At 43.6% G+C, this 57,671-nt stretch carries 50 protein-coding genes (1 of these 50 running past the window's edge); 29 read left to right on the forward strand and 21 right to left on the reverse strand.

Translation table 11 applies throughout. From position 1 onward, the window contains the following. The first annotated feature begins 289 nt into the window (after positions 1-289). Entirely contained in the window at positions 290-1,216 is a 927-nt protein-coding gene (locus AB5Z01_RS08660) for a LysR family transcriptional regulator (RefSeq protein ID WP_022286543.1), read from the forward strand. Between the two features lie 78 nt (positions 1,217-1,294). Here AB5Z01_RS08660 and AB5Z01_RS08665 read toward each other — a convergent pair whose 3' ends face one another. Further along, complete coding sequence (locus AB5Z01_RS08665) at positions 1,295-1,777, reverse strand: metallophosphoesterase (protein WP_022286542.1); 483 nt, start codon at positions 1,775-1,777, stop codon at positions 1,295-1,297. A gap of 82 nt (positions 1,778-1,859) precedes the next feature. On the opposite strand from AB5Z01_RS08665, the gene AB5Z01_RS08670 reads away from it, so the two are divergent. Genes AB5Z01_RS08670 through AB5Z01_RS08680 form a run of 3 tightly spaced genes read left to right on the forward strand, consistent with a single transcriptional unit; the run spans position 1,860 to position 2,934 of the window. Then, positions 1,860-2,120, forward strand: a complete 261-nt coding sequence (locus AB5Z01_RS08670) for a hypothetical protein (RefSeq protein WP_022286541.1) — start codon at positions 1,860-1,862, stop codon at positions 2,118-2,120. 39 nt (positions 2,121-2,159) lie between these two features. Then, complete coding sequence (locus tag AB5Z01_RS08675; RefSeq protein ID WP_287215261.1) at positions 2,160-2,612, forward strand: hypothetical protein; 453 nt, start codon at positions 2,160-2,162, stop codon at positions 2,610-2,612. Next, entirely contained in the window at positions 2,590-2,934 is a 345-nt protein-coding gene (locus AB5Z01_RS08680) for a hypothetical protein (RefSeq protein WP_332008375.1), read from the forward strand. The genes AB5Z01_RS08675 and AB5Z01_RS08680 overlap by 23 nt, the downstream gene beginning before the upstream one ends. Here AB5Z01_RS08680 and fliB read toward each other — a convergent pair. Next, a complete protein-coding gene (gene fliB, locus AB5Z01_RS08685) occupies positions 2,931-4,034 on the reverse strand; it encodes a flagellin lysine-N-methylase (RefSeq protein ID WP_287215257.1) in 1,104 nt (367 codons plus the stop codon). The two genes, AB5Z01_RS08680 and fliB, sit on opposite strands and share 4 nt — an antisense overlap. Before the next feature lie 100 nt (positions 4,035-4,134). Further along, entirely contained in the window at positions 4,135-5,067 is a 933-nt protein-coding gene (locus tag AB5Z01_RS08690) for a hypothetical protein (RefSeq protein WP_117863149.1), read from the reverse strand. A 338-nt stretch (positions 5,068-5,405) separates the two neighbouring features. Here AB5Z01_RS08690 and AB5Z01_RS08695 point away from each other — a divergent pair, with 338 nt between their 5' ends. The 3 genes from AB5Z01_RS08695 to nrdD all read left to right on the forward strand — a co-directional run bounded on the left by AB5Z01_RS08695 (position 5,406) and on the right by nrdD (position 7,099). Next, positions 5,406-5,933 (forward strand): SH3 domain-containing protein, encoded by a 528-nt coding sequence (locus tag AB5Z01_RS08695; RefSeq protein WP_038672938.1) that lies wholly within the window; start codon positions 5,406-5,408, stop codon positions 5,931-5,933. 56 nt (positions 5,934-5,989) lie between these two features. Beyond that, positions 5,990-6,676, forward strand: coding sequence for a M48 family metallopeptidase (locus tag AB5Z01_RS08700; protein WP_195220463.1), 687 nt, complete (start codon positions 5,990-5,992; stop codon positions 6,674-6,676). A gap of 132 nt (positions 6,677-6,808) precedes the next feature. Next, on the forward strand, positions 6,809-7,099 hold the full coding sequence (gene nrdD, locus AB5Z01_RS08705) for an anaerobic ribonucleoside-triphosphate reductase (protein WP_186491415.1): 291 nt from the start codon (positions 6,809-6,811) through the stop codon (positions 7,097-7,099). Positions 7,100-7,174: 75 nt separating this feature from the next. Here the strand turns inward: nrdD and AB5Z01_RS08710 are convergent, their stop codons facing one another. The 5 genes from AB5Z01_RS08710 to AB5Z01_RS08730 all read right to left on the reverse strand — a co-directional run bounded on the left by AB5Z01_RS08710 (position 7,175) and on the right by AB5Z01_RS08730 (position 13,592). Then, positions 7,175-7,996: a zinc ribbon domain-containing protein gene (locus tag AB5Z01_RS08710; protein WP_195220460.1), complete on the reverse strand. Its 822-nt coding sequence runs from the start codon at positions 7,994-7,996 to the stop codon at positions 7,175-7,177. A gap of 132 nt (positions 7,997-8,128) precedes the next feature. After that, positions 8,129-11,077: a YfhO family protein gene (locus AB5Z01_RS08715; protein WP_368365468.1), complete on the reverse strand. Its 2,949-nt coding sequence runs from the start codon at positions 11,075-11,077 to the stop codon at positions 8,129-8,131. Continuing rightward, complete coding sequence (locus tag AB5Z01_RS08720; RefSeq protein ID WP_022286531.1) at positions 11,064-12,011, reverse strand: glycosyltransferase family 2 protein; 948 nt, start codon at positions 12,009-12,011, stop codon at positions 11,064-11,066. Before AB5Z01_RS08720 ends, AB5Z01_RS08715 begins: the two co-directional genes overlap by 14 nt. A 78-nt stretch (positions 12,012-12,089) precedes the next feature. Further along, positions 12,090-12,674 (reverse strand): hypothetical protein, encoded by a 585-nt coding sequence (locus AB5Z01_RS08725; protein ID WP_256321766.1) that lies wholly within the window; start codon positions 12,672-12,674, stop codon positions 12,090-12,092. Between the two features lie 48 nt (positions 12,675-12,722). Next, positions 12,723-13,592 (reverse strand): AraC family transcriptional regulator, encoded by an 870-nt coding sequence (locus AB5Z01_RS08730; protein WP_256321765.1) that lies wholly within the window; start codon positions 13,590-13,592, stop codon positions 12,723-12,725. A gap of 170 nt (positions 13,593-13,762) precedes the next feature. Here AB5Z01_RS08730 and galE point away from each other — a divergent pair, with 170 nt between their 5' ends. The 4 genes from galE to AB5Z01_RS08750 all read left to right on the forward strand — a co-directional run bounded on the left by galE (position 13,763) and on the right by AB5Z01_RS08750 (position 16,437). Further along, the gene (galE, locus tag AB5Z01_RS08735) at positions 13,763-14,773 is read left to right on the forward strand and encodes a UDP-glucose 4-epimerase GalE (RefSeq protein ID WP_038670643.1); all 1,011 of its coding nucleotides are present in this window, start codon (positions 13,763-13,765) and stop codon (positions 14,771-14,773) included. Between the two features lie 159 nt (positions 14,774-14,932). After that, the gene (locus AB5Z01_RS08740) at positions 14,933-15,349 is read left to right on the forward strand and encodes an anti-sigma factor antagonist (protein WP_195551838.1); all 417 of its coding nucleotides are present in this window, start codon (positions 14,933-14,935) and stop codon (positions 15,347-15,349) included. 4 nt (positions 15,350-15,353) lie between these two features. Then, positions 15,354-15,770, forward strand: coding sequence for an anti-sigma F factor (gene spoIIAB / locus AB5Z01_RS08745; RefSeq protein WP_117863155.1), 417 nt, complete (start codon positions 15,354-15,356; stop codon positions 15,768-15,770). 1 nt (position 15,771) lies between these two features. Beyond that, positions 15,772-16,437, forward strand: coding sequence for a sigma-70 family RNA polymerase sigma factor (locus tag AB5Z01_RS08750; protein ID WP_287215249.1), 666 nt, complete (start codon positions 15,772-15,774; stop codon positions 16,435-16,437). A 36-nt stretch (positions 16,438-16,473) separates the two neighbouring features. Here the strand turns inward: AB5Z01_RS08750 and AB5Z01_RS08755 are convergent, their stop codons facing one another. Then, positions 16,474-17,883: a helix-turn-helix domain-containing protein gene (locus AB5Z01_RS08755; RefSeq protein WP_287215247.1), complete on the reverse strand. Its 1,410-nt coding sequence runs from the start codon at positions 17,881-17,883 to the stop codon at positions 16,474-16,476. A 209-nt stretch (positions 17,884-18,092) separates the two neighbouring features. Here AB5Z01_RS08755 and AB5Z01_RS08760 point away from each other — a divergent pair, with 209 nt between their 5' ends. Further along, on the forward strand, positions 18,093-19,082 hold the full coding sequence (locus AB5Z01_RS08760; protein WP_368365469.1) for a 2-hydroxyacid dehydrogenase: 990 nt from the start codon (positions 18,093-18,095) through the stop codon (positions 19,080-19,082). A gap of 97 nt (positions 19,083-19,179) precedes the next feature. On the opposite strand, the gene gdhA is transcribed toward AB5Z01_RS08760, so the two are convergent. Beyond that, the gene (gdhA, locus tag AB5Z01_RS08765) at positions 19,180-20,532 is read right to left on the reverse strand and encodes an NADP-specific glutamate dehydrogenase (protein WP_117924356.1); all 1,353 of its coding nucleotides are present in this window, start codon (positions 20,530-20,532) and stop codon (positions 19,180-19,182) included. A 408-nt stretch (positions 20,533-20,940) separates the two neighbouring features. On the opposite strand from gdhA, the gene nth reads away from it, so the two are divergent. The 5 genes from nth to AB5Z01_RS08790 all read left to right on the forward strand — a co-directional run bounded on the left by nth (position 20,941) and on the right by AB5Z01_RS08790 (position 23,450). After that, entirely contained in the window at positions 20,941-21,567 is a 627-nt protein-coding gene (gene nth, locus AB5Z01_RS08770; protein ID WP_195220451.1) for an endonuclease III, read from the forward strand. Positions 21,568-21,633: 66 nt separating this feature from the next. Beyond that, complete coding sequence (locus tag AB5Z01_RS08775; RefSeq protein WP_038670656.1) at positions 21,634-22,170, forward strand: DUF5662 family protein; 537 nt, start codon at positions 21,634-21,636, stop codon at positions 22,168-22,170. An 11-nt stretch (positions 22,171-22,181) separates the two neighbouring features. Beyond that, positions 22,182-22,385 carry a hypothetical protein gene (locus AB5Z01_RS08780; RefSeq protein ID WP_038670658.1) on the forward strand — a complete coding sequence of 68 codons (204 nt, stop codon included), beginning with the start codon at positions 22,182-22,184 and terminating at the stop codon, positions 22,383-22,385. Positions 22,386-22,735: 350 nt separating this feature from the next. Beyond that, positions 22,736-23,011 carry an HU family DNA-binding protein gene (locus AB5Z01_RS08785; protein ID WP_368365470.1) on the forward strand — a complete coding sequence of 92 codons (276 nt, stop codon included), beginning with the start codon at positions 22,736-22,738 and terminating at the stop codon, positions 23,009-23,011. A 31-nt stretch (positions 23,012-23,042) separates the two neighbouring features. Further along, entirely contained in the window at positions 23,043-23,450 is a 408-nt protein-coding gene (locus AB5Z01_RS08790; protein ID WP_046440964.1) for a DUF6465 family protein, read from the forward strand. Between the two features lie 177 nt (positions 23,451-23,627). Here the strand turns inward: AB5Z01_RS08790 and AB5Z01_RS08795 are convergent, their stop codons facing one another. Then, entirely contained in the window at positions 23,628-24,182 is a 555-nt protein-coding gene (locus tag AB5Z01_RS08795) for an SH3 domain-containing protein (protein WP_195220450.1), read from the reverse strand. Between the two features lie 344 nt (positions 24,183-24,526). Here AB5Z01_RS08795 and AB5Z01_RS08800 point away from each other — a divergent pair, with 344 nt between their 5' ends. Next, complete coding sequence (locus AB5Z01_RS08800) at positions 24,527-25,726, forward strand: 6-phosphofructokinase (RefSeq protein ID WP_117863161.1); 1,200 nt, start codon at positions 24,527-24,529, stop codon at positions 25,724-25,726. Positions 25,727-26,088: 362 nt separating this feature from the next. Further along, entirely contained in the window at positions 26,089-28,716 is a 2,628-nt protein-coding gene (locus AB5Z01_RS08805) for a valine--tRNA ligase (protein ID WP_195220449.1), read from the forward strand. 144 nt (positions 28,717-28,860) lie between these two features. On the opposite strand, the gene ileS is transcribed toward AB5Z01_RS08805, so the two are convergent. The 4 genes from ileS to AB5Z01_RS08825 form a co-directional block, all read right to left on the reverse strand. Further along, positions 28,861-32,010, reverse strand: a complete 3,150-nt coding sequence (ileS, locus tag AB5Z01_RS08810; RefSeq protein WP_195220447.1) for an isoleucine--tRNA ligase — start codon at positions 32,008-32,010, stop codon at positions 28,861-28,863. A gap of 363 nt (positions 32,011-32,373) precedes the next feature. Next, positions 32,374-33,147, reverse strand: coding sequence for a hypothetical protein (locus tag AB5Z01_RS08815; protein ID WP_287215241.1), 774 nt, complete (start codon positions 33,145-33,147; stop codon positions 32,374-32,376). Between the two features lie 264 nt (positions 33,148-33,411). Continuing rightward, positions 33,412-34,602 (reverse strand): hypothetical protein, encoded by a 1,191-nt coding sequence (locus AB5Z01_RS08820; protein WP_195220445.1) that lies wholly within the window; start codon positions 34,600-34,602, stop codon positions 33,412-33,414. Between the two features lie 223 nt (positions 34,603-34,825). Continuing rightward, a complete protein-coding gene (locus tag AB5Z01_RS08825) occupies positions 34,826-35,485 on the reverse strand; it encodes a Crp/Fnr family transcriptional regulator (RefSeq protein ID WP_195220443.1) in 660 nt (219 codons plus the stop codon). A gap of 147 nt (positions 35,486-35,632) precedes the next feature. On the opposite strand from AB5Z01_RS08825, the gene AB5Z01_RS08830 reads away from it, so the two are divergent. Then, positions 35,633-36,325, forward strand: a complete 693-nt coding sequence (locus AB5Z01_RS08830; RefSeq protein WP_195220441.1) for an ATP-binding protein — start codon at positions 35,633-35,635, stop codon at positions 36,323-36,325. Positions 36,326-36,427: 102 nt separating this feature from the next. Here the strand turns inward: AB5Z01_RS08830 and AB5Z01_RS08835 are convergent, their stop codons facing one another. Both AB5Z01_RS08835 and AB5Z01_RS08840 read right to left on the reverse strand, forming a co-directional pair. Next, positions 36,428-37,600: an FprA family A-type flavoprotein gene (locus tag AB5Z01_RS08835; RefSeq protein WP_117957750.1), complete on the reverse strand. Its 1,173-nt coding sequence runs from the start codon at positions 37,598-37,600 to the stop codon at positions 36,428-36,430. Between the two features lie 96 nt (positions 37,601-37,696). Continuing rightward, positions 37,697-38,692 carry an asparaginase domain-containing protein gene (locus AB5Z01_RS08840; protein WP_287215237.1) on the reverse strand — a complete coding sequence of 332 codons (996 nt, stop codon included), beginning with the start codon at positions 38,690-38,692 and terminating at the stop codon, positions 37,697-37,699. 549 nt (positions 38,693-39,241) lie between these two features. On the opposite strand from AB5Z01_RS08840, the gene AB5Z01_RS08845 reads away from it, so the two are divergent. Continuing rightward, positions 39,242-40,552, forward strand: a complete 1,311-nt coding sequence (locus tag AB5Z01_RS08845) for an alpha-amylase family glycosyl hydrolase (protein WP_022286667.1) — start codon at positions 39,242-39,244, stop codon at positions 40,550-40,552. Between the two features lie 323 nt (positions 40,553-40,875). On the opposite strand, the gene AB5Z01_RS08850 is transcribed toward AB5Z01_RS08845, so the two are convergent. Continuing rightward, positions 40,876-43,032 (reverse strand): Ig-like domain-containing protein, encoded by a 2,157-nt coding sequence (locus AB5Z01_RS08850; protein ID WP_287215235.1) that lies wholly within the window; start codon positions 43,030-43,032, stop codon positions 40,876-40,878. 494 nt (positions 43,033-43,526) lie between these two features. Here AB5Z01_RS08850 and AB5Z01_RS08855 point away from each other — a divergent pair, with 494 nt between their 5' ends. Further along, complete coding sequence (locus AB5Z01_RS08855; RefSeq protein ID WP_368365471.1) at positions 43,527-45,044, forward strand: family 43 glycosylhydrolase; 1,518 nt, start codon at positions 43,527-43,529, stop codon at positions 45,042-45,044. 50 nt (positions 45,045-45,094) lie between these two features. On the opposite strand, the gene putP is transcribed toward AB5Z01_RS08855, so the two are convergent. From putP to AB5Z01_RS08870, 3 genes are all read right to left on the reverse strand, one after another. After that, on the reverse strand, positions 45,095-46,645 hold the full coding sequence (gene putP, locus AB5Z01_RS08860) for a sodium/proline symporter PutP (protein WP_368365472.1): 1,551 nt from the start codon (positions 46,643-46,645) through the stop codon (positions 45,095-45,097). A 122-nt stretch (positions 46,646-46,767) separates the two neighbouring features. Next, positions 46,768-48,714 carry a threonine--tRNA ligase gene (gene thrS, locus AB5Z01_RS08865; RefSeq protein WP_287215232.1) on the reverse strand — a complete coding sequence of 649 codons (1,947 nt, stop codon included), beginning with the start codon at positions 48,712-48,714 and terminating at the stop codon, positions 46,768-46,770. A 132-nt stretch (positions 48,715-48,846) separates the two neighbouring features. After that, a complete protein-coding gene (locus AB5Z01_RS08870) occupies positions 48,847-49,203 on the reverse strand; it encodes a hypothetical protein (RefSeq protein WP_287215230.1) in 357 nt (118 codons plus the stop codon). Positions 49,204-49,815: 612 nt separating this feature from the next. On the opposite strand from AB5Z01_RS08870, the gene rny reads away from it, so the two are divergent. From rny to AB5Z01_RS08905, 7 genes are all read left to right on the forward strand, one after another. Next, a complete protein-coding gene (rny, locus tag AB5Z01_RS08875) occupies positions 49,816-51,381 on the forward strand; it encodes a ribonuclease Y (protein WP_038670686.1) in 1,566 nt (521 codons plus the stop codon). 174 nt (positions 51,382-51,555) lie between these two features. Then, positions 51,556-53,055, forward strand: coding sequence for an O-antigen ligase (locus tag AB5Z01_RS08880; protein ID WP_195220424.1), 1,500 nt, complete (start codon positions 51,556-51,558; stop codon positions 53,053-53,055). A 408-nt stretch (positions 53,056-53,463) separates the two neighbouring features. Continuing rightward, the gene (locus AB5Z01_RS08885; protein ID WP_195220422.1) at positions 53,464-54,333 is read left to right on the forward strand and encodes a prohibitin family protein; all 870 of its coding nucleotides are present in this window, start codon (positions 53,464-53,466) and stop codon (positions 54,331-54,333) included. 209 nt (positions 54,334-54,542) lie between these two features. After that, positions 54,543-54,827: a hypothetical protein gene (locus tag AB5Z01_RS08890; RefSeq protein WP_195220420.1), complete on the forward strand. Its 285-nt coding sequence runs from the start codon at positions 54,543-54,545 to the stop codon at positions 54,825-54,827. A 15-nt stretch (positions 54,828-54,842) separates the two neighbouring features. Continuing rightward, positions 54,843-55,943: a hypothetical protein gene (locus AB5Z01_RS08895; RefSeq protein WP_287216303.1), complete on the forward strand. Its 1,101-nt coding sequence runs from the start codon at positions 54,843-54,845 to the stop codon at positions 55,941-55,943. A gap of 17 nt (positions 55,944-55,960) precedes the next feature. Then, positions 55,961-56,680, forward strand: a complete 720-nt coding sequence (locus AB5Z01_RS08900) for a hypothetical protein (RefSeq protein ID WP_195220418.1) — start codon at positions 55,961-55,963, stop codon at positions 56,678-56,680. A gap of 55 nt (positions 56,681-56,735) precedes the next feature. Further along, a protein-coding gene (locus AB5Z01_RS08905; protein WP_046441472.1) for an SPFH domain-containing protein crosses the window boundary here: on the forward strand, positions 56,736-57,671 show its 5' portion. The gene runs 525 nt beyond the window's last position; 936 of the gene's 1,461 nt are visible here — the first part of the coding sequence; its start codon is at positions 56,736-56,738; the stop codon falls past the right edge of the window.

A 57,671-nucleotide genomic window follows, 5' to 3' on the forward strand; every position in this document is an offset into this window, starting at 1 on the left:
TCCTGCGACGACTTAAACGTGCAGCTAGCTGCACGTTTAAGTCGAACAAACAACCGTCCTATGCGTCCCCTCAAATGGTTTTCGCCTATCGAATTTCTTAATAATAGTGTCCAATATGATTGACAAACCTACATAAATGACTTTGCTTTATGTTAAATAAATGTTAAAAAACGCTCCTTGTGGTTGACAAGTTTTTAACAAAGCTTTATAATGAAATTGACAGAAAGCATATATAATATTATATGACAGCCTTAAAATTTTATATACCGATAACAAAGAAGGGGAAACTATGAATTTAACTCATCTCAGATATATGGTAGAGGTCGAAAGACTTGGGTCTATCACAAAAGCAGCTTCAGCACTTTATATGGGTCAGCCTAACCTTTCAAAAGCCATAAAGGAAATGGAAAGAGAAGTTGGCATACCGATTTTTAAAAGAAGTGCAAAGGGTGTTGTTGCCACAGAAAAGGGCAAACAGTTCTTGCAGTATGCAAAGGCCATACTTGTGCAAATGGATAAAATGGAGAGCCTTTATAAGGATAATGGTGAAAACGCTGTGAACTTCTCTCTGCTTTTGCCAAGGGCAAGCTATATAACTCACGCTTTCACTTGCTTTGTGAACAAGTTAGGCACGAATGTGGAGCTTGACGCAAAAATAAGGGAAACAAACTCCATGGAAGCCATAAACGCAGTGGTGGAATGCGAATATAACATGGGTATAATCCGTTATCCTGTGGCGTATGAGAGCTTTTTCATGTCTATGATAGAAGAGAAAAATCTGAAATATCATAACGTGTGGGAGTTCGATTATGTACTTATCACAAGCGAAAACAGCCAGCTTGCTAAAGAAAAAGAGATAAACGAAACTGTCCTTGATAAATACATAGAGGTATTGCATGGGGATAATATCGTGCCGAACATCTCAGCGACTTATCAGAAGAAAAACGCTGAGCTTAATAATCACAGCAGGCATATTTACGTCTATGAGAGAGGAAGTCAGTTCGATATCCTTTCGGCTTGTCCAGACTCATTCATGTGGGTAAGTCCTCTGCCAAAGGAGATATTGAAGCGTTATGGCCTGGTGCAAAGAGTTTGTCATAGCTTCAAAAAGACCAATAAGGACGTTCTTATCTATCAGAGCAATTACCGCCTTAGCCATGCAGATCAGATGTTCCTTGATGAGCTTGAAAGGGTAAGAAAAGAGATATCAGAATAATTTTTAGCATAAAAATGCGGGCGAACATGAAAAGTGTTCGTCCGCTTTTTGTTTAACAAGATCTAAGCTCTGAGCATATTATAGGTCAACGTGACTACAGAATATGCCACCGTCCTTTGTAATGTCGATATAGGCATAGCTTGCAGGCTTGCCGTCTCTCGGCTGACCTGCACTGCCGGGGTTTAAAATGTGGATACCCTCCTCATAGGCATAGTAGCGGCAGTGTGTGTGTCCGAAAAGTGCTATCTGTGCGCCTATTTCCTTGGCTTTGTAAAAAAGTCTGTCGGTAGAGTATTTCACGCCCCACTTGTGGCCATGGGTGAAAAATATCTTTATACCGTCATCGGTCATGTATATGTCGTTTTCGGGAGTGAGCGAAGCAAAGTCGCAGTTTCCTGATACGTTTACTATCTTTTTGTCAAGATACTGCACTCTCAGGCTGTCAAGGTCACGTTCGCCGTCACCAAGAAAAATAAACAGGTCAGCGTCGCCGTTTCTCTTGAATATTTTGTGCATTGCAGAATAATTTCCATGAGTATCCGAAAAAACGATTATTCTCATAGTTACACCCCTTTACCAGTTATAACAAGCAATATTATAACATAAATATTTATAAATACTATAGAAAAAAGGAGAATTTTTTATGAGCGCAAAAAACAGCTTCAATTCTATGGATCCAAAAGCCATGCAGGCGCTTCTTGCAGTGGCTTCAAGAAAGCTAGGCACTACTCCTGATGTGCTGAAAGGTCAGCTTGAAAGCGGTGTTTATGACAGGGCGCTTCAGGGTATGCCACAAAACGAGGCTATGATGCTTCAAAAGGCTTTGTCAGATCCGAAAACTGCCGAAAAAATATTGTCCTCACCACAGGCAAGGGCGATATTCAAAAAGCTTCAGGGAAAATAGTATTTTACAGGGCAAAAGCTTGAACAGGCGGTGAAATAATTGGACGATCTGATGAACAAAATACAGAATGTGCTTAATGACGAGGAAAGCATGAAGCAGATAAAGGAGCTTGCGGATATGCTCACGGCGGATAACGTCGGACAGGGAGAACAGGGCGGTCAGAGCGAAGCTCCACAAAGCCCTCAGAACATGGACTTTTCTCAGCTTCTCCAAAGCCTGGGCGGCGTTTCTCCACCTGCGGAAAGCAAGCCTGCGCAAGCGACACAGGCAGGGGGTCTTGATATTGCAAAGCTTATGAAGATACAAAGCATTATGCAGTCGGCTTCAAAACCCGATAAAAATATCCAGCTTCTTCTTGCTCTGCGACCTCTGCTGAAAGAAGAAAATCAGGCGAAAATAGACAGGCTCATAAAAATATTCAAGCTTTTTGCGGTCTATCCCGCACTGAAAGAAAGCGGGCTTCTGGGAGGTGATCTGCTTGGCTTATTCTGATGACAATAATTTCACCACCATGCAGGAGGAAGCCATTCGCCGTGTGAGAGAAATGCAAAGGCGTTCACGAAGCATTGTGGGCGCAAGCCCTAATAGCGAGCCTGCACCACCTAAAGCAGAGGAAATCCCTCGCACTCAGAATGCTCATAGCCCACAAAAAGCCCCTCAGAGCAGTTCGCTTTTGAGCGGTCTGCTTGGAGGGAATTTAGGCGATATAAAGATAGACGAGGAAAAAGCCCTTATCGGTCTGCTTATTTACATATTATACAAGCAGGGTGCAGACATAAAGCTTCTTCTGGCGCTTGGTTACCTTCTTCTCTAAAGCGTCCATTCAAGAAGTGCAAGCATAGAAGTATCGGAGAAAATATCTGAAAGATAGCTGTCGTCATATATCCTGTCCATGTTGTCACCTGAGTATTCTATCTCCTTGCAAAGCTCCTTGACGGTTTCAAAGCGTGCGGGAGCGTCCTGCTCACGACTGAGGTTTATGACCTCTGCGGCAAAAACGAACACTATCATAGCCTTTATTTTTGACAGCAGGTCGAAATCTCTCACAGCTTTAAGAAAATATCTGTATACAAAATACACCGCAAGCTTTTCGTACTCACCGCTCGTCTGAGCCTTTAAGGGTGCGGAAAGCTTTTTCACAAAGCGGCTTGCGTCTTTTATCTGCTGTGGGAGAATGTCGCCTATAAAGTCAAGACGTTCAAGATACAAAAGCATATTTTCGGCATTTTCCAAAGGCTTTTCAGGCAAAGCTTTTTTCAAGTTCTCCACACGCTCTGCAATTATCTCAGGGGGGGGAAGCTTCTGGGCAATGGCTTTTATCTCCTCTGTATCCTCTTCGTCAAGAGCATATTGTATCTCCGCTGTTGCTGAAAGAACGTTCACAAGTCTGTCATGGAGAGAATATTCCCTGTTTTGAAGCAGGTCAATGAAAGCCGTTCGTGCAAAAAGCATGGTTTCAAGAAGCTGGGGATCGAACTCAAGGTCGTCAGGCTCTTCATCTATCTCTTTGGTAAAAAATCTCACAGGCTCATCATCAGAAAGATACATTCTCACAGCTTCTTCGCAGGCAAGTCCCACGCCTGCCTCCTTGTAATCTCCAAACCACTCGTAAAACCTCGGGTGTTCACGGCATATGTCTGAGATGTTTTCCTCACCGTAAGCAAGCTGAACAGAGCAAAGCCCCTTTTCGTTGAGCATAGGGCATTTGCCGTCACAGTGGACAAGATATTTCACGCCCTCGTCTTCCGTAACTGAGTTCACAAACTTCCTGCCTATATCATTGTCAAGCTTTTTGTAAAAGCCGTAGGTGTCCTCGTCTATCTCGATATCCCAATCGGTCATACAGCAGTTGTCAGAACACTGCGAGCCTGTACAGACAAATTTATCAAATATCTCAGGGTAAAAAAGCTTCATATAAATATCTCCTTATGAGGTGTTGACCTTATTATAATACTAATGCTTTTATCTGTCAACTTTCAGAATAAAAAAAGGCAGACACCTTGTCCGCCTCTTGTCACTCTTGTGTGAAAACTATCCATTTTATGTTTTTGGGGCTTATCTCATCAAGATACTCTGACGGCACTGTGACAGTTATCTGACGTTTTGAAGTCGCCCCTGCCTTGTTCTCGGGTATCTCTTTAGCCACATATATGAAAAGGGAATCCTTGTCCTTGACCGCCCTTACTGCTTTGTAGTCGATATGCTCATATCCCGAAAGCTCTCCTTTTAGAAAAATAACATGGTTGTTGAAGCCGCCTTCGTTTTCAAAAGCTTCCATATCCTTTTTCATTTCCTGAATTTGCAGCTCACCATTGTATTTCAAATAATATTCACTGAAATCATCATAATTTGAAAACATTTTTTGATAGGGGAATGTCATGTTGGCTTCACTGCTGCACTTGTATATCTTTTGCTCAAAAGGAACGTCTGTAAGCTCACTTGTTACATTCTCTGTCTGATAAAGCTTGTTGCTTCCGGCGTAATATACCGTCAAGCCGTTTTCACAAACGCTGTAAAGGCTGTCGGCAGAAAGCTTTTTTGAGAAAAGCTTCATGCTGCCCTCAGAAAAGTCCTCAGATTCTATGGTAAGAACACCGCTGTCCCCCTCCAAAGAGCTTTCAGCATGTATCACCTGCGTGCTTGTGCATACTGTTATCTCAGCCTCAGTGCCGCTTTTTACGCACTCACAGAACTCAGCCCAGCGCATATCGCTTTCTTCCGAAGAGTCCATGAAAATCATACCATGCTCTTTAGCCGTGTCAGCGGTTATCTCACTGCCGTTCCATGCTGAGAAAAATATCTTTGCAGGGCTGTCAACGACTTCCTCTTGTTCGATAAACGAGGAGTTTTTAGTATTGACCACGCTCTCTTCAGATCGACCACAGGCTGAAAAAAGGGTCAGGAACATTGCAGCAGACAATGCACCGCAGATAATTTTTTTATGCAACTTCCTGCCCCCCTTGCTTTTATACTATAAGGGCAACGCCTCCCAAGGCACGCCCTTAAAGCTCATTATATCATATTTTGCTGATTCTGTTAATATGTATTTTAATCAAATTAGTAAACGTCTATTTGGCTATAATGTCAAAATATCGGTGTAAATATGGCAAATATCTCAAGAAGAGGGCTTGAAGAGTGAAATGTGACAATATTGTAATTAAACTGTCATTGACATTGATGATAAAAAATATTATAATATGTTTATGTACCTGTGCTTTGTTTGCAGGTGTGCAGGTGTGTTCCTGCAAAAGGAGGCGAAATGTGACGGCTTGTGCCGTGCAATATATGGATAATAACAAGAATAACGTTTCCCGCAAGGCTTCGGGAAATACGGCGAGCGTTGTCGCAATAATAGTTGTGGGCATATTTGTGCTGTGCGTGATACTTCTGCTTGCCAAGGGGCTTTTTGCAAGTAATAGTTCAGAAGTGCCAAAGGGAATAAATACTGCCACCATAAATACAAATGAGTCTGTGGCTGAGCCAGTGAACAGCACCGCCCCTGCGGATACGTCAGTTACTGATAACAGCAGTGTGGACGAAAGCGGTGCGGTAACAGATGTGTCCAGCGACGAGTCTAGCCAGACAGATGTGCTTGAAGTAATGTATGTCACAGAGTATGCTTATCTTCACGTGGCACCTGATAATGACGCTGAGAATATCGTTTGTATGTCACCGGGCGTTCAGGTAAACGTTCTTGAATATGAGGATAACGGATATGTGAAGATAAATTTCATGAACATAGACGGTCCACTCACAGGATATATTTATAAGGATTATCTTACAACAGACAGCTCTATAGCAGTACAGTGGTAAAAAATACAGCGCCGCACAAAAGAATGTGCGGCGCTGTTGGATATGGGGGCTTTGAAGTGCCGAAATATAATACTTTTATTGAGGATAAAAACGGAGAGCGCATAGACTTTATCCTTGACGTTGCCAAAAGAAGTCGCCTTAATATGGGTATGCGTGACGGCACTTTGACAGTGCGTGTGCCTTACGGCTGTTCAAAGCAGCAGCTTGAAAGCTTTATTAATAACAATCTGGGCTGGATAAAGGAGCAAAAAGACAAGGTGGCGGTGGGTCTGCCGAAAGATTTCTGCCATGGCGAAAGGCTCAGACTTTTGGGGAACGAGCTTACCCTGACCCTTGTTCAAGCCGATAAGTATTTTTCTCCCAAGATAGAGGATGGCAAGCTTCTCATTGCCGTGAACAAGACCAGCGACCAGACCTATGTAAAAGAGCAGACCACCAAGTTCATAAACGATCTCACAGTGGCGGAGATAACAAAAAGTATGCAGAAAATGTCTGCCTCCACAGGGCTTGTGCCTGAAAAGGTCACAATAAAACCGCTGACAGCAAGCTGGGGAAGATGTATCTCAAACAGGCATATTTCCATAAACTCAAAGCTTATCGTTTTCCGCAGAGAGTGCATTGATTACGTCTGCCTCCACGAGCTTTGCCACTTGGTCTTTATGGATCACAGCAAGGATTTCTGGGCTTTGGTGGGCAAGTTCTGTCCCGATTGGCGAGGCATAAGAGAAGAAATGAAAGGCTGACCATGCAGGCATACCCTACAAAATATACTCATGTGCTTTGTAGGTATTAACTATTGACAAATACAAGATATTGTGGTATCCTTTTATTGTGGCAACAATATGTATAACAAAGAAAAATGGAGGTAATGTAAAATGGTAAATGTGAACGTAACAGGCGGGGAGATGTCCCAGGCAGAGATAAATTCATATATTGACAGGGCGCAGAAGCTTTACCCTGAAAAGACTATCCAGACTATCGACCTAAAAATAGACGGCGACTTTGTTGACGTTGATTATCACTTTGCAGACGTGCCTTTTCAGCGTATAAGAAGAATAACAGGCTATCTTGTTGGAACTCTCGACAGATTTAACGACGCAAAGAGAGCGGAGGTCCGTGACCGAGTAAAGCATGGTCTTGTAAGCCCCAGCGTATCAGAACAGTAAAAATTAAACACGGCATATGTCACCGAAAAAGTGGCATATGCCGTATTTTTTATGGAAGTGTATTGGTGTAGCTTTTTAGACCTTGTTTCCGCAAACGCTGCAAAATTTGGCTCCGCTCTTCAGCTCTGAGCCGCAGTGAGGACACTTTTCAGGTGCGGTCTGCTCAACAGGCTGTTCAGCCGTTTCTGTAGGTGGTTCTATAGGCTCTGTCTGTTGTGGTATCTCAGGCTCAACTACACTCTGTGACATAACAGGCTCGGCATTGTCGGGCTTTCTGAACTGTGACATATCAGGCTGAGCAAAACTCTGTTCTTGCGGTGTAGTCATTGGGATAGGCGCAGGGGCATTGTCAGGCGTCTTTGCGGCAACAGGTATCTCAACGGCGAAATCTTCGCCCATAAGTCTGCCTGCAATAACAAGTCCACCGATAAAAAGCAGGAAAGCCGCAATAAATGGCAGAACATCATCAGCAAGTGAAAGGGCTACCCTGAACTTGTCATTGTCATAGCCCATTGTTATAGCGTTTGAGAAGTGACCTTTTACAGTAACATAGTATATCATTATGCCCTTTGTTATCATCACAACAAGCGGGAAAAGGATAAGAAAGCCTGCGAATGCACCATCAAGCTTTTTCTTGCCCTTTGCTCTTGCAGATGTGAAAAACGCCACAAGGCTGAATATGGCCAGTGCGCATGAAAGACCATAGGTGTTCACATAAGCGAAAATGTCAGGGGTGAACAAAACGTCTATCTTGTTTGTGAAAACGTTGTTGTAAACGAGCTTTCCCACAGGGTCAGCAAGAGCGCCTGCTGCCGAGAGAATGAATGCGAAAAAACTCAGCAGACACAGGGACATTCCTGCATATGTAAGCTTCTTGGTGTAGATCTTTTTTGCCATTTTGATTATTCCTTTCATTTGTGAAGTCTTTATCCGCTGTCCGAAAAAATAGGGGCGGATAGAATTTCCGTCCCTATTATAATACTATTTTATAAAAGTCTTGTCAATAGATTTTTTTCGCAGCTTTCGTCGCTATTTATCGTTTTTGCCGCTATCCTCGTCCTCACCGAGAATATTTTTCATCATCTCGTTTATGTGCCGAAGCTTTTCGTCATCATCATTGTCAGGTCGGTATATCCTCAGAGGCTCGTCAGTTGTATCAGTTGTGTCATTTATCACAGGGGTTGTGGCTTTCTCACTGCTCTCAGCCGTAAAGTTAGCTTTTGCAAGCACCTTTTTCATGACTTTTCCACGCTTATATTCAAACAGGAATATAAGCACCAGCAGGGCAACACCAAAGCCCGTTATGATAAGAGATACCTTCCAATAGTCAGGGGAGAACTTCATTGTTATCTTGTTTTCACCCTGCTCCAAAGGGATAGTTATAAGGCTGTCAAGAGATTTTTCAGCCGTCACCTTTTTGCCGTTCACAGTGATAGTCCAGCCGTTTTCATATGGTATGGTTGTGAACAGTACAGAGCCGTCATTTTCAGCATTAACAGTGCCCTCAAGATAAGTGTCCTTAAAGCTTGTGACCTCAAGCACATTTTTCTGCATATCAGCGCAGGTCTGTGCAAAGCTGTCATAATCGAAGGTGTAGAAAAGCTGGTCTTTCCAGTAAGCTTCGTTATCGTCATTTGCCACCGTTATGCGTATGCGAAGCTCCTGACCCTCATAGAATTTGCCAAGGTTCATAATGGAATAATTGTCGCCCACAAAGAACTGACCTGCATATTCCATAGGCTCAGAGCCGTCCATATAATCGTCCTCGTCCTGTATCCACACGTTGCAGGAACGCTCATATTTGGTTGGAAGATACATATAAAGATATGAGTCCTTATCCATTTTCACAACATAGTCAATGTGACATTCTGCAATTGAAGTGTCTGTAGGGAAGTATTTCGTGTGTCCGTCAGTGAGCTGAGATGTAGAAACGTTCTCCATTTCGCTGTTTATAACAGGTATCTTTGTGAAATAATCCTTTGTTGTGCCTGCGAGGGTGTTGAATACCATGTTCTGATTTTCAAAAGGATTATCTTCAGAAAGTGACACGTCCTCAATACTAGGCGAAGATACCATGCCAAGTCCAAGAGCGTTAGGATTGTTGTAGAATTTATATGTTGCGTCGCCTTCAGTGTATTCTGTAGTGAGCTTGTATTCCTCAGGGACTTTAACTCTTGTGCCTACAAAAGAGGTGTTGCCCGTTTTGTCCATAAGATATTTTATGTCAAACAGAGCGTCCGTCATGAAAGTTGTGCCGTCATATTTTGTGTAGTGTCCGCCGTAAGCATAGCCAAGCTTGTGGAGCATCATAAGGGCAGGTGCGTTCATCGTTGAGCTTGAATGTGAAATGCCTTTGTAGCCTGTTCCGATAGGGTCGTTTACGGTTCTGTGGAAAGTTGCCTCCATGCGGTAGAAAAGCGACGGGTCATATTCCTTCATCATTGACACAGCGTTTCTCGTCTGCGTCATGTAAGGTTCATAAGAGGTGTATTTGCTGTATGCAACGTCAGTGTCTATCTTGTCGATAGTGTCGGCGCTGTTTGCAAAAAGCTCAACCGCAAGAACGCCTACCATTACGATACAAACAGCCTTTGATTTTGGATATTTCTTGATAAGATAGATAAGTGCGAAATATGCCGCCAGCGCTATCATGGATACCCATATGCCTTGTATAACGTTTGTGGTGTCGCCTGTTTCACTTGTCTTTGTTTCAAAAAGCTGGAAGTGAGAGTAGTTCTCACGCTCACACCAAAAGAGGAATACCATAAGTCCGAAGAAAATTCCGCCGATGTTCTTTGCCGTAACGCCCTCGAGGTTTTCAAACGCCCTGAATGCCATTACTATCATCAGGAATGAGAATATGAAAGAGTATCTGTAAGGCAGCCAGTTCGGCACTTGGAAGCCGTGCATTGCCATGTCCGCAGGCTTTATATACATTAATATAACAAGCAGGAAAGTGAGCAGACCTGTGGAGGTCTTTTCTTTCATTGTTATCCTGTCGTTCATAAAGAACAGCGGAACAAGTATCAATACAGCCGTTCCGCAGTATATCATAGGCATACCCTCAGGGTAAACAGTGTCATATGACATTGGGAAAAGCTTTGTTATGAACGTAAGAAAATCAAATTGCGTTGCAAGTGAGAAATCAGGGTCAGTGAACTCAAACTTGCCAAGCTTCAAAGAATTGTAAACGGTTATAAGAACGAACGCCGCACACATAAGCGCAACAAGCGTGCCGATACCGAAAGCTACACAGCGTGAGAAGAACTTTTTTGGTAATATCCTGCCCTCTCTTGAAAGGCAGTACCAACAGAAGTAGAAAAACGTGAAAATTCCCACCATATAGCCGATGTAGAAATGTGCAATGAACATAAGCGCCAGCGGCACTATATAAGGTACAAGCTTGCCCTCATCAACGAGCCTGTGAACGCCCCAGCATATAAGCGGCAGATAGATAAGTCCGTCAAGCCACATAGGGTCCATAAGTTGTACCACCATGTATGACATAAGAGCATACATGGTAGGGAATATGATAAGTGAGATAGTCTTAGGCTTCTGCACTGATATCTTTTTTAAGAAGAACATGAACGTCACAGCCGCCGTGCCTATCTTTGCAAGCTGTAAAATAAGGATAGAGGTCGCCATCATCGTTCTCGGCAGCAGCACAAGTATCAGCATAAAAGGACTTGCAAGATAATATGCAAACACACCGAACATTTCTCCGCTGAGGTTTCGTGACCAGTTGTAGATAAAACTGCCGTTGCCATGGAAAGCGTCACGGAACTGCTCGTAGTAGTAAACATACTGACCGTTCAAATCAAGCACAAGCACCGAGCTGTCGCCTATAGGGTGTATTTTGAAAAACGCATAGGCAGAAAACATTATTGCCACAGGCAGAAAGAACACAAAAAAGTACAGCCGCTTATCATAGCACCATTTTTTTATAAATGAAAGGGGAGATGTTTTAGTCTTTTCCATTCTTTTTCTCCTCGTCGTCTTTTCTTATGATATCACGGATTATGTATCTAGGTCGCTGTTTTATCTCCTCGTATATCTTTGAGAGATAAAAGCCTATTATTCCAAGACTGAACATTATTATACTCGATGTGAGAAGCTGTAGGATTATGACAGTTGAAAATCCTACCGCCGACGCACCGATAAGCTTTTTGATAAGGGTGTGAAGTCCCAGTATGACAGAGAAAATAAACGTTATAACACCGCATACTGTCACTATCTGCAAAGGCGCAGAGGTAAAAGAGGTTATGCTGTTTATGGCGAATTTGAAAAGCCCCTTTACAGACCACTTTGATTCGCCTATTTCTCTGTCAGCAACGTCAAAATATACACGCTCCGTTTTGTAGCCTACCCAGCTTGACATTGCTCTGAAAAACGTCAGTCTTTCAGGCATTGCATTCAGTGAATCTACCACAGCCCTGTCAAGAAGCTTGAAATCGGAAGCCGCTTCCATGTCGAGTCCGCTTGACTTGTTTATCATCTTGTAAAACCACAGAGAGAAAAATTTGTATACAGGGTTTTCCTTTCCACGGGAATTTTTTCTGCCCTCAACAATGTCAACGTCATTGTTTTTCCAGATGTTGTACATCTCGATTATGACCTCAGGCGGGAACTGCAAATCACAGTCCAGCAGAACGCAAGCGTCACCCTTTGCAGTTTCAAGTCCTGCAAAAATTGCGCTCTCCTTGCCGAAGTTCCTTGAAAAATTCACGCCCACGATATGCTCGTCATTGCGTGCAAGGTTTGAGATTATGTCCCATGTTCTGTCCTTTGAGCCGTCGTTTACAAAAACAAGCTCATAGTCTATACCGTTTTCGCTGAGAAGCTTTGAAACAACAGAAGCACATTTTGCAACGTTGCCCTCCTCGTTATAGCTTGGTATTATTATTGATAGCATTTTTCGTTCTCCTATTCTTTGTTGCCTTTATACACAAAACAGAACGCCATTTGTGAACATGACGTTCTTGAAATATCCTTATTTGTTTTCTCTTTCACGGCGTTTTTCATAATCTGTCCTCAGCTTGTTGAAGTTGTAAAGCATGATGAGCAGGAAAATATACACAAGTATCTTTGCTATTGCCGCAATAACGCCTGCAAGGGTGGTGACGAACTCTATTGGTATTAGCCTGTTGAGCAGGTCGCCCCCAAAGTAAATAAACGTCGTAAGAGCAAGCTTGTTGAAACTGCCCTGAAGCCTTACAATGTTTGAAACGTCTTCCACAAGCTCTCTGTGGCTGTCAAGCGCCACAAGGAACATTCTCATAAGGTTCAGTGACATATAGACAGTTGCCGCCGACAGCAAAATGCTTATAACGTTCGCCGCCATTGCCGCAGGGGAGAGAAGCTTCAATAGAAACTGACATACCACCGCAAGAGCGCACATAGCGGAAGAAGTGTAAGCAGGCTTTTTAAGATGTGCGAAAGCGTCAGTGCGTTCTTCAGCCTCAGCCGTTCCAACTGCGAAAAATAAAAAGCCTACAAGCTTTATAACGTAATTAGAAGTCCAGCCTGCGTTTAGCATGAAAAGCATGAAAAACGAGCCGACCATAAAGAAATTCATTGTTTAAGACCCTTTCGTAGCTGATTATACCTATTTATTATATCTCATTTATATACCCTTGTCAACCGAAAACGCCTTGATTTCACCTTTTGTACACAAAGCGTCAGCCCTGTATTCCGTAGGTGACACACCCTTTGTCTTGTGGAATATCCTTGAAAAATAAAGGCTGTCATTATACCCTACCGACCTTGCCACAGCCGACACAGGAAGCTCAGTTTCTTCCAGCAAACGGCAGGCGGCGTTCACACGGAAATCAGTTATATACTGTGCAGGAGAAAGCCCCTCATATTCCATGAAAGCTCGATATAGCGTGGCACGGCTCACGCCAACGAAATCGGTGGCATTCTCGACCCCTATCCCAAGGGTGTAGTTGTGTGCAATGTAGTTTTTCGCCTTTGTGACATATCCCTTTGCGGTGCTCCCTGAACGGCTTTGACTTCCCGAGCGTTCCATAAGAATGCCCAGTGTGATGTAAAGCTGACCTGTCATTTTCACAAGGTCTGAGCTTCTGTTTCCACTAAGACGATAAATGCGTTCAAGACTGTCTTTAAGCTCGCTTCCAAAGTCTGCAGAGATAACGGGACACTCTCTTGTGAAGCCTGCACGATCAAGGATAAATTCAGCGTCAGAGCCGTTGAAACCTGCCCAGTAGTATTCCCATGGGTCGTTCTTGTCTGCAGTGTATGTTATAACAGTGTAGGGGTAAATGAGAAAAGTGTCCCCTGCGCTAAGGTGATACTCTCCCTGCGGTGTTTTGTATACGCCCTTGCCACTTATGATGTGGTGGATAAGATAATGGTCACGAACGCCGCTTCCCCAACTGTGAAGCCCCTGACATTTTTCATAGCCCACGTTGTATACTGACAGCGAAAGTGCGTCCGTCTGGTCTGATTTAAAGGAATGGCGGTCTGTATTCATTCTGTGTGATCCTTTCTGTGAGATGATCTGTTATAGATATGATAGCATATTTTTATTCTCTTTGCAACAAAAATCCATGTGTTTGAAACAAAAATGGTATTGCAAAAACGTGAAAATATGGTATAATGTAAGTGTAAGAAAAAACCTGACATATTTGGGAGGTAAAGAATATGGCAAAAATACTCGTTACAGGCGGAGCAGGATTTATCGGAAGCCACACCTGCGTTGAGCTTCTTGAAGCAGGCTATGAAGTAGTTATAGTTGATAACTTTTCAAACTCAAAGCCGGAGGCTCTTAACAGAATAAAGAAGATAACAGGCAAGGACTTTGCTTTTTATGAGGCAGATCTTCTTGACCTTGCGGCGCTCGAAAAGATATTTGAAGAGAACAAGATAGACGCTGTTATACATTTTGCAGGTCTTAAAGCGGTTGGCGAATCTGTTCAGAAGCCTGTTGAATATTACCACAACAACATCACAGGCACTCTCATGCTTATCAAGGCAATGAGAAAATACGGCTGTAAGAAGATAGTTTTCTCATCTTCCGCAACAGTTTACGGCCCTGTAAACAAAGCTCCATATACGGAGGATATGCCTACATCAGCAACAAACCCTTATGGCTATACAAAGGTAATGATAGAGCAGATACTGAGAGATGTTTATGTTTCCGACAACGATTGGTCAGTTTCACTTCTGAGATACTTCAACCCTATCGGCGCACATAAGAGCGGTCTTATCGGCGAAGACCCTAACGGTATACCAAACAATCTGCTTCCTTACATCTGTCAGGTAGCAGTAGGAAAGCTTGAAAAGCTCGGTGTGTTTGGTGACGATTACGATACTCCTGACGGAACAGGTGTAAGAGATTATATCCACGTTGTTGACCTTGCTAAGGGTCACCTTTGCGCAGTCAAGTATGTAATGGAAAACAAGGGTGTTGAAGCCGTAAACCTCGGCACAGGAAAAGGCTCAAGCGTTTATGACGTTCTTCACAGCTTTGAAAAAGCCTGCGGAAAGAAGCTCCCATATGTAGTAAAGCCAAGACGTGCAGGCGACATCGCAACCTGCTATGCTGATACAGCAAAGGCAAAGAAGGTCTTTGGCTGGGAAGCACAATATGGTCTTGATGAAATGACAGCAGATAGCTGGAACTTCATTAAGAATAATCCTAACGGACTTTAATACATAAGCATAGAACATAATAATTTTCCTAGGCAGGGACACACAAAAAAGTGTGTTCCTGCTTTTTTCACCCATACGATAATGCGACAAAAAAATCCCACTGTAAGTGATAATATATTTTCAGCGGATAAAACGAAAAAATGAAAGGAATGATAAAGCATGAATGTGGAGATAAAAAACTATCCGTCAGCCAGAACTCTTGTGGCAGAGATATGCGGCGATATCGACCACCATACAGCGAAATATTTCAGGGGAGAGATAGATAAAGCCATTAGAAGCCATAACCCTCTTACCCTTATCCTCGACTATTCTCAGGTGACTTTTATGGATAGCTCAGGCATCGGACTTGTTATGGGCAGATACAGGATAATGTCAGAAATGGGTGGCGAGGTGATAGTGGCGTCGCCTCCTGCTTATATCCGAAAGGTCTTGCAGCTTGCAGGTATGCACAGACTCACAAAGATAGTCACGGATATGACCCCGTATATACAAGAGAAGAAAGCAGCTCAGGAACAGAATGAAAGCCCCGATGACAAAACAAAGGAGAGTGATAAAATTGAAACGAAAACCCCTTAATGAAATGAAAGTCAGTTTTCCCAGCTATTCTGAAAATGAGCGCTTTGCTAGAGTTGCAGTCAGCGGTTTCCTTACTCAGCTTGACCCTCAGATCGACGAGCTTGCAGATGTCAAGACCGCAGTGTCAGAGGGAGTCACAAACGCCATTGTCCACGGATACCGAAACACCCTAGGGGAGATATTCATGCAAATAAGGATATTCGAGAACAGACACGTCTACATAAAAATAAGGGATAAGGGCTGCGGTATCGCTGATATCGAGCAGGCTATGCAGCCGCTTTTCACCACTGCACCTGAGGAGGAAAGAGCAGGCCTTGGCTTTGCGGTCATGGAAAGCTTTATGGATAAAGTGAAGGTGCGCAGCAAGCTTGGAGAAGGAACTACCCTTATCCTTGAAAAAACCTTGAAAGAAAGAGTATAAAATGAGCAGCATAGTCGAGACCCCTCTTGCAGAAGAAAATCTGGGGCTTGTTCACCTGTGCGCAAACCGCTTCCGCAACCGTGGCATAGAGTATGACGACCTCTACGGTGCAGGCTGTATAGGTCTTGTAAAAGCTGCGAAAGCCTTTGACAGCGACCGTGGTGTGAAATTCTCCACCTATGCAGTGCCAGTGATATTAGGGGAGATAAAAAGGCTTTTCCGTGACGGTGGCACGATAAAAGTGTCACGGAGCATAAAAGAGCTTTCCATGCGCCTTGTAAGAGAGCGTGAGCGATTTTCCATACAGCAGGGAAGAGAACCTACAGTAAGCGAGCTTTGTGAGCTGTCAGGAGAAAGCGAAGAAGCCGTTACTCTGGCCATGAACGTCGCTCTGCCCCCTGTTAGTCTTACTGAAAGCTCAGATGAAGACGACCGCCACGGACAAATAGATATCCCTGTTGATGCTCCTGACATAGAAATTGCTGACAGGCTCTCTCTCCGTCAGGTCATAGCTTCCCTTGAAGCGGAGGATAGAAAGCTTATATACCTGAGATATTTTCAGAATAAAACTCAAATGGAAACGGCAAAACAACTTGGTATGTCACAGGTGCAGGTGTCAAGGCATGAAAAAAAGCTGCTCACTTTAATGCGTGAACAGCTTAAATAATATCATTACAGTGGGCGGCTTTTGGTCGCCCATTTTTTACAAATAAGACCTGAGTATCTCGATAGTTTCTTCATGTGAGCAAACAGCGTCAGAATCTATAAAGTGCTGAAAATAATCCCAGAAAGCCTGAACAAGGCTCGTTTCGCTTATCTTCAAATAAGAAAAATCAGAGAAGCAGTTGTTTCTGGCAATGATGTTAAGACTTGTGTTGTCAGAAATGTTGATACAAAGATTTTTCGACACCGCAAAATAGTCGTTCTTTATTATCCTGTAGTCTGCCATGCCGTTTTCACAAAGCGATATCATTATCTGAAGCATTATCTTGCGTTCTGCAAGAGTGGGAAAAGTATATGAATTTCTCGGAAGCTCAAAAATCTCTCCCGTCGTCATAAACTCTGCAAGACCCTTTTCACTGAACAGATTTACAAATTTGTGTTCAGAAAGAGCCTTCTTGCCCATGGTGAGCTTTGCTTTTACAAATTCCTTTGCGTCAGCTGGCAAAAGTGCATGGGCGTTGTATATATCCTCTGTAAGACAAAGCATGGTGCATGGCTGAAAATCTACGCCGATGAAATTTGCGTTGTCATCGTACCAAAAGTAAACATATTCCAGAATATTCACGGCGTGGTCGAGAAGCTTTGCACATTTTGTCTTGAACTTTTCAAACTGCCGCATATAAAATTCTACCATAGGCTTAGATCTGTATATAACGCCCTCACAATAATCGCTGTCTGTTCTGATCAGAAAATTATTCGTTATCATTATGTTTGGCATGATGTTCGTGGAGTTGAAATATGCCGACGCACCCTCATAATAATAAAAAGCCTCATATTTTTCATGCTTTTGTGCAAGGTGACATATGAACGGAAAAATATCCAGATTGTATTTTGCGGTGTTTTTTTCGTATGAGGTGTTGTCAAAGAAGAACAGATGGTTTATGGTAGACTCGCTGCCTTCTGCGGCAATGGACAGCAGATTGGTAAGAAACTCTGTTGGCTGAGCGATGACCTGAATGTCAGAACCATTATGAACATCGCTGCATATAAGCACCTGCAGGTTTTTTCTAAGCTCACGTTTGTCGGTGTAGATGGATATCTCAGGCACAGAGTCAATATCAACTTCTGTCTTGAAAGTCAGAGCGTCAGGATCTTCCATGTTGGTGTTTGCCATATCGTGTATTATCTTTGACACCTGCTTGCGGCGATTGTAGACATCTTCCCCCATCTCAGAAATGTTATAAAGCTCCATGAGCCTGCTTTTATCCTCTGTGGAAAGCATGAGCTGCAAGCTTATATTTTCTACAAAATCTACGCTTGGCACTTTCCTTTCCCCTTTGAGTATCTTATGAAGATATGTTCTGTCGATACCACATTTTTCGGCAAGGGCTTTTATAGTAATATCTTTTTTCTTTATGTATTCTCTGAGAAGTTCCGAAAATTGTGACATTGGCATCATATCCTTTCTGTAGAAAACAGGCATTTAAAGTATATTTAAAGTATATTTTTACATACCGACACCTATATTATATCCTATTTACGCACAATTGTCAACCTTTGATAATTTTATCTTATTAAGGCAAAAACCGTATATTTTTATAAACAGCTGCAAAAAATACAAGCGTAAAATGAAATACTTTAAAATTTGGAGGAGTTTTCATGAAAATAATATTCTATGACGCAAAGCAGTATGATATAGATTCATTTGAAAAGCAGCGAAAAAACTATCCCGATATAGAAAGCATCTACCTTGAAGCTGACTTGACGGAAGACACAGCAAGGCTTGCCGAGGGCTGTGAGGGCGTGTGTGCCTTTGTAAGCTCAACGATAACAGGTTCAGTGCTTAGACGGCTCCATGAACACGGTGTAAAGGTTCTTCTTATGCGATGTGCAGGCTATAATAATGTTGATATAAAAGCCGCCGATAAATACGGCATAACAGTGCTTAGAGTGCCTGGGTATTCTCCGGAAGCCGTGGCAGAACACGCTATGGCGCTTGCGCTTGCAGTCACAAGAAGAATACACAAGGGCTATATAAAGGTAAGAGAGAACAATTTCAGCCTGAATGGTCTTATGGGACTTGATTTCCATGGCAAGACCGCTGGTATAATAGGCACAGGCAGGATAGGTGCGGCAATGTGCAGGATATGCCACGGCTTTGGTATGCGTGTTATAGCTTATGACGTTTATCAGAACCCCGACCTTGATTTTGTGAAATATTATCCCCTTAGCGAAGTCCTGCGGGAAAGCGACCTTATCTCGCTCCATTGCCCCCTGACAGAATCAAGCTATCATCTTATCAATACTGAAACTATCTCCCTTATGAAAGAGAATGTTGTTTTCGTAAATACCTCCCGAGGTGCGCTTGTGAATACCGAAGACCTTATAAAAGGTATCAGAAGCAGAAAATTCCACGGAGTGGGTCTTGATGTTTATGAGGAAGAAACAGAGAACGTCTTTGAAAACCGACAGGAGGATATCCTAGAAAGCTCCGTGACCGCAAGGCTTCTGTCTTTTCCTAACGTTATCGTCACCTCTCATCAGGGCTTTTTCACCGAAGAAGCCCTAGCCGCCATAAGCCGCACAACGCTTGAGAATGCTTGTGCTTTTGAGCGTGGCAGGATAATAAAAGAAAATCAGGTCAAATAGACGTGTGGGAACGTTCACGTGCGTCTTTGAAATATAACAAAAAACGGACGGCATAAAAACCGTCCGTTTTGTATATAGCTTTGTTTATACGCTTATATTAGTAAGCGATACCCTGCCACTTCATTGCGTCAGCGACCTTCAGGAAACCTGCGATGTTAGCACCTGCAACGAGGTTGCCTTCAAGACCGTACTCCTTAGCTGCATTGTATGAGTTGTGGAAGATGTTTGTCATGATGTTCTTGAGCTTAGCGTCAACTTCCTCGAATGTCCAAGAAAGTCTCTCGCTGTTCTGTGACATCTCAAGAGCTGATGTAGCAACGCCGCCTGCGTTAGCAGCCTTTGCTGGTCCAAAGAGAACGCCTGCATTCTGGAATACAGCGATAGCCTCTGGAGTTGAAGGCATATTAGCACCCTCAGCAACAGCAAATACACCGTTAGCTACGAGAGCCTTAGCTGACTCTTCGTTGATCTCGTTCTGTGTAGCGCATGGGAGAGCGATGTCGCACTTGATAGTCCAAATGCCGCTGCAGCCCTCGTGGTACTCAGCACCCTGTACTCTGTTTACATACTCCTTGATTCTGCCTCTCTCAACTTCCTTGATCTGCTTAACAACATCAAGGTTGATGCCGTTTGGATCGTATACATAACCGTTAGAGTCAGAAAGTGCAACTACCTTGCCGCCCAGCTCTGTAGCCTTCTCTGTAGCGTAGATAGCAACGTTACCGGAACCAGAGACAACAACTGTCTTGCCTGCGAATGTTTCATTCTTCATGCACTTGATCATCTCAGATGTGTAGTAGCAAAGACCATAACCAGTAGCCTCTGTTCTTGCAAGTGATCCGCCGTATGAAAGACCCTTACCTGTAAGAACGCCTGTGAATTCGTTTCTGATTCTCTTGTACTGACCGAACATATAGCCAATCTCTCTTGCACCTGTACCGATATCGCCTGCTGGAACGTCTGTGTCAGCACCGATGTGCTTGCAAAGCTCTGTCATGAAGCTCTGGCAGAATCTCATAACTTCTCCGTCAGACTTGCCCTTAGGATCGAAGTCTGAACCACCCTTACCGCCGCCGATAGGAAGACCTGTAAGGCTGTTCTTGAAGATCTGCTCGAAGCCGAGGAACTTGATTACTGATGCACATACTGAAGGGTGAAGTCTGATGCCGCCCTTGTATGGTCCTATAGCAGAGTTGAACTGAACTCTGAAACCTCTGTTTACCTGTACCTTGCCGTTGTCATCTACCCAAGGAACACGGAAAATGATCTGTCTTTCTGGCTCAACTATTCTGTCGATTATACCTGCCTCAACAAGGTCAGGTCTCTTTTCTACAACAGGAATGAGGCTTTCCAGTACCTCATATACTGCCTGGAGGAATTCCTTTTCGCCGGGATTTCTCTTCTCAACCTTCTCATAAACGCTTTCAAGATACGCATTGTTCAAAGCCATTATTAAAACTCCCATCTTATAAATTATAATTTGTGCACGGCTTTTTTACTCATTCCGCACATCACTTACTTATTATAGCACACTATTTTGCAATTTGCAAGTAGTAAAATGCAAAATTTCATAATTTTATTGAAATTGTATAAAAATCATAGCCTTTTTTTGAAATGTGAAGTAAAATCACGATTATAAATTCATAATTCGTGTAAAATTTCCGTGAAATGTCGACAAATCAGTGCGCTGTGGCCAAAGCTGTTCAACCCGCAAAAATGACAAAACACATTTTTATGCCGATATAACGCACAAACCCGCTGGAATATCGTCCCTGATATGAAATTTTGGTTGACGAATCCTGCAAAAAAGTGTACAATATAAAGTAATAAAGCACTTATAAACAAAGGAGCAGTACCGATGACAAAGAAAGAACGTGCACAAATGATAGTGGAAAGGCTGGAGCAGGTCTACCCCGAGGGCATATGCTCCCTTGACTATAAAAAGCCCCACGAGCTTATGATAGCAGGCAGGCTTTCTGCACAGTGTACAGACGCAAGGGTGAATATCGTCACGAAAGAGCTTTTTGCAAAATATAAGACCATTGAGGATTTTGCTAACGCAGATGTTGCTGATATCGAGGAGATAATACGCCCATGCGGTCTGTATAAAACAAAAGCTCGCTCTATCGTAGCAATGTGCAGACAGATAATGGATAACTATGGCGGTGAGATACCTGATACTATAGAAAAGCTCACTACCCTTGCAGGCATAGGCAGAAAGACGGCAAATCTTGTTATGGGAGATGTTTTTCATAAGCCTGCGGTGGTCACAGATACCCACTGTATAAGGATATGCGGCAGACTTGGGCTTACAAAAAATAAAGAGCCTGCAAAGGTGGAAGAGGATCTGAGAAAGATACTTCCCCCTGAGAGATCCTCTGATTTCTGTCACCGCCTTGTACTGTTCGGACGTGAATACTGCAAGGCAAGGGGAGAACGCTGCAGCGAGTGTCCCCTACTTGATATCTGCGGCAGCAGAAAATGACCGCAGGCTGTTGAAATAATAACGCAAAAGTAGTATAATAAGGTCATAAGATGAAATGCAGAGGAGATGAGCGTTTTGATAAAGGCATGGGAGCATTTCAAGACCATTACAAGACATCGCCACGGAGTGATAAAAAACTGCTATAAGGCAGGCATTTTGTGGCAGGGTCTGAGGCATGACCTTTCAAAATATTCCCCGGAGGAGTTTCTCAAGGGCTGTAAATATTATCAAGGCACACGTTCGCCCCATGAAGCAGAGCGTGAAGAATACGGATTTTCTTACGGCTGGATGCATCACAAGGGAAGAAATAAGCATCACTTTGAATATTGGACGGACTATGACCTGCGGACTAAGTTGATGACCCCTGTGAAAATGCCACTTAAATATGTGAAAGAAATGTTCTGCGACAGAGTTGCCGCAAGCAAGATATATATGAAAGACAAATACGACGACGGCGCACCTCTTGCGTACTTTTTAAGAGCAAAAAAGACAAGAGCCATCCACCCTGAAACATCAGACCTTTTGGAGAAGCTTCTTACAATGCTTCGTGATAAAGGCGAGGACTACACTTTCGCTTATATAAGACGTTTGAAAAAATATTAGGGGGAGTTTCCATGGGAATTTTCAAAAAGAAAACTGTCAAGCCCGTCCCTGAGGAGTGCAGGGGAATGGAGATAAAAATAATGTCAAGCACCTGCACAGGCGAGAAAACTATCGGATTTTATAACCGCAACACTCGTGAGATAATGTATCCCGAGCTTGTGAAAAGCGACAGCGATGTTGAAGCTTTTTATGAAAAATACGGATTGAAAAAATGAATTATGTTGCATGAGAGAATATATAAAAGAATGTAAATATTTAATGAACTTTGAAATGAAATATATGTAAGAATATTTTGTGGGTGATTTTTACAAAGTGCGAAAAATAGGCGTTTATAAAAAAATAATGATGCTGATTGAAAGTTAATTATGGCTAAATTATAAATACTATTTCCAACGTGTGAATAAGTACAAAAATCAAGCGGTGACTATGCCTCTTTTTTATGTAAAGCTACAAAGATTGCAAGAAAGCACGCAAAATCGGGCAAATTAATTGACAAGAGGGGTCAAATACGTTATAATAACAGCATAAAAACAATGTAAAAAATTATAACGGAGGTAGATTCAAAATGACAAAAAATGATCTGATATCCGCAATAGCAGAAAAGGGCGGCTATTCTAAAAAGGAAGCAGAGCAGGCATTTGCGGCTGTAACAGAAACTATCACAGAGGCACTTGTAAAGGGCGAAAAGGTATCTATCGTAGGTTTTGGTGCATTTGAGGTAAGAGATCGTGCAGCTAAGGATTCTATCAATCCTGCAACAAAGAAGCCTATCCATGTTCCTGCAAAGAAGGTTCCTGCATTCAAGGCAGGCAAGGCTCTTAAAGAGGCTGTGGATAAGTAATTAGTAACACTTTTAAAGGAGAGGTTTTACAATGGCTGAAAAGAAGATCACCGCTGACAAAAAGGCAGAAGAAGCTGTAAAGGAAGTCAAGGCTGAGGTAAAGTCTGCCGCTGAAAAGACAGGCGCAGCAGTAAAGGAAACAGCAAAGAAAGCTGTCAAGACGGCAGAAAAGGCAGTAAAGACCGCAGCAAAGGCAACAAAGGCCAAGAAGGAAACTGTAAAGAAAGCAGTTGAGGCTGAGATAAAGGACGAGGTATTCGTTCAGTTCGCAGGCGTAGAGATAAATGTTGAAGCTGTAGTGGCTGCTGCAAAGGCTGACTACAAGGCAAAGGGTCACAGAACACCAAAGACAGTTTCAGTATACATCAAGCCTGAAGAGGGCGTTGCTTACTACACTGTAAAGGGTGTAGGCTCAGAGGATTATAAGGTAGAACTCTAATTGTAACATTTGTGTGTAGGGGCGAACAGCGTTCGCCCGCTATTTAACACGTTCTATCTGTATGATAAGCTACATCAAGCGGAGGACAACACCTCCGCTTTTTTGCGTATATAAACAGAAAGTGCAGCATATTTCCATGCTGCACTTTCTGCGTTATTTAAGAAATCGTAAAACACATTACTGTGGTGGTGTCGAGAAGAATGTCTGCCATGCGTAGCCCTTTGTGCCATTATATTCAACATAATACCAGCCGTTTTCGTTGCGGTAGTATTTGCAGGTCGCACCCGATGGGATAGTGAGAAGATTTTCACTGCTCGATGTAGGCTGTGGGTGGAGATAAACTGCACTAATGCACTGGATATCACCAACAGCGTCACCGTTGTCATCTTTATCACCGTCATATGGATCTTCGTCAGGCTCAGTGGCCTTTTTGGACTTTTTAGATGTTTCCTGTGGCTTTTCCGAAGTGGTGGTGGTCTTTGGCGGAATGTATTCCGTAGAAGTTATCGTACCGGTCTTTTTCGGAGTGGTGTTGGTGTTCACAAAAAGAGTTTTTGCAAATATCATTATTACTATGGCTACCACAAGTACAGTCAGCAGTATCGCTATTATTCCCTTTACAGTAGGAGTGAGCCAAGTGGAGCTTTCCTGCTGCTGATGTCTGTTCTGACCCTGCGGTCTGCGATCCTGTTCGGGACGATAGTAGCCTTTATTGTTTCTGTTGTCAGGCATTATTTATATTCTTCCTTTCGGTTCATTGACTAGAGTTCGACACATTTCGTGTCTATATCTTTAATTATACAAAATATAAACTGTTCTGTCAATTAAAATTCGGTTACGATTTACATTTACTTTATAACAATATGGTGTAAATCGGGAGGCATTTTTATGTAATAGATGTGAAAATTATCAAAGTGGATAGATATAACGTTTTCTTGAAGGCTTGTTTTGTTACAAAGGGAAAAAATATGTTAATAAATTTTCATAACCCTTTTATTTGTATATATAATATGCTATAATAATAACAAATATGAGAATTTTAATATTCTCAGTAAGCTGTAAGGAGATTGATCATAATGAATATTGCCGTTGCACAATCAGGAGGACCTACCTGCGCTATCAACGCTTCATTGGTGGGAGTTTTCAAACAGGCTGTGAAAACTCCACAGATAGACGCCGTTTTCGGCTCGCTCAATGGTATCGAGGGTATCATAAACGACCAGCTCATAGATCTTAAGCTTGTTATAAAAACAAATGAGGATATGGAGCTTCTAAGACAGACACCGTCAACAGTTCTCGGCTCATGCCGTTATAAACTTCCTGATGTTGAGGAGGGCGGTGAAACATATGAGCGTATCTTGAATTGCCTTGAAAAGCATAGGATAGAAGCTTTCTTTTATATCGGAGGAAACGATTCTATGGATACCGTGGCAAAGCTTTCCGATTATCTTGCGGCAAGAAATTCAAAGATAAGAGTTATAGGCATACCAAAGACTATAGATAACGACCTGCCTGTAACAGACCATACACCAGGCTTCGGCTCTGCCGCAAAGTATGTTGCCGCAACGGTTCAGGAGATAATCCGTGACAGCTCGGTTTATTCTATCGAGTCCGTCACTATCGTTGAGATAATGGGCAGACACGCTGGCTGGCTCACAGCTTCCACCTGCGTACTCAGAGCAAATGACGAGATAGCCCCTCACCTTATCTATCTCCCTGAAAATAACTTTACCGCCGAAAAGTTTCTCGAGGACATAAGAAATCAAATGGCAAAGCACAAAGCCGTTATCATCGCAGTTTCCGAGGGCGTAAAGCTTAAAGGCGAGGAAAATAAGCCGAGAGTTGTGGATAATTTCGGTCACGAGTATCTCTCTGGCATAGGAAAGACACTTGAACAGCTCGTTAAAGAGAATATCGGCTGTAAAGTCCGTTCTATTGAGCTTAACGTTATGCAGAGATGTTCTTCTCATATCTGCTCAAAGACGGATATAGACGAAGCCGAGGAAATAGGCTCAGCAGGCGTAAAAGCGGCTCTTGCAGGGAAAACAGGTAAAATGATGATATTCAAGCGTATCAGCGACGTGCCTTATGTTGTGACCGTTGACAGCGTTGACGCCCATGATGCTGCAAATAAGGAAAAATTCTTCCCTGCCCAGTGGTTAAGCGAGGACGGCAATGACGTAAAGCCGGAAGCCGTAAGATACTTCCTGCCACTTATCCAAGGCGAGGTAAAAATAGCAATGAAAAATGGTATGCCCGTTCATTTCAAGCTGTAAGCGTAAATTCGTTTTTATGCAAGTTGTAGGGGACGGCGCCCTCGACGTCCCGCTTGTTTGAGTCTTTTTCAACACTCTCAGCAGAGCAGTTTCAAGCTGTTCTGCTTTTTTCGTTCCATACCGTCATCAGCCCTTGACAATTCGGTGCAAAAGTGAGATAATATTATAATAGGTGCAGTAATGCCATATCATGCGGAAAGGAAAGAATATAATGTGTGATCTCAAATTCAGCTTTCAAATGAAATTCACAGTTCCGTTTCGCAGACAGCCTAAGACACGAGTCTGACGGCAAAAAGGCAATGCCTCTTGGTCTTGCCACGATACTGTGATAGAAAAATATTTGCGAAAGGAATTGTTTTATAATGAAAAAAGAGCTTTCAAAGCTTTATGAGCCTAATAAGGTAGAAGATAAGATCTACAAATATTGGCTTGACGGCGGATTTTTCCACGCTGAGCCTGATTCCAAGAAAGAGCCATACTGTATAGTTATCCCACCACCGAACATCACAGGACAGCTCCATATGGGTCATGCCCTTGATGAAACTTTGCAGGATATACTTATCCGCTGGAAGAGAATGAGCGGATATGCCGCAGAGTGGATACCGGGAACAGACCATGCCTCGATAGCTACTGAGGCTAAGATCGTTGAGGCTATGCGTAAAGAGGGTCTTACAAAGGACGATATCGGCAGGGACGGTTTCCTTGAAAGAGCATGGGATTGGAAAAAGAAATACGGCGGCAGAATAGTTGAGCAGCTCAAAAAGCTCGGCTCTTCCTGCGATTGGGACAGAGAGCGTTTCACAATGGACGAGGGCTGTTCAAAGGCTGTAAAGGAAGTTTTCATAAATTACTATAATAAGGGACTTATCTATAGAGGCGAAAGAATAATCAACTGGTGCCCGCATTGCCGTACATCTATCTCAAACGCAGAGGTTGAGTATGAAGATCAGGCCGGCCACTTCTGGCATCTGAAATATCCTCTTACAGACGGAAGCGGATATGTAGAGCTTGCTACAACACGTCCTGAAACGCTTCTCGGCGATACTGCCGTTGCAGTAAATCCAAAGGACGAAAGATATAAGGATATCGTAGGCAAGACACTTACTTTGCCGCTTGTTGGCAGAGAGATACCTGTCGTTGCCGACAGCTATGTTGATATGGAGTTTGGTACAGGTGTCGTAAAGATAACTCCTGCCCATGACCCTAACGACTTTGAAGTCGGTAAAAGACATAACCTGCCTGTTATCAACGTTCTTACTGAGGACGCAAAGATAGTTGACGATTATCCTGAGTATGCAGGCATGGATAGATACGAGGCAAGAAAGAAGATAGTCGAGGATCTCGAAAAGGGCGGCTTCCTTGCTTATGTTGAAGACCACGAGCATAACGTAGGTACTTGCTACCGCTGCGGAACAACAGTCGAGCCAAGAGTATCACTCCAGTGGTTCGTTAAAATGGACGAGCTTGCAAAGCCTGCAATAAAGGCTGTTGAGGACGGCTCTATCAAGTTTGTTCCTGAAAGATTTGAGAAGAACTACCTTAACTGGATGAACGATATCAGAGATTGGTGTATCTCACGTCAGCTTTGGTGGGGTCATCAGATACCGGCATTTTATTGCGACGATTGCGGTGAAACCGTCGTAACAAAGGAAGACCACGCTTGCTGTCCTAAGTGCGGCAAGGAAATGCGTCAGGACCCTGATACCCTCGATACATGGTTTTCATCAGCACTGTGGCCGTTCTCAACTCTCGGCTGGCCTGACAAGACAGAGGAGCTTGAGTATTTCTATCCAACAAACACTCTCGTAACAGGCTATGATATCATTCCATTCTGGGTATCCAGAATGATAGTTGCAGGCATGGAGAACATGAAGCAGAAGCCTTTTGATACTGTTCTTATCCACGGCCTTGTTAGAGATTCACAGGGCAGAAAGATGTCAAAATCTCTCGGCAACGGTATCGACCCGCTTGTTATCATCGACCAGTACGGCGCAGATGCCCTGAGATTTATGCTCGCAACAGGCAACGCACCTGGAAACGATATGAGATTTATCGAGGATAAGGTAAAATCCTCAAGAAACTTTGCCAATAAGATATGGAACGCCGCAAGATTCATCATGATGAATCTTCCTGACGATTTCAAGGCTGATAAGCTCCCTGAAAACCTCAATGTTGAGGATAAGTGGGTAATATCAAAGTTCAATACTCTTGCAAAGGAAGTAAACGATAATCTTGATAAGTTCGAGCTTGGCGTAGCAGTTTCAAAGCTTTATGACTTTATCTGGGATATCTATTGCGATTGGTATATCGAGCTTACAAAGCCAAGAATAGCCGCAGGCGGTGAAACAGAAGCCACAGCACAGGCAGTTCTCGTGTGGGTAATGAAAGGAATGCTGAAAATGCTCCACCCATTCATGCCTTATATCACCGAGGAGATCTGGCAGGCTCTCGTAAATGACGGCACAGCTATCATGGTTCAGGATTACCCTGTATATGACGAAAAGCTTGAATTTGCCGATGAAGAAGCAACATTTGAGAAGATAATCGCAGGCATAAAGAGCATAAGAAACTGCCGTGGTGAAATGAACGTTCCGCCGTCTGTAAAGGCAAAGCTTTATATTGAAACTGCACAGCCAGAAGTATTCTCACAGGGCATAATGTTCTTTGAAAGACTTGCTTCTGCATCTGAGGTCATCATTACAGATAAGTGTGAGGAAAAGGATTGCGCCGCCGCTGTTACAGACAGTGCAAGATTTTTCATTCCGATTGCCGATATCATAGACGTTGACAAGGAGCTTGCACGTCTTGATAAGGACAGAAAGAATGCACAGAAGGATATAGACTTCCTTAGCAAGAAGCTCAGCAATCAGGGCTTCCTTGCAAAAGCCCCTGAACAGCTTATCGAAGCCGAAAAGGCAAAGCTTGCAAAGGCAGAGGAGAAGATGTCAAAGATAATGGAATCTATCTCCGCTCTGGAAGCAAGAAAGTAATATAAAAAATCAATGGCGAGGTCTTTCACCTCGCCATTTTTTTGTGTGTTTTATGTATGGGGAGCTGTGCATGGCTTATAACCCAAAACAAAAAAAGGCAGGACAGCCCGAAAGCTGTCCTGCTTGATTTTTTATATCTCAGAATTAGTTCTTCTTTACGCCGATAGAAACCTTTTCGCCGTTGATATCCCAATCCTTTTCGTTGCCGACATTTTCGCCAAGTACGATATCGTCTGCAAGAACGTCATGAGAAATAGCCTCTCTGTTCTTGTCAACAACAGCCATAACCTTTTCGCTGCCGCTTACAGAAACAGTGATGTGATCCATTACCTCAAAGCCCGAATCCTTTCTCATTGTCTGAACCTTGCTGATAACTTCTCTTACAAAGCCCTCTTCAATAAGCTCAGGAGTGAGAACAGTGCTGATAGCAACAGTAACGCCGTTTTCAGAAAGGGTGTAGAAGCCCTCTTTCTGCTCAGACTCGATAAGAACATCATCCTTGTCAAGTGCTATCTCACCGCTTGAAAGCGTGAGTTTCAGACTGCCAGTTTCGTTCAGCTCGCCCATAGCCTTGTGTCCGTCAAGCTGTGAAAGCTGTGTTCTTATCTCCCCAAGCTGCTTGCCGTACTTTGGACCAAGTGTCTTGAGCTGTGGCTTGAACTTGTAATCGATATATGCAGATACATCATTTGAGAACTGAACGTCCTTGAGGTTAAGCTCGTCCCTGATGATGTCGATATAGTAGCTGTCAAGTGGGTGGTCTGCTGCAACGTACATCACGCTCAAAGGCTGACGGTTTTTAAGGCTTGCGCCGTTTCTTGCAGAACGTCCCAGAACAACTATCTCCAGAACTTCTTCCATGTCAGCTTCAAGCTTTTCGTCTATCATGTTCTCGTCGCAAACAGGATAATCGCAAAGGTGGATACTCTCAGGAGCGTCCTTGTCAACGCTTCTAACAAGATTCTGATAGATCTCCTCAGTGATGAACGGTACCATAGGTGCTGCACACTTGCAGAGCGTAACGATAGCAGTGTAAAGAGTCATGTAAGCGTTTATCTTGTCCTGTGACATACCCTGTGCCCAGTATCTCTCTCTGCCTCTTCTTACATACCAGTTGGAAAGATCATCAACAAACTCCTGCATAGCCTTTGCAGCCTCAGGTATCCTGTAGTTGTTAAGGTTATCGTCAGCAGCCTTTATCATAGAGTTCATCTTTGAAAGCAGCCACTTGTCCATAACGGAAAGCTTGTCATATTCTATCTTGTGCTTTGTAGGGTCGAACTGGTCTATCTCAGCATAAAGCACATAGAACGCATATGTGTTCCAAAGCGTGCCCATGAACTTTCTCTGGCCCTCTGTTACGCCCTTGTCATGGAACTTATTAGGAAGCCATGGAGCAGAGTTGGTGTAGAAATACCACCTGATAGCGTCTGCACCGTATTTAGCCAGTGCCTCGAATGGGTCAACAGCGTTGCCCTTTGACTTTGACATCTTCTGACCGTTCTCGTCCTGAACAAGACCAAGTACGATAACGTTCTTGTATGGTGCTTTGTCAAATATAAGCGTTGAGATAGCAAGGAGTGAATAGAACCAACCTCTTGTCTGGTCAACAGCTTCTGAAATGAAGTCAGCAGGGAACTGTGACTCGAAAAGCTCCTTGTTCTCAAATGGATAGTGGTGCTGTGCAAAAGGCATTGAGCCTGAGTCGAACCAGCAGTCTATTACCTCTGATACACGGTGCATCTGTTTTCCGCACTCAGGACATTTGATAGTTACAGCGTCGATGTATGGTCTGTGAAGCTCGATATCATCAGGGCAGTTGTCTGACATTGACTTAAGCTCCTCGATAGAGCCGACAGAATGTCTGTGACCGCACTCGCACTCCCAAATGTTCAGCGGAGTACCCCAATATCTGTTTCTTGAAATGCCCCAATCCTGAACGTTTTTCAGCCAGTCACCGAAACGTCCCTTACCAATGCTCTCAGGAATCCAGTTGATAGTGTCATTGTTTGCGATAAGTCTGTCCTTGACATCTGTCATTTTGATGAACCAAGTATCTCTTGCATAGTAGATAAGAGGTGAGCCGCATCTCCAGCAGTGCGGATAATCATGCTCGAACTTAGGAGCGGCAAAAAGCTTGCCTGACTTGTCAAGGTCTTTGAGTACCTCAGGGTCAGCGTCCTTTACGAACATTCCGGCATATGGAGTTTCAGCAGTCATGTCGCCCTTGCCGTCAACGAACTGAACGAAAGGCAGATCATACTTCTTTCCGACTTTAGAGTCGTCCTCACCGAAAGCAGGCGCAATATGAACGATACCTGTACCGTCTGACATAGTTACATAGCTGTCACAGGTAACAAAGTGACCCTTTTTGCCCTGCTTCTTTGCGCTTTCGCCTGCGCACTCATAAAGCGGCTCGTATTCAATATATTCAAGATCCTTGCCCTTGTAAGTTTCAAGCACCTTGTATGCAGGCTTGTCCTCAGTTGCAAGCTTGCCGAGAACAGTGTCAAGAAGTGCTTCGGCAAGAATATAAGTGTAGCCGTCAGCGGCTTCTACCTTGCAGTAAGTTTCATCTGGGTTTACGCAAAGGGCAACGTTTGAAGGGAGCGTCCAAGGAGTTGTCGTCCATGCAAGGAAGTATTCGTCCTTGCCAACAAGCTTGAAACGAACGATAGCAGAACGCTCTTTAACTGTCTTGTAGCCCTGAGCAACTTCGTGAGAAGAAAGCGGTGTGCCGCAGCGTGGGCAGTAAGGAACTATCTTGAAGCCCTTGTAAAGCAAGCCCTTTTCGTATATCTGCTTCAAAGCCCACCATTCAGACTCTATAAAATTGTTGTCATAGGTAACATAAGGGTGTTCCATGTCAGCCCAGAAGCCAACAGTGCCTGAGAAGTCCTCCCACATACCCTTGTATTTCCATACAGACTCTTTACACTTCTTGATAAACGGCTCAAGACCATATTCCTCGATCTGCTCCTTGCCGTCAAGCCCCAGCATTTTCTCTACTTCAAGCTCAACAGGCAGACCATGTGTGTCCCAGCCAGCCTTACGAGGTACCTGATAGCCTTTCATAGCACGGTATCTTGGTATCATATCCTTGATAGCACGAGTGAGAACGTGACCGATATGCGGCTTGCCGTTAGCCGTTGGAGGTCCGTCATAGAAAACATAGGACTCGCCTTTTTTACGGCTGTCAATACTTTTTTCAAAGATATTGTTATCGTCCCAGAACTTTTCCACTTCTTTTTCTCTCTGAACGAAGTTCAGATTGGTGTCAACCTTTTTGTACACGAAGATCAATCCTTTCTGATTTTGTAATAAACGATCAGTTACGCATAAAGATAAAATGCAATAAAAAAGGCTTCCGCCCTGAAACAGGACGAAAGCCGTAAAGCCATTCGCAAACCACCTTTTCAGCATACTGACATATGCGTTCCCTTTAACGCAGGAAAAGCGGCGAAGCTTACTTATCTACTGATTTTCAGCCTGCAACTCGGAAGTGATATTCAGCCTGAAGCTAATCATGCCGCCCTCTCACTGTCGGCGGCTCGCTGAGATTTTCGCATAAAGCCTACTGTCTTCGTCAACGTTTTTTACATATGAAATCAGTATATCACCATGCTGATGTTTTGTCAATGGTTATTTTGTTAATTTTCATGTATCCGACTTTTTTATTTTTGATATAAAGTCATTGAGCCTGTGTCCACGTTGCTCCTCACGCTGTTTGTCACGATACTTTCTCAAATGCTCGCCAAGCCTTGCACCTGAGCCCATGGAAAGCATAAATCTGTATTTCTCTTTTCTCTCCTCTGAACTTTCCCTGATGTGCCGTTTGAACTCCTCGTATCTGATGACCATATCATTCTCTTCCGCAAACGTTTTTATCTTCTCTGCCAGCTTCAGGGAATAGAATAGGTCGATAGCAAAAACACCATAGAAAAATCCGATAAAGAACGAGAACGCCAAATTATTCGCAAGCCAGTTGAGTGCGTCAAGAATGTATGGGTGTATAAAGAAATAATAGACCGCGCCCAGTGCTGCCCATATGAGCGAATAAAACGGACATATTATGCCTTTATAGTTGAATTTGTTTCCAGTGTAGTCCCACAGCTTGACGTGCATTTTCACAATGAATATCTCGCCTGCAATAAGCTCTATCACTGTCATTGCAATAGCCATAAGCAAAAAAAGTATAAACTTCTGCAAGGCCGTGTTGTCAGTGTGTATAAATTTTTCAAGTCCCGCCAGCAGATAAAGGGTGCAAAGCCCGAAGCCGTATAAAGGCAGATAAGGACCAATAAGAAAGCCAGGATTTATCCATTTTCTTGCTTTGTTGTTAGGCTCAAATCGTCTGAAAATAACTTCTATCCCCCAGCCTATCAGACACCCTGCAAAGAACAGGAATGCCAGAATAAGTATATTGCTCATATAAAATATCCTTTCAAGGTTTATAAAAGCATTGTACCATATTTGCCGTTATTTTTCAATACTTTCAGGTAAAAAAGTTTGACTTTAATCAAAAAACATCAGCCTGCCACCACCTGTAGGGGAGCGGCGCAATTTCTGCTTGGCAGAAATGCGACGTCCTGCTTCTTTTGTTTATCATCTGTGCTATTTTCCACTTCATTCCTCGCAAATAAAAAAGGCAGGAAACCGAAGCCTCCTGCCTTATATGATTTGAATAAGATGCTATTACATATAGCTCTTGAATTCGTTGTTTTCTTTTCTAATGCCTTCGATCTCAGCGTTTACCTGACTGATCTGAATATCAACCTGCTCCTTCTCGGCGTTGAGTGCCTTAGCCTTTTCCTGAAGCTTAACGATCTCCTCGTAAATATCGCTTGCCTGCTTACCGAGATCCAAAGACTTTGCCTCAGTTTCAGCAATGCTTGCCTTAAGCTCGTCGATCTTCTTGTTGTTCAGCTCGATCTGCTCCTGCGCAAACATACGCATTTTTTCCATTGGACTCATACCCATATTCTCGCCCTCCTCATTATTATTTGTATTTTCAGCTTCCGCAGCTTTCTTTTCAGCTATCTCGTCTTCTATAGACGGCATAGTAGACTCAGGGGCAGGTGAAACCACCATTGTGTCATCAAGGCTTATAGGCTCGATTGACGGCATCTCGACCTCGTCCATTGTAGGAACTTCCTCAGCCACAGTAGCTTCAGCCTTTGCATTTTCCTCTGCCTTAGCTTTTTCCTCAGCCTCTTTGAGAGCCTCAGGAGTAACAAGGTGAACGCTATTGTCCTCAGGAGGAACAGGAGCGGAAACAGGTTCAGCCTTTGCAGGTGTTTCGATACCTGTTGCATACATATTGCTCTTTCTCTTTGCAATGCCGCTTGCAAGGCTTGCCGCCAGCGGATCAGTTATGTTCTGAACAGGCTCTTCCTTAGGCGCAGACGCAGGGTCGACCTTTGGACCCTTGTATGTATTCATTCTTTTGAAATGCTCGTCCATGCAGCCCTGAACAGCCTTGATATCCTCGGGATCTTTATTAAAGAATCCTGCGATATCGTTTACGCTTCTGCCTTTCTGAAGCATTGAGGCGATAGCCGCAACACTGTGATCAACAAATCCGTCATCGTCCATAGCCAGATTTACAGTTACCCTTGCAGGCTCAACATTCTCCTGCTTTTTGTTCTTCTTTCCGAAAAGCTCGCTTACAGACATATTGAAAACGCTCTTTTTCCCGTTGCCGTTTTCATCAGCACCCTCTCTTACAGGCTGTTCAAAGCTTGCATAGTCAGGGAAGTGCTTTTCAAGTATTCTCGGAACATTATCCTTAGGCATCTCCATTTCTTTTGCTATCTCAGGAATGGAGTAGCCCTCCTTATACAAACGAACGATCTTGTCGCTTATGCTTTCATTCTTCTTTGCCAAAGCAATCAATCCTTTCAATCAATTTCCCAATACCGTGGCCATTTGTAAATAAATACATTTCCGCAATAAACGTTTAAGTAATTATGAACTGTCACGGCGGCACTATATATATTATACAACACAAAGCAGGTTGTGTCAATATAAAATATGCAATTTTTCTTTAAAAAGAGCAGAAAAAATGAATATGGTTAAATGACTTATTATTTACATATAAATTAACAAATCACGTTCCACGAGAACAGTTTTCAGGCAGTATAAACTCCCGACCATTTAGATCTATCAGCCCCTCACGGTGCATTTTTCCAAGCTCTGTTGACAGCGCACTGCGGTCAACGCAGAGAAAATCTGCTAGCTGTTGACGGTCGAAATTTGTCGTGACAATGTGCGATCCGCTTTTCTTTGCAAGCGAAGAAAGATAAACCATAACACGTTCTCTGATAGTCCTTGGGGTTATCACTTGTATCTTTTCGTTGAGCCTGAGATTTTTCATAGCCGTTATCTTTAGAAGCCTAGCCGTCAGCGTCGAACTTTCCTTTATAATAGACTCAGGGGATAAAAACAGCACTGTGCATTGCTCCTTTGCACATACGCTCACCCCAAGCGGTTCACCTGTGCAGGCATAGACCTCTCCGAAAAGCTGTCCTGCCTCTAAAGGAGCGATTATGCTCCTGCCGCCCCAAAGCTCGTCACGTTCGATAAGTGCCTTGCCCTCCAGAAGTATGCCGAAATAAGCGGTCTTGTCTCCTGCGTGAAAAATATAGCTTTCCTTGCGAAAGCTTTTTATGCCACTGCCGTCAGGTCTGAGAAACTGAACTATCTCCTCGTCGCTCATGCCCTGAAAAAGGGGAGTGTTTTTTATTATCTTGATGTATTTATTATCCATTTTATCTTCCTCATTTTTACGAAATAATTTTATGCTTTTGTTGTAATTACAACAGACTTTGCGATAAGATTATATTATAATCATAGCATAAAGTCAAGAGCTTTATGCCGAAACGAAAGATATCAATAAAAATACGGAGGTAACCATATGATAAGACGAGTAATACAAATAGACGAAGAAAAGTGCAACGGCTGTGGTGCTTGTGCTAAAGCCTGCCACGAAGGTGCAATAGGCATGGTGAACGGCAAAGCAAAGCTTATGCGTGACGATTATTGCGATGGTCTTGGAGATTGTCTTCCAGCCTGCCCAACGAACGCCATATCCTTTGTTGAGCGAGAAGCTGCCGCCTATGACGAAAAGGCAGTGGAAGAAAACAAAAAACGCCTTGGCAAGCCTGTTTTCCATGGCTGTCCAGGCTCAATGATGAAAACATTTGCCAAAAAGCCAGCCCCGGTAGATACCCCGTCAGCAAAAACTCCGTCACAGCTTATGCAGTGGCCTGTGCAAATAAAGCTTGTACCTGTGAACGCACCATACTTTGACGGTGCAGACCTGCTTGTCGCAGCCGACTGTACAGCTTATGCCTGCGGAAGCTTCCATTCCGATTTCATGACAGGCAAAATAACCGTCATAGGCTGTCCGAAGCTTGATGCCACAGACTATTCCGAAAAGCTTGGCGAGATAGTGAAAAGAAATAATATCCGCAGCATAACAGTAGCTCAAATGGAAGTTCCATGCTGTGGCGGAATAGAACACGCAGTAAGAAAAGCAGTCACCGACAGCGGCAAAAATATCCCCGTGGCAGTAAGAATAATCACCACAGACGGCAATGTGATATAACACAAAAGGCAGGACAAAACGTCCTGCCTTTTTCATATCTGTAGGGGCGACCTCTGGCCGCCCGCATTTTTTTTGTGTCTGATTTATCTGACTGAGCGAAATTTATTCACCCTTAGCCATGACCTCAGCCAGCTCGCCCAAAGCCTTTTCCGAAGCTTCATTAAGTGTGGAGCGTATAGTCACAACAGGCTCAGCAATGGTAACATTTTTGAAGTTTTCCACATAGCCCTTCATGACCCTGGCCGCAGTAGGCGCCCATGAACCATTCTCTACAAGACCTATCTTTCTGTTCTGATAGTTCTTTGACTTCAGGTGCATAAGGAAATCCTCCATAACAGGGAATACACCGCCGTCATAACTGCTTGCCATAAGTACGATCCTGTCATATCTGAAAGCGTCCTCAATATTTTCTGCCATGTCACTTCTTGAAAGATCGCTGATAACTACCTTCTCAGCACCCTTTTCTTTCAGCATCTCACCAAGCTTTTCAGCCGCCTTTGCAGTGTTTCCGTGTATCGACGCATACGCAACGAATACGCCCTTGCTCTCAGGCTGATAGCTTGACCATGTGTTGTAAAGTCCAAGATAGTAACCAAGATCTTCTTTGAGTATAGGACCATGTAAAGGAAGTATCATCTTTATGTCCAGTGCCGACGCCTTTTTCAGCAGTGCCTGCACCTGTGCACCATATTTGCCCACAATGTTGAAATAGTATCTTCTAGCCTCGCAAGCCCAGTCCTCATCAACATCAAGTGCGCCGAACTTTCCAAATCCGTCAGCAGAGAACAAAAGCTTTTCGCTCTGCTCGTATGTCACCATTACCTCAGGCCAGTGTACCATAGGCGCCATTACGAACTGAAGCGTGTGGCTTCCAAGAGAAAGCGTGTCCCCCTCTTTTACCACAACAGACCTATCGTCAAGTCCGTCAATGGTGAAAAACTGCTTCATCATAGGGAAAGTCTTTGCATTTCCCACTATCTTCATCTCAGGATATTTCTCCGCAAGCTTTTTGATGTTTCCTGCATGGTCAGGCTCCATGTGCTGAACAACAAGATAATCAGGCTTTCTGCCGCCCAAAGCCTTTTCAAGATTGTCAAACCAAACGTCCGTTACCCTAGGGTCAGCAGTGTCCATTACCGCTATCTTCTCGTCAATGATAACATAAGAGTTGTACGAAACGCCGTTTGGCACAACATATTGGCTCTCAAAAAGGTCAATGTCATGATCGTCTGCACCAATATAAATAACTGAGTCTGAAATTTTTGTGTCTGCCATTTTTATTACCTCCGTTGTACTTTTTCTAAATATACTATTTTAATATACTTTGATTTTATCACAAGCTCAGCATTTTGTCAATAACTGAAACAATGTTTATGAGAATTTTACCTCCTCAAAGAAAAGGTCTTTCCCCATGACCTCTTTCACAGGCATTTCCTCCTGATTGTAAGCAAGCAGAAGCTTCATATAAGCCGCCACCGCTGAGGTGGTGTATATTGGTATGCTGCCTGCCTTTATTATCTCCGCCACAGTGGAGTATATAGGCACTTTTCTTTTCAGACCGCAAATATACACCATAATGTTCTTTGTTATGCACCGCTTGATAAATTCCGTCAGTGCATAGCTTTTCCCTTCTGAAACGTCAGTGCAAGCCGTCGCACTGTGATAAGGTGAGTAAAGCACCGCCGCCGTGTCCTCGTTTGGCACAAAGCACTCGAAGTCCATTGCAGGATAACCCTCTATAAAAAGAACACGCTTCCCAAATTTGACATCATTATGGAAAATCCGTTTCCTAGGGCGTGACAGCATATTCTCGCTCACTCCGCTGAAAATCGAAAAATCATTGAAGCCGTCATAACCATATACCCCGAACCTGTCCCGACAGGTGTCTGCAGGTATCACCCTAGTAGGAAGCATGACCCTCTCGTACAGCGTGAAAACGCTCTTGTATTTTCCCTCTTTTATAAGACCTACCGCCGAGGTGAAGTTGAAAAGCCCGTTTGAACCTTTCTCGCCAATGGGCTTGTTGCTTGCGATAATAAAAAGGGGTATATCAAAATGCCTGAAATACATTCCAAGCAGAGCAGAAGTGTAAGCAAGCGTGTCGCTTCCGTGGGTGAGGATAACTCCCGAGTATAAAGCCGTGTCAATGCTGTTTATCTCGTGTATCATTTTCTCCCACCCCGAAAACCCCATGTTTTCGCTGAGTATATTAAGTACCTGTCGACATTCAAATTCCACATCATCGCCGTATGCACTCTTGTAAGCCTCCACAACAGCGTATTTTCCCTCTCGCTCAACATCTATTATGCCGTCAGTAGTAATGCTCCCGATAGTTCCGCCTGTGAAAAGCACAAGTATCTTCTTCATATTTTTATCCCTGCCTTTACCAAAAATCAACCCTTGACATTTGTTATAAATATAATATCATTTCACGATTGATTTGTCAATAGTTGTACAAAATGCACAAAAGTGTGGATTATATTAATGAAAAATGAGTATTGAGAAATATGCCAAAGTTTGATATAATAATAAGGCAACACCGCACAAGGCACGCCTGTCGGCTTTGCACGCAATCTGCTTGCAGATTTTCCGTCATATCGCACTAAAGCTCTCAAGCTGGTTCACCAGCTTTGAATACGTTAGTATTCCTGCGTCGCTTTAGCACAATCTGACGAAAAATCTGACGGCGCATCTTACGCACAATCCTTGTGCGGTGTTGCCTTTTGTTGTATTTTGTACAGTTTAACTATAGTTTCGCAGATAACCAATAAAATATGAATGAGTTGAAGAATTGGTGTACAAATAACGTAACGCTACCCTGTAGGGGCGAACAGCTTTCGCCTGCTTTTTTCTCAGCAAATCATATTTCATCTGCGAACAACATTTTCTATTAGTATCAGAAAGGAAGATAATATTATGTGGGCATACGAAAGTGTATTTTATCAGATCTATCCTCTTGGATTCTGCGGTGCGCCATTTGAGAATGACGGCAAAGAGGAAAGCAGAATATTAAAGGTAATAGATTGGATACCTCATATCAAAAAGCTTGGTGCCAACGCTATCTATTTTTCACCGGTGTTCGATTCTGACACTCACGGCTATAATACCAGAGATTACCGCAAGATAGATTGCCGCCTTGGCACAAATGAGGACTTTGCAAAGGTCTGCAAAGAGCTTCACGAAAACGGCATAAAGGTAGTTTTGGACGGCGTTTTCAATCACGTCGGCAGAGGCTTCTGGGCTTTTCAGGACGTTCTGAAAAACCGTGAGAACTCACCATATAAAGATTGGTTCCATATCAATTTCGGCGGCAACAGCAACTATAATGACGGACTTTGGTATGAGGGCTGGGAGGGTCACTTTGACCTTGTTAAGCTAAACCTTAACAATCCACAGGTAGTGGATCATATCTTGGAATGCATAACAAATTGGGTCAAGGAGTTTGATATAGACGGACTTCGCCTTGACGTTGCATATTGCCTTGATAAGAACTTCTTGAAGCGCCTCAGACAGCATTGCGATTGGCTCAAGCAGGATTTCGTTCTTATCGGCGAGCTTCTACATGGTGATTACGCTCAGTGGGTAAATCCTGAAATGCTCCATTCCTGCACGAACTACGAGTGCTATAAGGGACTTTATTCAAGCTTCAATTGCATGAATATGTTCGAGATATGCCACTCTCTGAAAAATCAGTTCGGACCTGAGAACTGGTGCAGATACAGAGGAATGCACCTGCTGTGCTTTGTTGATAACCATGACGTATCAAGAATAGCAAGCCAGCTCACAAATGAGCGTCATTTGCCACTTATCTATGGAATGCTCTTTGGTATGCCTGGTATCCCATGTGTATATTACGGCTCAGAGTGGGGAACAAAGGCAAACAAGAGCGAGGGCGACCCTGCTCTCCGTGTAAGCTTTGAAAAGCCTGAGTGGAACGACCTTACAGAGCTTATCTCTAAAATGGCAGAGGCACACAAAAACAGCAAGGCTCTCTGCTATGGCTCTATCAAAATACCTGTTCTTACCAATAAGCAGTGTATAATCGAGCGTGAGTTCGAGGGTGAGCGTGTCCTTGTTGCAATAAACGCTGACGATCAGCCTTTCACAGCTCACTTTGACGCAGGCTGCGGTCAGGCAGAGGAGCTTCTTACAGGCACTATCCATGATTTTGGTGGCGGCAGCGAGCTTAAGCCATACTCTGTAGAGTTCTGGAAAATGGAAAGATAGACCCATATGAATATAGAAAAAGGACAGCATTTTTCCAAAGTGCTGTCCTTTTTTTGTGTAGCAATAAAAAAATGTAGGGGCGAACATTGTTCGCTCGTTTGGTTTACCTCAATTGTGTAGCGTACCAGTCATGTATCTTAGTGGCGACCGATATATGGCGAAATTACACAAGTTTTTGCGATCTTACAAATGGTAACGTTCCGAAATCGGGACGTCGAGGGCGCCGTCCCCTACAATGCTTGAACTATCGTAGGGGCGACCCTTGGTCGCCCACATATCACCTATCGCTTGCTTATTTTATATCATATGTTTCTGTATCCAGCCTACTTGACAATAACCATAACCGCCTGCGAAAAAGCCCCGTAAGAAGTCTTTCCGTTTACAGTTTTGTAAGCCCTTACCTTTACCATTCTAAGTGAGTAAGGCTCAAATCCTGATACGATAGCACTCTTTTGAGAGCCACCCACCTTTGCCGACTTCACATAATCACTGCCATTTGAAGAGGAGTATATCTCATATCCGCTTGCACCCCCAACAGCTTTCCATGATACCTCAATGCTGCCGCTGCCTGCTGATTTAGCCGTGCATGAAGCCTTTGCAGGCTTTGTGACAGCCTCTACAGCCTTTGAGTAGCTAGCCGAAATGTATTCTTTTCCGCCAGATTTTTTCACAGCCTTTACTTTGTAGCTGTACCCCTTTGCACGAGCAAGTCCGCTGTCAGTGAAGCTCACAGCCTTTACAGTTTTTATCCTCTGCCATTTCTTGCTTGTGCTGTCATATCTGTATATAGCGTAGCTGTCAGCACCCGTAACCTTTTTCCAAGAAAGCTTAACGCTCTTTTCACCGGTGGAAGAAACTTTTAGCTCCGTCACTGTGGCAGGACGAATGTTGAAGTTCACAGTTTTTGTGCCTTTGTATAAGCCCTTGCCTGTTATTTTCACGCTCGCCTGACCTATGGCTGTGTTCTTTGAGTAGCTCACAGTGTAGTCAGTGTTCTTTACAAGTTTTTTGCCACCATATGTCACTGCAGGCGCAGGAGAAACCGCCTTCCCTGTGTAGCTTTGCGTCTTTATAGCCGAAATACTGCTGTCACTGATCTTACCCTTTACAGTGACAGTACATTTAACATTTTTTCCTCCTGTTGTGTATGCCGTGATAGTTGCTCTGCCAACCCCTTTTGCAGTGACCTTTCCGTTTGACACAGAAGCAATTTTGCTGTTAGAAGACTTCCAGGAAACAAAGTCCGTCAGACCGCTTCCGCCACCCATTTTTGCAGAAATAACACTGCTTTTGCCCTTGTCAAGAGTCAGTGAAGCCTTATCCAATGTTACCGAAACCGCAGGCTTTATGCTAGCCTTTATAGTTTTTGCTGAGCTGTTTCCGTATTTGTCATAAGCCGTTATCTTAACGGTAAATTCACCGCTTTTTACTGAATAGTCCTCGGCAGAAACATAAGCCGAAGCCTTGCCACCCGAAAGCTTTCCGCCTGCGTATTTCTTTGCACTTTCACCATTTTTTGTAGGGTAAGCAGGGAAGACTACCTTTGAAATTCCGCTCTTGTCGCTCACATTGCAAGAAACATCAAAGCCCTTTGCTGTGATGTTCTCCACTTTTGCCCCCGATATGGTCGGCGCAGTTGTGTCAACATAAGTCTTTATGACCTGCTCAGAGCTGTTCCCGGCCTCGTCAGTAGCCGTTATGGTTGTAATATAATATCCGTCCTTGCCACCAAGGTCAGTTACCTTTACTGAGTGTGAAAGCGAGTTCACCGCCGATGTGTAAACACGGCTTATAGTCTTTGCCTTGTTGCCCTCAAAATAAGTGGATACCTTTACCGAAGTCACAGCCCTGTTGTCAGAAATATCCGCTTTAACAGTGTAGCCTTTTCCCGTGATGTTCTCACAGCCTGCGTTTGCGATAACAGGTCTTGTCGTGTCGATGTCAAGACTTTGCGCAACGCCGTTTATGTAAAGTCTGTAGAAGTAGTGATTGTTAGTAAGTACCTTTCTGTTTTTCACAGTGTAAACAGTGTCGTTCCAAGTCCATTTGTAGTTCTGCTCGATAAGAGTAGCCGTCGTACCCTGACAGTCCTTTACAATGGCAACATGAGAGTAATCCTTGTCCTGCATTATGTCCCCGGCCTGCGGAGTTTTCACTTCACGAAGCTCCGCCCTTTTGCCGTAGCAGTACACGCTAGGCTTGTCGTCCACCATGTTTATGTTGTATACTGTAACGCCGAACTTTTCTTCATAAAAACGTGAAACATACCCTGCACAGCAGTAATAACCGGTGTCGGAATAGCCGAGAACGTATTTAGCGTCAACGCCCTCAAAAGAGTCTATGACCTGATAATCATAGTCCACAGTGACGGTCTGTTCGCTGTAGCTCACCGCATTTGTCACCTGACAAAGCATGATCATCATAACAGCACAAAATACTGCGCCCACAGCCGAAAAAACTTTTTTCAGCCCCTTTTCCATTCCAAACGCCCCCTAACTGACAGAATTATCTTATACGTTTTCGTATATCAACTTCATAATATCATAAAGGTTACAATTTGACAACAGATTTTATCGCTTTTTGCCGAAATGACTAAAATATTTGTTTGTTTTCACAAGAAACACAAGTTCTATATTCAAATATATCCCCCAAATATAGACTGTTATATGCCATACGAACAAATGTCGGAGCAAAAATTACAATTTGTAACTTTTATACTGAACACGCTATCAAAAACGTTTAACTTAACATATATCCCCGCAAAAAATCTATAGGAGAGAACAGCATTTGCCCATCGAAGCTACTATTCCGCCTAGATATCCGTACCAATTGATCGCCACTACCCACTTCCAAAATCGTAAACGGAAATTGTTTTTTCATTTGCACAAAAATTCACTCATACTGCACGAGAAGCTATTGAAAAGCCATCTGAAATAGATTATAATGTCTGTAAAATATAAACGGAGGTCACAATATGAAGTACATAAATCCAGTCATATCAGGCTTTTACCCTGACCCTAGCATTTGTAAGGCTGAGGGCAAATACTATCTTGTTTGCAACTCTTTTCAGTTCTTCCCGGGCGTTCCCCTCTATGAAAGCGACGATCTTGTGAATTGGAAGCAGATAGGTCATGTTCTCACAAGAAAAAGTCAGCTCCCGTTGGAGGGGGCAGGCTCTTGTGGCGGTATCTATGCTCCAACTATAAGATACAATAATGGCAGATTTTACATGGTAACGACCAACGTCACGAATGGCGGAAATTTCTATGTCTACACTGACGATATCCATGGTGAATGGTCTGAGCCTGTTTATGTTCAGCAGGGCGGTATCGACCCGTCATTGTATTTTGAGAACGGCAAAGCCTACTTTATGTCCAATGGTGAGGACGATGAGGGCAACCATGGTGTTACACAGTGCGAAATAGACATCGAAACAGGCAAAAAGCTCACGCCAAGCAAGACCATCTGGACGGGTGCAGGCGGACGTTTCCTTGAAAGCCCGCACCTCTACAAAATAAAGGGCGAATACTACCTTATGGCGGCTGAGGGCGGCACGGAATACGGTCATATGATAGTCTATGCCAAAGGTAAGACCCCTTATGGTCCTTTTGAGAATTATCCTCACAACCCAGTTCTAACAAACAGAAATCTTGGTGGATACGAGATACAAGGGTGCGGTCATGGTGACCTTGTGGAGGACGAAAACGGCAACTTCTGGTGCGTCCACCTTGCGTTCAGAATGATAAATATGTGGGTGATGCACCACATTACAGGCAGAGAAGTCTATCTCGTACCAGTGACTTTCGACGAGAACGGCTGGTTCACAATGGGCGATAATGGCACAACTCGCAAGGAAGTTGAAACCGACAGACTCGGGGATATCAGGCAGGAGTTTTGGAAAGAATACACTTTCGAGAATACCAAAGTCGGACGTGAGTGGTGCTTTATGCAAAACCCCGATATGAACCTTTATAAGCTCGATAAAAAACGCTTTGAGCTTACGCCAAACGAGCATACGATCTTTGAGGCAGACGGCTCGCCTGCTTTTATCTGCATAAGACAGAAAGAAATGAATTTATACGTGGAGTGCAAAGTCGAGATAACAGAGGGCGAAGCAGGATTGGTGTTCTACATGACCCCAGATCAGCATTATGAGATAGCGTTAAGACGCACAGATAAAGGCGTCGAGCTATTCCGAAGACTTTGCATAGGCGATATTCGCCATGAGGATCATGTCATAGCATTGCCACAGGGAGAAAGCTCGGCTGTGCTTTGCTGTAATGCTTCCAACTTTACATACAATTTCTCGGCGAAAACGCTTTCGGGAGATATAGACTTGGGCGGAGCTCAAACGAAGTTTTTGTCTACTGAGCTTGCAGGTAATTTCACGGGAGTTGTTATTGGTCTTTACGCTCAGAAATATGAGGATAAAGGCAATAAAGCGGTGTTTACGGAATTCAGATGCGAAAACAAAGAAAAGTATGATAGCTAAAAGATAAAATACAAAAGGTCCGTGGGCGTACCCATGGACCTTTTACTTTGTTATGCTTTTTCATCACAACCGCAGTTCACACCGTTCTTGACATCATCAAATGCCTTCAGCATTTCCTCGGACGGTTTCTTTGTGCAAAGGCTCACTATAATAATAAGTATAAGACTTACCGCAAAACCTACTACCAATGAGTAAAGCCCCGTCTTGTCACCTAAAGTCTGTCCACCTGCAAGAGGTATGTAATCCCATATTATTACCGATAACGCACCGCTGGCAACGCCTGCCGCCGCACCTGCAAGGTTTGTTCTCCTCCAATAAAGGGACATAAGTATTATCGGACCAAACGAAGCTCCAAGACCTGCCCATGCGTTTGAAACAAGACCCATTATACTGCTGTTAGGGTCAAGTGCTATTATGTATGCCACTACCGCTACAGCAAGAACCGTTATCCTGCTCACAAGCAGTACCTTCTTGCTCTCCGCCTTAGGTGCAATACATGAGTGGTAAATATCCTCCGATACCGATGAGGCAGTTACAAGCAGCTGCGAATCAGCCGTTGACATTATGGCAGCCAGTATTCCGCAAAGGAAAATTCCGCCGACGAATGGCAGACCGATATCGGAGTTGAATACCTTTTGTATCATCTCGATGAAAACATTCTCAGACTTGTTGTTTGCAAGTGCAGGCACAAGATAAGCCCTGCCCACGATAGCTATAAAGCAAGCGAAGCAAAGTGATATAGCACACCATACACAGCCTATAACTCTTGACTTTTTTACCTCTTTTTCAGAGCTTATAGCCATAAATCTTACCAGAATGTGTGGCATACCAAAATAACCAAGCGCCCAGCCGAGCTGAGAGATTATGTCGATGGCTGAAAGGGTCTGACCCTTTTCATCATTGAATATGTTAAGATAGTGATGTGCCTCAACACCGCTTGCAGTGATGTTGTCCATAACGTTTCCTGCTCCAACAAGGAAAAATGCGATGATAGGTATAGTCACAACTCCTGCCAGCATGAGCAGACCCTGAACAAAGTCCGTTACACATACTGCCATGAATCCACCCATGAAAGTGTATCCCAAAATTACTACCGCACCGATAGTAAGACATATCTTGTAGTCGATACCGAATATAGAGTTGAAAAGCTTTCCGCCTGCCGAAAGAGCAGACGCTGTGTAAACAAGGAAGAATATGACGATTGCCACCGACGATACCAAAAGCATTATCTTGTGCTTGTCCTCAAATCTGTTTTCAAGATACTTAGGAAGCGTCAAGGAGTTGTTCGCTCTTATAGTGTATCTTCTCAGTCTGCCCGAAACTATCGCCCAGTTAAGTATAGTGCCGATAAGCAGACCTACAGCTATCCATATCTGCCCCGTTCCGAATGCGTAAACAGCGCCAGGCAGACCCATGAGCATCCAGCCTGACATATCAGAAGCCTGAGCAGAAAGTGCCGCTACCCAGCCGTTAAGTCCTCTGCCACCAAGGAAAAAGTCCTCGGAGCTTTTTGTTTTCTTCATATATGCAGCACCTATGAGAAGCATTCCTGCCAAATAGAATGCAAATGCCACAAGCGTCCAGATCATATCTGATTTCATCTATTACCTCTTTCCCGAAGCGGATTTTATCCTGTCCGCCCCATATTTTATAAACGGCAATGCCGCACAAGAGAAACTCCCCCTGTGCGGTATCGCATAAAACGTCTGTATAACAAAGCCAATTACTTAGCCTTAGTCTTTATCTCCTCATCAAGCTTAGCGATAAGCTCGTCAACAGGCATTGCAGGAAGCTCGCCCTCTTTTCTTGAACGAACAGTAACCGTGTTGCTGTTTACCTCGTTGTCGCCAATGATGAGCATATAAGGAATCCTCTCAAGTCTTGCAGCTTTGATTTTAGTACCAATGTTCTCATCTCTGTTGTCAACAGTAACTCTCATGCCCATAGCAGTCATTCTGTCGGCTATCTTCTGAGCGTATTCAGCATGACCCTCCTTGATAGGAAGAAGTCTTACCTGCTCAGGAGCGAGCCACAGAGGAAGAACGCCGTTGAAATGCTCAAGCATATAAGCAAGTGTTCTTTCAAAGCAGCCAAGTGAAGTTCTGTGAATGATGTAAGGAAGCTTCTTCTGACCGTCCTTGTCAACATAGTACATACCAAATCTTTCAGCCAAAAGCATATCTATCTGGATAGTAACAAGCGTGTCTTCCTTGCCGTAAACGTTCTTGTACTGAATGTCGAGCTTTGGACCATAGAACGCAGCCTCGTCGATACCGATATCGTAATCAACGCCAAGGTCGTCAAGAATAGTCTTCATTGCAGCCTGTGCGTGCTCCCACTGCTCAGCCGTACCCTCGTACTTGTTCTTAGGGTTAGCAGGATCCCACTGTGAGAATCTGAATGTGCAGTCATCAAGCAGACCAACAGTGTCAAGGAAATACTTGGCAAGCTCCAAACAGCCCTTGAACTCTTCTTCAAGCTGGTCAGGTCTGAGAATGTAGTGACCCTCAGAGATAGTGAACTGTCTTACTCTGATAAGACCGTGCATCTCACCGCTGTCCTCGTTTCTGAACAGCGTAGAAGTCTCTGTCAATCTCATTGGCAGCTCTCTGTATGAACGCTGTCTGTTAAGAAATACCTGATACTGGAATGGGCAAGTCATCGGACGAAGTGCGAAGCACTCTTTTTCCTCGTCATATGGGTCGCCAAGAATGAACATTCCGTCAAGATAGTGATCCCAGTGACCTGATATCTTATAAAGATCTCTCTTTGCGAAAAGCGGAGTCTTTGTAAGCAGACAGCCCTTTGCCTGCTCGACATCTTCTACCCAACGCTGAAGAAGCTGGATAACTCTTGCGCCCTTTGGAAGCATAACAGGAAGTCCCTGACCGATACAATCAACAGTTGTGAAATATTCAAGCTCTCTGCCTATCTTGTTGTGGTCACGAAGCTTAGCTTCCTCCTGCTGTTTAAGGAACTCATCGAGCATTGAAGCCTTAGGGAATGCAGTTCCGTAAATTCTTGAAAGCTGCTTGCCGTCCTCTGCCTTGCCCCAGTATGCACCTGTGCATGAAAGAAGCTTAACAGCCTTGATAGGTGCAACGCTCATTATGTGCGGACCTGCGCAAAGGTCAACAAAATCACCCTGCTTGTAGAATGAAAGCTTTTCGCCCTTATCGTCATGCTTGTGGATAAGCTCTACCTTGTAATCTTCGTGTCTTTCCTCCATGAGCTTTATAGCCTCGTCAGCAGAAAGCTCAAAACGCTCCAAAGCATAGCCCTCTTTTGCAAGCTTCTTCATTTCAGCCTGTATCTTTTCAAGGTCAGCAGGCGTAAAAGGCTTTTCTACCTCAAAATCATAGTAGAAGCCCGTGTCTGTAGCAGGACCTCTTGCAAGCTTTGCCTCAGGATAAAGATTTTTTACAGCCTGCGCCATAAGGTGAGAAGCTGTGTGCCAGAAAGTTTCCTTACCAGCCTTTGAGTCAAAAGTCATGACCTCAAAATGGCAGTCATGGTCAACGATAGTTCTCATGTCAAAAACTTCGCCGTCCAGCTTTACGCAGCAGGCAGCCTTGTAAAGTCCCATGCCGATATCCTTAATTATCTCGCTTGCAGGCATTGCCTTTTCGATCTCACGGACAGAGCCGTCTTTTAATTTCAGCTTGATCATTTTTGATTCCTCCGATTTATATAATATTGTAATTCTTTATTATAACGTGCATAAACACGTTGTTTCTTTTTGTGATGCGTCACATATCACACGTTTTTTTGTGGGCGACCTCAGGTCGCCCCTACAGGCATATTATTTGAAGTTCAGCAGTTCAGTATACTGTGAAACATACACATATATCCAGAAGCAAAGAAGCACTACGCTCAGCACCGTTGAAATGTCGCTCAAAATGTGCCTTGCCCTTTCTTTGATAGCCCATTGCCTGGAGCCGTCTTTTTTCACCCTGCAAACAAGCTGAGAGAAAAATGTGTTGAACCAGTATGATACTATCCATATGGGCAGAAAGGTGAGAAACCCTTGCTTGTCGGATATAGTCCCGTTCCATGATAACCAGCAAACATATCCCGCTGCACCATAAGCGCAAAACCCAATGGTATAGCAAATGATCGCAAGGATACGCCTTGTTTTCATGGCTTTCCTGTCTTTCATAGTATCATCACCCTCTTACATAACAAAAAAGTCCCATAGGATACAAATATCCTATGGGACGATGATATCGTGGTTCCACCCAACTTCATGCGCAGTTTCCTGCACAACTCATTAGCCGCTCCTTTAACGCTGAGCCTGCGGCGTGTATTAAACGCACTCAGGGGCGGTATCCTCACTCTGCATAGTCCTGCACCGCTCACAGCTCGTATAAAAACGTGCGGCGCTCTCTGAAAAGACCTTTCGCCGAGGGGCTTCCCCGTCAAAGCTTTCAAGTATAACTGCAAAAGACTTTATCTTTTACTTCAGTTAACATTTTAACACCTCTTCACCCGCTTGTCAAGGGGTTTGTTAGAAAATATATAATTTTGTGGATTTAACTAAAAAAATTCTTGACAACAGAGAAGTTTTATTATACAATAATATTATGCATTATTATTTTTATATAACTGAAAGATGAAGTATAGTTTTTTGTATTATTCTGATGTTTTTTATAAAATAAATTTTGCAATTTTGTATCTTTACAATTTAATATCAGGTGGATATCTTTTTTCATGCGTTTTTTACGCACAAAATATGGATATCCATACTTTCTAAGAAGGAGGAAAGCTATACATGGAACCAGGTATTGCTATTCTACTATGTGTAGTTGCTCTTGTTCTTGGTGCCGGTGTGAGCGGATTTATCTGCTTCAAACAGGGTATAAGCTATCGCAAAAAGACAGCCGAAGCTGCTGTAGGCTCTGCGGAAAAGGAAGCAGAGCGTATCGTTGACGACGCAAAGAAAAACGCTGAAACTCTGAAAAAAGAGGCATTGATCGAGGCGAAAGACGAGATCCACAAGTCACGCCAGGAAACGGAAAAAGAGCTTAAAGAGAGAAGGATCGAAGTTTCCAGACAGGAAAGACGTGTTCAGCAGAAAGAGGAGTCTATCGACAGAAAGCTCGATAATTTGGAGAAAAAGGAAGAAACTCTCCAGAACAAGCTGAAAAATGCTGACGAAAAGGTGGCTGAGGCTGACAGGATCAAGAAGTCACAGCTCGATATGCTTGAAAAGATATCTCAGTTCACTGTTGATCAGGCTAAGGATTATCTGCTTTCAAAGCTGGACGAGGATCTGGTGCATGAAAAGGCTGTGAGGGTCACAAACTTTGAAAATCAGGTGAAGGATGACTGTGAGGCTAAGGCCAGACAGTATATTTCGCTTGCTATCTCAAGGTGTGCCGCCGATCAGGTGTCTGAATCAGCAGTGTCAGTCGTTGCATTGCCTAATGATGAGATGAAGGGCAGGATAATCGGACGTGAGGGAAGAAATATCAGAACTATCGAAACTCTCACAGGCGTTGATCTTATCATTGACGATACTCCTGAGGCTATCACCATCTCGTGCTTTGATCAGGTGAGAAGAGAGGTCGCAAGGATCGCACTTGAAAAGCTTATCCAGGACGGACGTATACACCCTACACGCATTGAGGAAATGGTAGAAAAGGCTAAGCGTGAAGTTGAGCTGAAGATCAAGCAGGAGGGCGAGAGAGCTATTCTCGAAACCAATGTTCACGGCGTGAACCACGAGCTTGTTAAGCTTCTTGGACGTCTGCGCTATAGAACGAGCTATAGACAGAACGTGCTTAACCACTCTATTGAAGTCGCTCACCTTGCAGGAATGATGGCGTCAGAGCTTGGCGTTGACGCAAATCTGGCAAGAAGAGCAGGACTGCTCCACGATATAGGAAAGGCTCTCAGCTATGAGATAGAAGGCTCGCACGTTCAGATAGGTGTTGACGTATGTAAGAAGTACAAGGAAAGCCCTGAAGTTATTCATGCTATCGAGGCTCACCATGGCGACGTTGAAACAAGAACTGTTGTTGCGGCACTTGTTCAGGCGGCAGACGCAATAAGCGCCGCTAGACCGGGAGCAAGAAGCGAGAACTATGAGAACTATATCAAGAGGCTCCAGAAGCTTGAGGAGATCTGCACGTCCTACGAGGGCGTTGAGAAATCCTTTGCTATACAGGCAGGTCGTGAGGTTCGTATCATGGTACAGCCTGAGAAGATCAACGATGAAAAAATGGTGCTCGTTGCTCGTGAGATCGCTAAGAGGATCGAAACTGAAATGGATTATCCGGGACAGATCAAGGTCAATCTTATCCGTGAGAGCAGAGCTATCGAATACGCAAAGTAAATTGTGTAAACAGCGGGCAGACTTTAGGATTTGCCTGCTTTTTTTATTTCCCACTCTGTTTTTAATGAGGAATGAGGAGTGAGGAATGAGGAATTAAGGTATCGCCTGCGGCGATGTATTTTTAATTTTCAATCATAAAATAATAAAATATCTATGCTTTTTGGGGGATTTTTTATGTCAAAAGCAAAAGAGAAAAAAGAGGTCACTACCAATCAAGGTAAAAAGCACCTTTTCGGCAGTTCGGAAAAGTCGGATTTTATTCTGAATATGTCTGCCGAGTCTGCACAAAAGCTGTGCGGAGTTTACAGCATTATAGCTGTGCTTGTTCTGTGCGTTATCACAATTCCGTATTATTTCACACAGAATATCAAATACGGTATGGACGAAAGCGTCAACCGTACTCTTTATCTGAACGAAAAATTTATATTCTTTATATCTGCCGCTGTGCTTGCGGTCGGCTTTGTGGGATTTATCATTTTCCTTATTGCCAACATGAAAAAGCAGGTGGAGCTTAAAGACAACAAGAGCCTTATCGTACCACTTGCGGTGGTGCTTCTGTCGGTGATATCTTGCTTGCTTTCAGCGGATATCTTCACATCTTTCTACGGCTATCTCGACCGCTCTGAGGGTATGCTCACCATACTTGGCTATTGGGGACTTTTTGCCGCAGGAATGACAGTTACAGCTGACGACCGCAGGATAAAGCTTTCAGACTTTATCGTAGGAATAGGCGCATTTGAAGCTATCGTGGGAATTTTGCAGGCTATACCTGCTACCGCAAAAATAGTTCCAAACTATTTCAAAGAGATATTCTCGGGCTTCTCATCAGGCGGTATGACCTATACAAAGGAATATATCGCAACAGGCTTTTTGTGTACGCCTTTTGCATTGGCGGCAGTGCTTACAGTGATATCTGCCTTTGCACTTAATGGTATGCTCTATGATGATAAAAAGGCAAGAAAGATATTCTATGCTATCTCCCTTGCACTTATGACAGCGGCTGATATCCTCGCCTGCGTTGTCCCTGCTATCTTGGGACTTGGTGCGGTTTATGTTATATCTCTTATTATTGCCGCTGTAAAGTCGGGCTTTGCAAAGGATAAGAAGCCTTTTATAGCCTGCCTTGTGGCTTTTATAGTCGCAGGAGGGATCTTTGCTGGACTTTTCGCCTCAAACGAGTTCAGACTTATGGACGAGAAAATAATCTTCCATGACAGCTTCGACAGACTTTCTATCACAGGCACAGGCAGAGGCGATGATACCGAACAGTGGATATATCCTTATCTGTGGGACGACGGAATGTATACTGCCGAGCAAAACCTTATCTGGGGAACCGGTCCAGACAACTGGGGAACGATATTCGAGTCGGGTGCTATAATAGACCGCTCTTATAATGAGTATATCGACCTTTTGCAGTCAAGAGGACTCATCATTTTTGCACTTACAATAGTATTCCTTATTATGACTATAGTAAAAATGTGCAAGCTCGTAGCAGGCTTTATGAAAGACAAAAACGGCTGGACAGGCTGTGCAGTATCAGCGGCGGTTCTTTGCTATCTGATACAGGCGTTTTTCAACATAAGTTCTGTTACCTCATCACCATACTTCTGGATCGCGGCTGGACTTGTGTGGAGTTTCACAGCGGTAAAATCCAGTGCAAAGAAAAAGAGTTAACAAACCTATCTGTAGGGGCGACCTTGGGTCGCCCGCTCTTTCATCAATACATTGATAAAAAATTCGGACGCAGTAAAATGAGTCCGATTTTTTTATGCCTTTTTGCAGACAATGATATAAACATATTAGCTTTTACATATATTGAAATATGGCTATAGACCTGTGCCGAGTTTTTTCGCCCATAAATAACGAGTGGATTTGAACGAACGAGAATAGGTAAGATTGTAAGAGATACAGCGAGCTAAATCAAAAAATTTGTTCACTGCTGACTTCCGCTGACTTCCCCGAACTTTGTCGGACTTTGCTAATTTGTAAGGCTTATGATATAATCATATTAAACCAAAGGACAGAAAACCTTTGGTTAGACGGCAAGTCGAAAGACTTTGTTTTATACGAAAGGAAAAAATCATGAGCAAAGAAAAGGTCATTGACATTTCAACAAGAAAAACAGGAAAGATCGTTGGCATTTGTGCGACGGCAGTTGCGGCTATAATAGTGGTCGTATCCTCCGTGTCCATAGTTCCGGCAGGCTGTACGGGCGTTGTGACGACCTTCGGCAAGGTATCAGACACTGCACTCAACGAAGGATTGCATCTGAAAGTGCCTTTTGCACAGCGTGTAACAACAGTGTCAAACAAGATACAAGTTTATCAGGCTGACGCTGACGCAGTTTCAAAGGACTTGCAGACTGTGAACTCTACCATAGCGGTGAACTTCCGAATAAAGTCGGCTTCTTCTGCAAGCATTTTCAAGAATATCGGCTCAGATTACGAGAACGTTATCCTTATGCCAACAGTGCAGGAATGTATGAAGTCGGTATGTGCAAAATATACGGCTGAACAGCTTATCACTGACAGAGCGCAGGTGGGCGAGGAAATAAAGGCACAGCTCGTTTCAAAGGTGGACGAATACGGTATCGAGATAGAGAAATTCAACATTGTGAATTTTGATTTCTCATCTGAATTTAATGAAGCCATAGAGGCAAAGCAGGTAGCAGAGCAGAATCTTTTGAAAACAAAGACCGAGCAGGAGCAGGCTATAGTTGTAGCTGAGGCGGAGGCTAAGAAAAAGGTTATTGCCGCAGACGCTGAGGCAACTTCCATAAAGACCAAGGCTGAAGCTCAGGCAGAAGCCAACAAGACTATCTCTGAATCTCTTTCAAACGAGCTTATAAAGTATCAGACCATCGATAAGTGGGACGGCGTTCTGCCTAAGGTGGCTAATGACGCAAACCCTCTGATATCTCTTGACCTTGACGAGCAGAAAACCGCTGAATAACGCTGATTCCTGACAGAACGGCTGTCAATCGTTAAAAACACCAATGAAAGGTATAAAAATATGTTTAAATGGACAAAAAAGAATTTTTTTTGAACGTTGTATGACATATTTCTTGACATGAAAAGCGTTTTCTGTTATCATAAATATATGTGAACATATTTTACTTTTATGGCATAAGGCTGTAAAATATGGAGTTGGGAGGAGAAAAAATGTTGAAAAAGCTATACCGCACATTAGGCTTTGCACTTATTTCCTGCAATTTGTGTTTCACCCCTGTCATGGCATATGCCGACAGCAGTGTGAGCGTGGGAACAAATATGTGCTTTGCTATACCGGGAGGACTTATAACAGGCTTTGTGCTTGTTTCAATGAGCCGTACAAAACAGAAAGCTACCAAGGCAGATAAATACATAAAGAGTAATCTTAAACTCAATGGGCGTAACGACACCTATCTGCGTACCACCACTGATAAGACTAAGATAAAAGACGATTGATAGGGGGTACGAAAAATGGCTGTTAATATTTCTTATAAATGCCCTAACTGCGGAGCGGAGCTTTTCTGGAGTGCTGACAAAAACTGCTGGGCATGTGAATACTGCGACGGACAGTTTACTTTGAAAGACCTTGAAGAAGCAGGCGGTGACGCTAAAAAGGCGGAGGAACTCAACAAGGATAACGTTGAAAAGCATGAAGAGGTCGATAAGGACGAATACAGTATGTCAAATGACGGAACTGTAGGAAATGACCTTGTAAAGTATACCTGCTCACACTGCGGAGCGGAGATAATCACCGACCACTCAACTGCAGCAACAGTTTGCGTTTACTGCGGAAATGCGGTAATAATGGGAGAGCAGATAATAGACAATTTCTCCCCTGACTATGTTATACCTTTCAAAGTGCCGAAAACTCAGGTAATGGACGCTTTCAAAAAATTCAGCAATAAGCCTCTTACACCGAAAGATTTCAACTGCGATAGGGTAGTGGACAAGATGCAGGGCGTTTATATCCCGTTTTGGCTCTATTCAGGAAACTGCGAAGGCTCTATTACTGCAGAGGGTATAAACACAAGAACATGGACTTCCGGAAACTACAGATACACTGAGAAAAAGTATTATTCAGTTTACAGAAACGGAACCCTCGATTTCAAAGCTGTTCCTGTGGATGCTTCTTCAAAGACTGACGATGACGCTATGGACTCTATCGAGCCTTTTGATTACTCGGAAATGACAGCGTTCAACCCAGGTTATCTTTCGGGATATCTTGCAGAAAGATATGACGAGGATAAGGATAAGTGCCTGCCTAGGGCTAAAGAACGTATCGAGAACACAACTCGTGACGAACTTAGAAATACTTGTAACTACAACAGCGTAAACGTTCAGTCATATGAAAAGCACACCGAGATAAAGGACGTTAAATATGCTATGCTTCCAACATGGCTTTTGTATACAACCTATCAGGATAAGCCTTATTTCTTTGCAATGAATGGTCAGACAGGTAAATTTATCGGAAACCTGCCTATAAGCAAGGGAAAGCTTGTGGCTTACTCGCTTCTTGGGGGCGTGGGCGGATATATTATCGGAGCTATACTTCAGATAATGGGAATATTCTAGTAGGGGGTATCAGCTAAATGCCTGAAATATCAACGGCACTTATAATAAAAATAATAGTTATAGTGGTCGCCATAGGCGGTGGTATAGCGGTGATATATTCTGTGAAAAAAGCGGTATCGAACACCATTGGCAGACAACTGAGCCGTGCCAACGACCTGCTAAGGACCATAAATGACGCAACTGAGGAAAGACAGAACAACGCCATGCAGTTTACTTATGTTGATCCTAATGTGGTGAACAACATAAAGAGAGATTTTCCTGACTATGATGAAAATATAGCAAGGAGCATAGTGGAAAATACTGTGATGAAATATTTTCTTGTTATAAACGGAGAAGCAAGCGAGAATCAGCTTGAATACTGTACCGAAGCGTTCAAGCAGAGAGCAGCCACGATGGCAAAAGACAACTTGTCAACGGTTACGCCAAAGCATTATGACGATATACATATCCACAAGTCGCAGGTGGCGTCTTATCATAGAGATCATGACGCTGCAACGGCAAAGTTTCAGGTATCTCTTGAATACAAGCTCAACGGGATAAAGGCACAGCACATTTATGAGGCGGATTATTCATACTATCTTTCAATGGGGATAGAGGGCGAAAACGCCAGCCTTATATGTCAGTTCTGCGGAGCACCTGTGGACACCGCAGGTTCGGTTTGTCCTTACTGCGGTTCTGAGATACACAGCTCTGTAGAGCGCACATGGAAAGTCAGCAGGATATCCATGCTGAGATAGACAAGTTTAAAACCCCTTGGGGTGAAATAATACAGACAACGAAAGGAATTTAACTATGGGACTTATTAAGATGTTTACATCAGCAGTCGGCTCAACATTTGCCGATCAGGTAGTAGAGTACTTCAGATGTGAGGATATGTCAACTAAGATACTCTGCCAGCCGGCTACTCTTGTTAAGAGAGGAAAGACTGTGAACAACGGCACAGAGGGCGTTATCTCAAACGGTTCACGCTTTGACGTTGCGGTAAATCAGGCGGCTTTGCTTATCGAGAATGGCAGAGTACACGATTTTGTTATTGGTACACAGGAAACAGCGGGTCAGTATAAGTATGATTCAACTGTATCTCCGTCACTTCTTGGCGGCGGCTGGGGTGACCTTGGCGCTTCTATCAAGGAGATAGGCAGAAGATTTACAGCAGGTGGTCAGGCTATGAACACCATGCGTCTTATCTACATAAACCTCAGACCTCTGCCTGGAAACAAGATAGGCTTCGGCAAGATACCATTCAGAGACGGCGAAATGAACCTCACTCTTAACGCACAGGGTCATGGTCAGTATGAACTTCAGATCGTAAACCCTATGAACTTCTATGAGAACGTTGTTCAGAACGTAAATAAGGTACTTACTGTTGACAGCCCTGACGGCGTGGCAGTTCTCGGCCAGCTTAAGGCTGACATGACACCTAAGTTCCAGAAGGCTCTTACAAGGATATCTGCTCAGAAAATACCATACGATCAGCTTGGTCTTTATCCTGATGAGCTTGCTGAAGCAATGAATGCAGAGCTTGAAGAAAAGTGGGCTACAAAGGGTGTTAAGATAACAAGCCTTGCTATTGAGCTGAACGTGGACGAAGAGTCAAAGCAGAGAATCGCAAAATTCCAGGAGGCAAAAACTGTTGGAAGTGATCCTTCAATGCTCTATGCTATGGACAGAATGTCTATCAACAAGGCAAGAGAGGCAGCGGCAAGCAACTCAAACGGTGTTATGGCA

The sequence above is a fragment of the Ruminococcus sp. RTP21359st1_H3_RTP21359_211015 genome, from assembly GCF_040909065.1.
Taxonomy (GTDB): domain Bacteria; phylum Bacillota; class Clostridia; order Oscillospirales; family Ruminococcaceae; genus Hominimerdicola; species Hominimerdicola aceti.

Bases quoted from the DNA above. Each gene is read 5' to 3' on its own strand.
- AB5Z01_RS08670 (WP_022286541.1), top strand. From the start codon at position 1,860: ATGAGCGCAAAAAACAGCTTCAATTCTATGGATCCAAAAGCCATGCAG.
- galE (WP_038670643.1), top strand. From the start codon at position 13,763: ATGGCAAAAATACTCGTTACAGGCGGAGCAGGATTTATCGGAAGCCAC.
- AB5Z01_RS08835 (WP_117957750.1), bottom strand. From the start codon at position 37,600: ATGGCAGACACAAAAATTTCAGACTCAGTTATTTATATTGGTGCAGAC.
- nrdD (WP_186491415.1), top strand. From the start codon at position 6,809: ATGGTAAATGTGAACGTAACAGGCGGGGAGATGTCCCAGGCAGAGATA.
- AB5Z01_RS08825 (WP_195220443.1), bottom strand. From the start codon at position 35,485: ATGGATAATAAATACATCAAGATAATAAAAAACACTCCCCTTTTTCAG.
- AB5Z01_RS08660 (WP_022286543.1), top strand. From the start codon at position 290: ATGAATTTAACTCATCTCAGATATATGGTAGAGGTCGAAAGACTTGGG.
- AB5Z01_RS08800 (WP_117863161.1), top strand. From the start codon at position 24,527: ATGAATATTGCCGTTGCACAATCAGGAGGACCTACCTGCGCTATCAAC.
- AB5Z01_RS08870 (WP_287215230.1), bottom strand. From the start codon at position 49,203: ATGAAAGACAGGAAAGCCATGAAAACAAGGCGTATCCTTGCGATCATT.
- AB5Z01_RS08795 (WP_195220450.1), bottom strand. From the start codon at position 24,182: ATGCCTGACAACAGAAACAATAAAGGCTACTATCGTCCCGAACAGGAT.
- AB5Z01_RS08885 (WP_195220422.1), top strand. From the start codon at position 53,464: ATGAGCAAAGAAAAGGTCATTGACATTTCAACAAGAAAAACAGGAAAG.
- AB5Z01_RS08720 (WP_022286531.1), bottom strand. From the start codon at position 12,011: ATGCTATCAATAATAATACCAAGCTATAACGAGGAGGGCAACGTTGCA.
- gdhA (WP_117924356.1), bottom strand. From the start codon at position 20,532: ATGGCTTTGAACAATGCGTATCTTGAAAGCGTTTATGAGAAGGTTGAG.
- nth (WP_195220451.1), top strand. From the start codon at position 20,941: ATGACAAAGAAAGAACGTGCACAAATGATAGTGGAAAGGCTGGAGCAG.
- AB5Z01_RS08830 (WP_195220441.1), top strand. From the start codon at position 35,633: ATGATAAGACGAGTAATACAAATAGACGAAGAAAAGTGCAACGGCTGT.
- AB5Z01_RS08740 (WP_195551838.1), top strand. From the start codon at position 14,933: ATGAATGTGGAGATAAAAAACTATCCGTCAGCCAGAACTCTTGTGGCA.
- AB5Z01_RS08755 (WP_287215247.1), bottom strand. From the start codon at position 17,883: ATGTCACAATTTTCGGAACTTCTCAGAGAATACATAAAGAAAAAAGAT.
- AB5Z01_RS08855 (WP_368365471.1), top strand. From the start codon at position 43,527: ATGAAGTACATAAATCCAGTCATATCAGGCTTTTACCCTGACCCTAGC.
- AB5Z01_RS08815 (WP_287215241.1), bottom strand. From the start codon at position 33,147: ATGAGCAATATACTTATTCTGGCATTCCTGTTCTTTGCAGGGTGTCTG.
- AB5Z01_RS08880 (WP_195220424.1), top strand. From the start codon at position 51,556: ATGTCAAAAGCAAAAGAGAAAAAAGAGGTCACTACCAATCAAGGTAAA.
- AB5Z01_RS08850 (WP_287215235.1), bottom strand. From the start codon at position 43,032: ATGGAAAAGGGGCTGAAAAAAGTTTTTTCGGCTGTGGGCGCAGTATTT.
- putP (WP_368365472.1), bottom strand. From the start codon at position 46,645: ATGAAATCAGATATGATCTGGACGCTTGTGGCATTTGCATTCTATTTG.
- AB5Z01_RS08805 (WP_195220449.1), top strand. From the start codon at position 26,089: ATGAAAAAAGAGCTTTCAAAGCTTTATGAGCCTAATAAGGTAGAAGAT.
- AB5Z01_RS08900 (WP_195220418.1), top strand. From the start codon at position 55,961: ATGCCTGAAATATCAACGGCACTTATAATAAAAATAATAGTTATAGTG.
- AB5Z01_RS08695 (WP_038672938.1), top strand. From the start codon at position 5,406: ATGGATAATAACAAGAATAACGTTTCCCGCAAGGCTTCGGGAAATACG.
- AB5Z01_RS08840 (WP_287215237.1), bottom strand. From the start codon at position 38,692: ATGAAGAAGATACTTGTGCTTTTCACAGGCGGAACTATCGGGAGCATT.
- AB5Z01_RS08730 (WP_256321765.1), bottom strand. From the start codon at position 13,592: ATGAATACAGACCGCCATTCCTTTAAATCAGACCAGACGGACGCACTT.
- AB5Z01_RS08710 (WP_195220460.1), bottom strand. From the start codon at position 7,996: ATGGCAAAAAAGATCTACACCAAGAAGCTTACATATGCAGGAATGTCC.
- AB5Z01_RS08775 (WP_038670656.1), top strand. From the start codon at position 21,634: ATGAGCGTTTTGATAAAGGCATGGGAGCATTTCAAGACCATTACAAGA.
- AB5Z01_RS08890 (WP_195220420.1), top strand. From the start codon at position 54,543: ATGTTGAAAAAGCTATACCGCACATTAGGCTTTGCACTTATTTCCTGC.
- thrS (WP_287215232.1), bottom strand. From the start codon at position 48,714: ATGATCAAGCTGAAATTAAAAGACGGCTCTGTCCGTGAGATCGAAAAG.
- fliB (WP_287215257.1), bottom strand. From the start codon at position 4,034: ATGAAGCTTTTTTACCCTGAGATATTTGATAAATTTGTCTGTACAGGC.
- AB5Z01_RS08715 (WP_368365468.1), bottom strand. From the start codon at position 11,077: ATGGAAAAGACTAAAACATCTCCCCTTTCATTTATAAAAAAATGGTGC.
- AB5Z01_RS08845 (WP_022286667.1), top strand. From the start codon at position 39,242: ATGTGGGCATACGAAAGTGTATTTTATCAGATCTATCCTCTTGGATTC.
- AB5Z01_RS08790 (WP_046440964.1), top strand. From the start codon at position 23,043: ATGGCTGAAAAGAAGATCACCGCTGACAAAAAGGCAGAAGAAGCTGTA.
- AB5Z01_RS08780 (WP_038670658.1), top strand. From the start codon at position 22,182: ATGGGAATTTTCAAAAAGAAAACTGTCAAGCCCGTCCCTGAGGAGTGC.
- AB5Z01_RS08760 (WP_368365469.1), top strand. From the start codon at position 18,093: ATGAAAATAATATTCTATGACGCAAAGCAGTATGATATAGATTCATTT.
- AB5Z01_RS08725 (WP_256321766.1), bottom strand. From the start codon at position 12,674: ATGAATTTCTTTATGGTCGGCTCGTTTTTCATGCTTTTCATGCTAAAC.
- AB5Z01_RS08785 (WP_368365470.1), top strand. From the start codon at position 22,736: ATGACAAAAAATGATCTGATATCCGCAATAGCAGAAAAGGGCGGCTAT.
- AB5Z01_RS08665 (WP_022286542.1), bottom strand. From the start codon at position 1,777: ATGAGAATAATCGTTTTTTCGGATACTCATGGAAATTATTCTGCAATG.
- AB5Z01_RS08750 (WP_287215249.1), top strand. From the start codon at position 15,772: ATGAGCAGCATAGTCGAGACCCCTCTTGCAGAAGAAAATCTGGGGCTT.
- spoIIAB (WP_117863155.1), top strand. From the start codon at position 15,354: ATGAAAGTCAGTTTTCCCAGCTATTCTGAAAATGAGCGCTTTGCTAGA.
- rny (WP_038670686.1), top strand. From the start codon at position 49,816: ATGGAACCAGGTATTGCTATTCTACTATGTGTAGTTGCTCTTGTTCTT.
- AB5Z01_RS08895 (WP_287216303.1), top strand. From the start codon at position 54,843: ATGGCTGTTAATATTTCTTATAAATGCCCTAACTGCGGAGCGGAGCTT.